The organism is Acinetobacter sp. TR3, assembly GCF_027105055.1.
GTDB lineage: Bacteria > Pseudomonadota > Gammaproteobacteria > Pseudomonadales > Moraxellaceae > Acinetobacter.
On sequence record NZ_CP114264.1, the window covers coordinates 2,191,518 to 2,249,188 of the forward strand.

54 protein-coding genes (2 of these 54 cut by a window edge) are annotated in these 57,671 nt (G+C 39.6%); 18 read left to right on the plus strand and 36 right to left on the minus strand.

Features of this window, described 5'->3' with window-relative positions; all coding sequences use genetic code 11:
* Window positions 1-408 carry the 5' portion of a phosphohydrolase gene (locus O1449_RS10400; RefSeq protein ID WP_269238257.1) on the minus strand. Its footprint begins 174 nt before the window's first position, so the window shows 408 of its 582 coding nt (coding positions 1-408); its start codon is at window positions 406-408; its stop codon lies off the left edge, out of view.
* Entirely contained in the window at window positions 401-1,291 is an 891-nt protein-coding gene (gene xerA / locus O1449_RS10405) for a site-specific tyrosine recombinase/integron integrase (RefSeq protein ID WP_269239703.1), read from the minus strand. Before xerA ends, O1449_RS10400 begins: the two co-directional genes overlap by 8 nt.
* A 160-nt stretch (window positions 1,292-1,451) precedes the next feature.
* Between xerA and O1449_RS10410 the strand changes: the two genes are divergently transcribed.
* Window positions 1,452-2,066 carry a LysE family translocator gene (locus O1449_RS10410; RefSeq protein ID WP_269238258.1) on the plus strand — a complete coding sequence of 205 codons (615 nt, stop codon included), beginning with the start codon at window positions 1,452-1,454 and terminating at the stop codon, window positions 2,064-2,066.
* A gap of 53 nt (window positions 2,067-2,119) precedes the next feature.
* Here O1449_RS10410 and dapF read toward each other — a convergent pair whose 3' ends face one another.
* The 5 genes from dapF to O1449_RS10435 all read right to left on the minus strand — a co-directional run bounded on the left by dapF (window position 2,120) and on the right by O1449_RS10435 (window position 7,793).
* Window positions 2,120-2,974 (minus strand): diaminopimelate epimerase, encoded by an 855-nt coding sequence (dapF, locus tag O1449_RS10415; protein ID WP_046739412.1) that lies wholly within the window; start codon window positions 2,972-2,974, stop codon window positions 2,120-2,122.
* A gap of 6 nt (window positions 2,975-2,980) precedes the next feature.
* Window positions 2,981-4,231 carry a diaminopimelate decarboxylase gene (lysA, locus tag O1449_RS10420; protein WP_269238259.1) on the minus strand — a complete coding sequence of 417 codons (1,251 nt, stop codon included), beginning with the start codon at window positions 4,229-4,231 and terminating at the stop codon, window positions 2,981-2,983.
* A 22-nt stretch (window positions 4,232-4,253) separates the two neighbouring features.
* Window positions 4,254-4,466 carry an LPS translocon maturation chaperone LptM gene (gene lptM, locus O1449_RS10425; RefSeq protein ID WP_269238260.1) on the minus strand — a complete coding sequence of 71 codons (213 nt, stop codon included), beginning with the start codon at window positions 4,464-4,466 and terminating at the stop codon, window positions 4,254-4,256.
* A 118-nt stretch (window positions 4,467-4,584) separates the two neighbouring features.
* Complete coding sequence (locus O1449_RS10430; protein ID WP_269238261.1) at window positions 4,585-5,997, minus strand: amino acid permease; 1,413 nt, start codon at window positions 5,995-5,997, stop codon at window positions 4,585-4,587.
* 302 nt (window positions 5,998-6,299) lie between these two features.
* Window positions 6,300-7,793 (minus strand): alanine/glycine:cation symporter family protein, encoded by a 1,494-nt coding sequence (locus O1449_RS10435; protein WP_269229918.1) that lies wholly within the window; start codon window positions 7,791-7,793, stop codon window positions 6,300-6,302.
* A gap of 349 nt (window positions 7,794-8,142) precedes the next feature.
* Between O1449_RS10435 and radA the strand changes: the two genes are divergently transcribed.
* Together radA and O1449_RS10445 are read left to right on the plus strand one after the other, a co-directional pair.
* Window positions 8,143-9,534 carry a DNA repair protein RadA gene (gene radA / locus O1449_RS10440; protein ID WP_269229917.1) on the plus strand — a complete coding sequence of 464 codons (1,392 nt, stop codon included), beginning with the start codon at window positions 8,143-8,145 and terminating at the stop codon, window positions 9,532-9,534.
* Window positions 9,535-9,616: 82 nt separating this feature from the next.
* A complete protein-coding gene (locus O1449_RS10445) occupies window positions 9,617-10,597 on the plus strand; it encodes a Tim44 domain-containing protein (RefSeq protein WP_269238262.1) in 981 nt (326 codons plus the stop codon).
* 564 nt (window positions 10,598-11,161) lie between these two features.
* Here O1449_RS10445 and O1449_RS10450 read toward each other — a convergent pair.
* The gene (locus O1449_RS10450; RefSeq protein WP_269238263.1) at window positions 11,162-12,790 is read right to left on the minus strand and encodes an inorganic phosphate transporter; all 1,629 of its coding nucleotides are present in this window, start codon (window positions 12,788-12,790) and stop codon (window positions 11,162-11,164) included.
* Between the two features lie 438 nt (window positions 12,791-13,228).
* Between O1449_RS10450 and metH the strand changes: the two genes are divergently transcribed.
* Both metH and O1449_RS10460 read left to right on the plus strand, forming a co-directional pair.
* Window positions 13,229-16,915 (plus strand): methionine synthase, encoded by a 3,687-nt coding sequence (gene metH / locus O1449_RS10455; RefSeq protein ID WP_269238264.1) that lies wholly within the window; start codon window positions 13,229-13,231, stop codon window positions 16,913-16,915.
* Between the two features lie 151 nt (window positions 16,916-17,066).
* Window positions 17,067-18,359 carry a hypothetical protein gene (locus O1449_RS10460; protein ID WP_269238265.1) on the plus strand — a complete coding sequence of 431 codons (1,293 nt, stop codon included), beginning with the start codon at window positions 17,067-17,069 and terminating at the stop codon, window positions 18,357-18,359.
* A gap of 96 nt (window positions 18,360-18,455) precedes the next feature.
* On the opposite strand, the gene O1449_RS10465 is transcribed toward O1449_RS10460, so the two are convergent.
* The 3 genes from O1449_RS10465 to def form a co-directional block, all read right to left on the minus strand.
* Window positions 18,456-18,833: an endonuclease domain-containing protein gene (locus O1449_RS10465; RefSeq protein WP_269238266.1), complete on the minus strand. Its 378-nt coding sequence runs from the start codon at window positions 18,831-18,833 to the stop codon at window positions 18,456-18,458.
* A 106-nt stretch (window positions 18,834-18,939) separates the two neighbouring features.
* Window positions 18,940-20,217, minus strand: a complete 1,278-nt coding sequence (locus tag O1449_RS10470; RefSeq protein ID WP_269238267.1) for a glutaminase — start codon at window positions 20,215-20,217, stop codon at window positions 18,940-18,942.
* A gap of 154 nt (window positions 20,218-20,371) precedes the next feature.
* Complete coding sequence (def, locus tag O1449_RS10475) at window positions 20,372-20,854, minus strand: peptide deformylase (RefSeq protein WP_269238268.1); 483 nt, start codon at window positions 20,852-20,854, stop codon at window positions 20,372-20,374.
* Between the two features lie 131 nt (window positions 20,855-20,985).
* Here def and O1449_RS10480 point away from each other — a divergent pair, with 131 nt between their 5' ends.
* Complete coding sequence (locus O1449_RS10480) at window positions 20,986-21,189, plus strand: amino acid transport protein (protein ID WP_269229909.1); 204 nt, start codon at window positions 20,986-20,988, stop codon at window positions 21,187-21,189.
* A 43-nt stretch (window positions 21,190-21,232) separates the two neighbouring features.
* On the opposite strand, the gene O1449_RS10485 is transcribed toward O1449_RS10480, so the two are convergent.
* Together O1449_RS10485 and O1449_RS10490 are read right to left on the minus strand one after the other, a co-directional pair.
* Window positions 21,233-21,724, minus strand: a complete 492-nt coding sequence (locus tag O1449_RS10485; protein ID WP_269229908.1) for a DUF2505 family protein — start codon at window positions 21,722-21,724, stop codon at window positions 21,233-21,235.
* 109 nt (window positions 21,725-21,833) lie between these two features.
* Entirely contained in the window at window positions 21,834-22,124 is a 291-nt protein-coding gene (locus O1449_RS10490; protein WP_269238269.1) for a hypothetical protein, read from the minus strand.
* Between the two features lie 216 nt (window positions 22,125-22,340).
* Here O1449_RS10490 and O1449_RS10495 point away from each other — a divergent pair, with 216 nt between their 5' ends.
* The 3 genes from O1449_RS10495 to O1449_RS10505 all read left to right on the plus strand — a co-directional run bounded on the left by O1449_RS10495 (window position 22,341) and on the right by O1449_RS10505 (window position 24,774).
* Window positions 22,341-22,781 carry a universal stress protein gene (locus O1449_RS10495; RefSeq protein WP_004661051.1) on the plus strand — a complete coding sequence of 147 codons (441 nt, stop codon included), beginning with the start codon at window positions 22,341-22,343 and terminating at the stop codon, window positions 22,779-22,781.
* A gap of 238 nt (window positions 22,782-23,019) precedes the next feature.
* Entirely contained in the window at window positions 23,020-24,261 is a 1,242-nt protein-coding gene (locus O1449_RS10500) for a transporter (protein ID WP_269238270.1), read from the plus strand.
* Between the two features lie 144 nt (window positions 24,262-24,405).
* Window positions 24,406-24,774, plus strand: coding sequence for a hypothetical protein (locus O1449_RS10505; RefSeq protein WP_269238271.1), 369 nt, complete (start codon window positions 24,406-24,408; stop codon window positions 24,772-24,774).
* Window positions 24,775-24,796: 22 nt separating this feature from the next.
* Here the strand turns inward: O1449_RS10505 and O1449_RS10510 are convergent, their stop codons facing one another.
* From O1449_RS10510 to O1449_RS10520, 3 genes are all read right to left on the minus strand, one after another.
* A complete protein-coding gene (locus O1449_RS10510) occupies window positions 24,797-25,960 on the minus strand; it encodes an alanine racemase (RefSeq protein WP_269238272.1) in 1,164 nt (387 codons plus the stop codon).
* Window positions 25,961-26,204: 244 nt separating this feature from the next.
* Window positions 26,205-27,491 (minus strand): D-arabinono-1,4-lactone oxidase, encoded by a 1,287-nt coding sequence (locus O1449_RS10515; protein ID WP_269238273.1) that lies wholly within the window; start codon window positions 27,489-27,491, stop codon window positions 26,205-26,207.
* Window positions 27,488-29,236 (minus strand): neutral/alkaline non-lysosomal ceramidase N-terminal domain-containing protein, encoded by a 1,749-nt coding sequence (locus tag O1449_RS10520; protein ID WP_269238274.1) that lies wholly within the window; start codon window positions 29,234-29,236, stop codon window positions 27,488-27,490. Before O1449_RS10520 ends, O1449_RS10515 begins: the two co-directional genes overlap by 4 nt.
* Before the next feature lie 65 nt (window positions 29,237-29,301).
* Here O1449_RS10520 and O1449_RS10525 point away from each other — a divergent pair, with 65 nt between their 5' ends.
* The gene (locus O1449_RS10525; RefSeq protein ID WP_269238275.1) at window positions 29,302-30,393 is read left to right on the plus strand and encodes an AraC family transcriptional regulator; all 1,092 of its coding nucleotides are present in this window, start codon (window positions 29,302-29,304) and stop codon (window positions 30,391-30,393) included.
* 328 nt (window positions 30,394-30,721) lie between these two features.
* Here O1449_RS10525 and tauD read toward each other — a convergent pair whose 3' ends face one another.
* Genes tauD through tauA form a run of 4 tightly spaced genes read right to left on the minus strand, consistent with a single transcriptional unit; the run spans window position 30,722 to window position 34,303 of the window.
* Window positions 30,722-31,567: a taurine dioxygenase gene (tauD, locus tag O1449_RS10530; protein ID WP_005205078.1), complete on the minus strand. Its 846-nt coding sequence runs from the start codon at window positions 31,565-31,567 to the stop codon at window positions 30,722-30,724.
* Between the two features lie 16 nt (window positions 31,568-31,583).
* Window positions 31,584-32,465 carry a taurine ABC transporter permease TauC gene (gene tauC, locus O1449_RS10535; protein ID WP_269229898.1) on the minus strand — a complete coding sequence of 294 codons (882 nt, stop codon included), beginning with the start codon at window positions 32,463-32,465 and terminating at the stop codon, window positions 31,584-31,586.
* Window positions 32,462-33,253 carry a taurine ABC transporter ATP-binding protein gene (locus tag O1449_RS10540; RefSeq protein ID WP_269238276.1) on the minus strand — a complete coding sequence of 264 codons (792 nt, stop codon included), beginning with the start codon at window positions 33,251-33,253 and terminating at the stop codon, window positions 32,462-32,464. Before O1449_RS10540 ends, tauC begins: the two co-directional genes overlap by 4 nt.
* Before the next feature lie 9 nt (window positions 33,254-33,262).
* On the minus strand, window positions 33,263-34,303 hold the full coding sequence (gene tauA / locus O1449_RS10545) for a taurine ABC transporter substrate-binding protein (protein WP_269238277.1): 1,041 nt from the start codon (window positions 34,301-34,303) through the stop codon (window positions 33,263-33,265).
* 259 nt (window positions 34,304-34,562) lie between these two features.
* Here tauA and chrA point away from each other — a divergent pair, with 259 nt between their 5' ends.
* Window positions 34,563-35,906, plus strand: a complete 1,344-nt coding sequence (gene chrA / locus O1449_RS10550; RefSeq protein ID WP_269238278.1) for a chromate efflux transporter — start codon at window positions 34,563-34,565, stop codon at window positions 35,904-35,906.
* Between the two features lie 47 nt (window positions 35,907-35,953).
* Here chrA and dmeF read toward each other — a convergent pair whose 3' ends face one another.
* Window positions 35,954-36,901, minus strand: coding sequence for a CDF family Co(II)/Ni(II) efflux transporter DmeF (gene dmeF, locus O1449_RS10555; protein WP_269229895.1), 948 nt, complete (start codon window positions 36,899-36,901; stop codon window positions 35,954-35,956).
* A 56-nt stretch (window positions 36,902-36,957) separates the two neighbouring features.
* Here dmeF and O1449_RS10560 point away from each other — a divergent pair, with 56 nt between their 5' ends.
* Complete coding sequence (locus tag O1449_RS10560; RefSeq protein WP_269238279.1) at window positions 36,958-37,224, plus strand: metal/formaldehyde-sensitive transcriptional repressor; 267 nt, start codon at window positions 36,958-36,960, stop codon at window positions 37,222-37,224.
* Here the strand turns inward: O1449_RS10560 and O1449_RS10565 are convergent.
* The 11 genes from O1449_RS10565 to O1449_RS10615 all read right to left on the minus strand — a co-directional run bounded on the left by O1449_RS10565 (window position 37,219) and on the right by O1449_RS10615 (window position 45,731).
* Window positions 37,219-37,836 (minus strand): ATP-binding cassette domain-containing protein, encoded by a 618-nt coding sequence (locus tag O1449_RS10565; RefSeq protein WP_269238280.1) that lies wholly within the window; start codon window positions 37,834-37,836, stop codon window positions 37,219-37,221. The two genes, O1449_RS10560 and O1449_RS10565, sit on opposite strands and share 6 nt — an antisense overlap.
* A gap of 2 nt (window positions 37,837-37,838) precedes the next feature.
* A complete protein-coding gene (gene modB, locus O1449_RS10570; protein ID WP_269238281.1) occupies window positions 37,839-38,522 on the minus strand; it encodes a molybdate ABC transporter permease subunit in 684 nt (227 codons plus the stop codon).
* 10 nt (window positions 38,523-38,532) lie between these two features.
* Window positions 38,533-39,291 (minus strand): molybdate ABC transporter substrate-binding protein, encoded by a 759-nt coding sequence (gene modA / locus O1449_RS10575; protein ID WP_269239704.1) that lies wholly within the window; start codon window positions 39,289-39,291, stop codon window positions 38,533-38,535.
* Window positions 39,292-39,845: 554 nt separating this feature from the next.
* Window positions 39,846-40,535 carry an SDR family NAD(P)-dependent oxidoreductase gene (locus O1449_RS10580; RefSeq protein WP_269238282.1) on the minus strand — a complete coding sequence of 230 codons (690 nt, stop codon included), beginning with the start codon at window positions 40,533-40,535 and terminating at the stop codon, window positions 39,846-39,848.
* A 1-nt stretch (window position 40,536) separates the two neighbouring features.
* Complete coding sequence (locus O1449_RS10585) at window positions 40,537-41,310, minus strand: SDR family NAD(P)-dependent oxidoreductase (protein ID WP_269238283.1); 774 nt, start codon at window positions 41,308-41,310, stop codon at window positions 40,537-40,539.
* Window positions 41,307-41,990: a glutathione S-transferase family protein gene (locus tag O1449_RS10590; RefSeq protein WP_269238284.1), complete on the minus strand. Its 684-nt coding sequence runs from the start codon at window positions 41,988-41,990 to the stop codon at window positions 41,307-41,309. The genes O1449_RS10585 and O1449_RS10590 overlap by 4 nt, the downstream gene beginning before the upstream one ends.
* Before the next feature lie 16 nt (window positions 41,991-42,006).
* Complete coding sequence (locus tag O1449_RS10595) at window positions 42,007-42,465, minus strand: DUF6632 domain-containing protein (RefSeq protein ID WP_241335226.1); 459 nt, start codon at window positions 42,463-42,465, stop codon at window positions 42,007-42,009.
* A 63-nt stretch (window positions 42,466-42,528) separates the two neighbouring features.
* The gene (locus tag O1449_RS10600) at window positions 42,529-42,969 is read right to left on the minus strand and encodes a PaaI family thioesterase (RefSeq protein ID WP_269238285.1); all 441 of its coding nucleotides are present in this window, start codon (window positions 42,967-42,969) and stop codon (window positions 42,529-42,531) included.
* 35 nt (window positions 42,970-43,004) lie between these two features.
* Entirely contained in the window at window positions 43,005-43,916 is a 912-nt protein-coding gene (locus O1449_RS10605) for an alpha/beta fold hydrolase (protein ID WP_269238286.1), read from the minus strand.
* Entirely contained in the window at window positions 43,913-44,848 is a 936-nt protein-coding gene (locus O1449_RS10610) for a metal-dependent hydrolase (protein WP_269238287.1), read from the minus strand. The genes O1449_RS10605 and O1449_RS10610 overlap by 4 nt, the downstream gene beginning before the upstream one ends.
* Before the next feature lie 16 nt (window positions 44,849-44,864).
* Window positions 44,865-45,731 carry a metal-dependent hydrolase gene (locus tag O1449_RS10615; RefSeq protein ID WP_269238288.1) on the minus strand — a complete coding sequence of 289 codons (867 nt, stop codon included), beginning with the start codon at window positions 45,729-45,731 and terminating at the stop codon, window positions 44,865-44,867.
* 166 nt (window positions 45,732-45,897) lie between these two features.
* Between O1449_RS10615 and O1449_RS10620 the strand changes: the two genes are divergently transcribed.
* From O1449_RS10620 to O1449_RS10630, 3 genes are all read left to right on the plus strand, one after another.
* Complete coding sequence (locus O1449_RS10620; protein ID WP_269238289.1) at window positions 45,898-46,356, plus strand: winged helix-turn-helix transcriptional regulator; 459 nt, start codon at window positions 45,898-45,900, stop codon at window positions 46,354-46,356.
* A 145-nt stretch (window positions 46,357-46,501) separates the two neighbouring features.
* The gene (locus O1449_RS10625) at window positions 46,502-48,031 is read left to right on the plus strand and encodes a cryptochrome/photolyase family protein (protein ID WP_269238290.1); all 1,530 of its coding nucleotides are present in this window, start codon (window positions 46,502-46,504) and stop codon (window positions 48,029-48,031) included.
* 2 nt (window positions 48,032-48,033) lie between these two features.
* Window positions 48,034-48,195 (plus strand): DUF2256 domain-containing protein, encoded by a 162-nt coding sequence (locus O1449_RS10630; RefSeq protein ID WP_081399873.1) that lies wholly within the window; start codon window positions 48,034-48,036, stop codon window positions 48,193-48,195.
* A 24-nt stretch (window positions 48,196-48,219) separates the two neighbouring features.
* Here O1449_RS10630 and O1449_RS10635 read toward each other — a convergent pair whose 3' ends face one another.
* Window positions 48,220-48,753, minus strand: a complete 534-nt coding sequence (locus O1449_RS10635) for a lipocalin family protein (RefSeq protein WP_420002384.1) — start codon at window positions 48,751-48,753, stop codon at window positions 48,220-48,222.
* Window positions 48,754-49,097: 344 nt separating this feature from the next.
* On the opposite strand from O1449_RS10635, the gene mdh reads away from it, so the two are divergent.
* Both mdh and O1449_RS10645 read left to right on the plus strand, forming a co-directional pair.
* The gene (gene mdh, locus O1449_RS10640) at window positions 49,098-50,270 is read left to right on the plus strand and encodes an iron-dependent methanol dehydrogenase (protein ID WP_241335222.1); all 1,173 of its coding nucleotides are present in this window, start codon (window positions 49,098-49,100) and stop codon (window positions 50,268-50,270) included.
* Between the two features lie 518 nt (window positions 50,271-50,788).
* A complete protein-coding gene (locus O1449_RS10645) occupies window positions 50,789-52,165 on the plus strand; it encodes a metal-dependent hydrolase family protein (protein ID WP_269238292.1) in 1,377 nt (458 codons plus the stop codon).
* A 269-nt stretch (window positions 52,166-52,434) separates the two neighbouring features.
* On the opposite strand, the gene O1449_RS10650 is transcribed toward O1449_RS10645, so the two are convergent.
* On the minus strand, window positions 52,435-53,616 hold the full coding sequence (locus O1449_RS10650; protein WP_269238293.1) for a transcriptional regulator: 1,182 nt from the start codon (window positions 53,614-53,616) through the stop codon (window positions 52,435-52,437).
* A 142-nt stretch (window positions 53,617-53,758) separates the two neighbouring features.
* On the opposite strand from O1449_RS10650, the gene exaC reads away from it, so the two are divergent.
* Window positions 53,759-55,270 (plus strand): acetaldehyde dehydrogenase ExaC, encoded by a 1,512-nt coding sequence (exaC, locus tag O1449_RS10655; protein WP_269238294.1) that lies wholly within the window; start codon window positions 53,759-53,761, stop codon window positions 55,268-55,270.
* A 213-nt stretch (window positions 55,271-55,483) separates the two neighbouring features.
* On the opposite strand, the gene O1449_RS10660 is transcribed toward exaC, so the two are convergent.
* On the minus strand, window positions 55,484-56,878 hold the full coding sequence (locus O1449_RS10660) for an amino acid permease (RefSeq protein ID WP_269238295.1): 1,395 nt from the start codon (window positions 56,876-56,878) through the stop codon (window positions 55,484-55,486).
* 172 nt (window positions 56,879-57,050) lie between these two features.
* Window positions 57,051-57,671: the 3' portion of a succinylglutamate desuccinylase gene (gene astE, locus O1449_RS10665; RefSeq protein WP_269238296.1), read on the minus strand. It continues 354 nt past the right edge of the window; only the last 621 of its 975 coding nucleotides appear in the window; its start codon lies off the right edge, out of view — the gene reads right to left on this strand; it ends in the stop codon at window positions 57,051-57,053.

Below are 57,671 nucleotides of genomic sequence, written 5' to 3' on the forward strand. Positions count from 1 at the left end.
CTTTCTAAAATGTTCAACTAAGGGATATTCATCACATTCGGTAGCTGTTAGCTTGTGATGCTCCGTAATCATTAAAGCTAGTTCATTTTGCCAATCAGATAATTGATTGATTTCAAGATATTGCCTCATCTGCTGAACAGAGGGTTGAATGTAATCAATCGTTTTTGCTGTCCGAATACCAATATCATGAAAAGCAACAGCAATCGCAATTTTGTCACGGGTTTGTTGGCAATCATCTTGGGCTAGGATTAAACAGCAAACAGCCACACGCTTACAATGATTCAAATAACCTTGATAGTCTGCACCTATTATTGTTTGATATTGAAATAAAATCTTCTCAATATAATTCGCACATTGAATAAATACTTCATTATCCAACGATAAAGCTGTTTCTTGTTGTTCACTCATTTTTTTGTGCTCGCGGATGGGCTTGATCATAGACTTTTGCTAATTGATCAAAATCAACATGGGTATAAATTTGGGTCGTTGATAAATTACTGTGTCCTAACATCTCCTGCACTGAGCGTAAATCACCGCTTGCTGAAAGCATATGGCTGGCAAAACAATGGCGTAATAAATGCGGATGTACATCGACATTAACATCTGCTCTTTGTGCTTGCAATTTAACGCGATTTTCAATTTGACGAGGTTGTAATGTATTTCCTCGTTGTGAGATAAATACCGCCGAATCTGCTGCAAAACTGCCTTGCCATATCCGATAAATTTTAAGCCATTCAATCAAACTTGCTTTTGCTTTGCTTCCAAACGGCACAACTCTCGTTTTATTGCCTTTACCCGTTATACGCAACAATTGTCGATTAAAATCAATATCCTTAATCTTTAACCCTTGTAATTCGGCTAAGCGCAATCCACTGGAATAAAGAAGTTCAAGCATTGCTTTATCACGTAGCCATAATTGTTGTTCGATCGGCTTCTCCGGCGCTGCCTGATCTAGAATCTGATTCACTGTTTCAATATCAATCATCCCTGGCAAAGGACGCGGCTGGCGCTTTAATCGAAAGTCTTCAGATGGATTTTGTTGTAGATACTGACCTTGCTCAGCCCACTTCATAAACTGACGAATTGATGTTAAATGGCGTTGCAGACTACTCGAACTCAATTGATCTTGCTCAACTCGTGTAGCCAAGTATTCCCTCAAATCAGATGCTTCGACATCTTCCAATCGTAGCTTTTTGTATTCACAAAACTTTAAAAAATCGGTTAAATCACGTTGATATGCTGCAATCGTATGCTCCGATTGATTTTGAATAATGCGTTCTTTTAACCACATGGAAAGAAGTTTTGTAGGAGTTTCCAAATTTCTCTCCATCTTGGAATATCGACCAACTTATATTTTAACAAATTTTCTTCTGATTTATCTTTAAACAAATCTCGAAGTATATATAGCTGTGTAATACAATATATTTCAAGTTTTCTGTAGTGCCATCATCATGTCAATGTTGCTTACCCCCTATCTAATCGCAATTACACTTCTTACGATTACTCCTGGTCTGGATACAACACTCATCATCCGTACCGCAACACTTGAAGGCAAAACGAAAGCATTTCAAGCAGCTTTAGGAATTAATCTAGGTTGTATTGTGTGGGGAGTGATCGTGGCCTGTGGCTTAGGTGCATTGTTGATGACTTCGGATCTTGCTTTTAATGCTTTGAAATGGATAGGGGCAATTTACCTAACATGGTTAGGACTTAATCTTATTTTAAAACCTCGTAGCCAACTTGCGAGTTTAAATAATTCAGCAGTGACAACGCAAAATTGGTTTATGAAAGGTTTTTGGGGAAATTTACTCAATCCCAAAGTCGGTATTTTCTATATTTCTTTTTTGCCACAGTTTATTCCACAGTCTGCATCTCCAGTCATTTGGACCATGAGTCTTGTGATGATACATGTAGTAATCGGATTAATCTGGTCAATTTTTCTAATTGCTGCGATGCAGTCCATTTCCGCTTATTTAAAGCAACCTAAATTTATTCGATACATGGATCGTATCACAGGCAGTATTTTTATCTTGTTTGCACTCAAACTCGCCTTTAGTAAAAGATAGATTATAAAAAAGCGCGTTCCAATCAACGCGCTTTTTTCTTAAACCTTAGATCATCAGCCTTGGAAATATCGTAAATCCAAACGCGCATCGTAGACATGCGTGGTTGGACCTGTCATCCACACCACATCACCTTCACGCCATGCAATATGTAACTTACCACCTGCAAGCTGAACTTCAACTTCATTGGCAAGTAAACCACGGCGCATACCACTGACCGCTGCTGCACAAGCTCCTGTACCACAAGCTAAAGTCTCGCCAACACCACGCTCAAACACACGTAACCGAATATGCTTTTCATCAATGATCTGCATAAATCCAGCATTCACGCGTGAAGGAAAACGTGTATGTGATTCTACTTGTGGGCCAATACGCTCAACATCAGCAGTTAATACATCAGGTACGATAGTCACAGCATGAGGATTACCCATGTTCACAACATCAATATTGATACTTTGATTGTCTGCAAGTTCTAGTGCGTATAAGCCTTCAATATCTTCATGTTCTTGGGTAAGAAATGGAATTTCTTCTGGAAGAAATTTTGGTGGTCCCATATTTACACGGACCCACCCATTGGCACCCAATTCAGGCTCAACAATACCCGCTTTAGTTTGTACGCGAATTTTAGTTTTGGTCGTCAGTTGACGCTCATGTACAAAGCGAGCAAAACAACGTACACCATTACCACATTGTTCTACTTCTGAACCATCAGCATTAAAAATTCGATATTTAAAATCAACATCAGGAAAATCAGGTGGTTCAACAATCAGAAGTTGATCAAAACCCACACCAAAATGACGATCGGCTAAACGTTGAATGGTTAAAGTATCTAAATAAGCTCGCTGCGTGATCAGGTCAACGACCATAAAATCATTGCCCAAACCATGCATTTTGGTAAATTCTAAATACATCTCAATTTACTCCTCAGGCAATAAACGTTCTTTTTCCCAAAGTGATTCTATGGTTTCACGTTCACGAATTAAATAGGCTTGATCACCACTGACCATAACTTCGGCAGCACGACCACGGGTGTTGTAGTTCGAGCTCATTACAAAACCGTAGGCACCTGCACCTAATACAGCAAGGACATCATTTTCTTGAAGTGCTAAATTACGCTCTTTACCCAAGAAATCACCTGTTTCACAGATTGCACCAACCAAATCCCAAGTTTTAACTTCAACATCAGGATTTGGATTCACAGATTGGATATCCATCCATGCTTCATATAAAGCGGGGCGAATTAAGTCATTCATCGCTGCATCAATGATGGCAAAGTTACGGTGATTGGTTGGTTTTAATAAATCAACTTTGGTTAATAAAGCACCCGCATTAGCTGAAATACTACGCCCTGGCTCCATATACACTTTCAAGCCCAATTTTTCTAAAGCTGGACGCATGGCATTGGCATATTCAGCAACACTTGGAGGAGTTTCGTCTTTATAACGAACACCTAAACCACCACCAATATCAATATGTTTGAGGTTGATACCCAAGCCTTTCAACTGCTCAATCATGACAATGACACGATCCAAAGCATCAACGAAAGGTTTGGTTTCTGTCAATTGCGAACCAATATGACAGTCAATTCCAACGATCTCTAGGTTGGGTAATGAAGCGGCATATTGATACGTTTCATTCACCGTATCACTTGGAATACCAAACTTGTTTTCTTTCAGACCTGTTGAGATATAGGGATGAGTTTTCGCATCCACATCTGGGTTTACACGTAATGAAATCGGTGCTTTTTTGCCTAATTTTGCTGCTACTTTTTGAATGCGATCAAGTTCAGCATAAGATTCAACATTGAAACACGCAATGCCGACAGTTAATGCTTTTTCAATATCTGCTTCTGATTTACCTAAACCAGAGAACACAATTTTTGATGGCTCACCACCTGCTGCAAGTACACGAGCGAGTTCACCACCCGTCACAATATCAAAACCTGCACCAAGTTTTGCCAAGACATTTAAAACAGCGATATTTGAGTTTGACTTCACCGCAAAACAGATTTGATGATCAATAAAATCAAAGGCACGATGCATATCTAAATAATGCTTCTCAAATGTAGATTTTGAGTAAACATATAAAGGCGTGCCAAATTGCTGTGCGAGCTGATCTAATGAACATTGCTCAGCATGCAATACTCCATTAATGCGAGTGAAACTCATGAAGATGTCCTTATTTACAAACTTAAGGTGAGGTGGTCGGTGATGATGTAACTTGGCGTTCTGACTTTAGATCAGATGAAGCTTCTGCTTTGGATGCTTCATTTTTATAAAGCAGGTATTTTGCACGCTTATCGTGATCCTGATTAGAGGGTAATTGCAACATGCCTGACTGACCACATGCAGTGAGTACCACACTACTCAGTAATAAACCGATCGAACAAATGACTTGACGCATCTGAGCACCTAACTTTTACAATTCGGAGCAGTATAGCGTGATCAACCCACAGGCTAAAGTCTAAACATAAAAAAACGCCAACTTATGCTGGCGTTTTTTTCATTCAAACTCGTCTAGCTTATTTCTTTTTCGCAAAGAAATAACCAATTGCCAAAATAACAAACCAGATTGGGCTGACTTTAAGTGACTCTAAAGTGGTTTCGTCCAAAGCAAGGAAATAAATCGTTGCAAGGAAAAATGCAATGACCGCCCAACAAGTAAACACACCACCAGGAAGTTTAAAAGTTGATTCTGCATGTAACTCAGGACGGTTTTTACGGTAGTTAATATAACTCCACATAATCACAATCCAGACACAAATAAACAGGATCGTTGATAATGTGGTCGCCAAGGTAAACGCGGTAACTTCATCATTGGTTCCTGTTTTTACTTTATAAACAAATTGTACAAATGCACCAATAAAGATACAGATCGAAGAAAAGATTAATGCTTTTGCAGGAACTGCCGATTTAGAAAGTTTTCCAAATAATTTTGGTGCTTGCTTATCCGTTGATAAACCAAACAACATACGACTGGTTGAAAATACACCACTATTCATTGATGACATCACTGAAGATAACACCACCAAATTCATAATAATCGCCGCAGAAGCAATACCCGCTTGTGAGAAGATGTTTACGAATGGGCTGACTTTAGGGTTGATTTGATCCCAAGGTGTTACACACATCACCACAAACAATGCCAATACATAGAAAATAATGATACGAATTGGAATTGAGTTAATCGCTTTCGGTAAGTTACGTTTTGGATCTTGTGTTTCAGCAGCAGTTGTACCGACCAGCTCTACACCGACAAAAGCAAAAATTGCAATTTGGAAACCTGCGAGGAAACCATCTAACCCTTTAGGGAACATACCACCATGTGTCCACAAGTTGCTAATACTCGCCGTTGTACCAACAGCATTAGTGAACCCCGTAAAGATCATCCATAAACCAACCGCAATTAAAACAATAATTGCTGTGATTTTAACCATTGAAAACCAGAATTCCATTTCACCGAATAGTTTTACAGTGACAAGGTTTAATCCCAGTACAAATAGAATCGCAACACTACTAATCAACAATCCGCCCAATGGAGTAAATGACTCACCCCCATTGAAAAATTCAAGATAGTAAATAATGGCTGATAAATCAGCGATACCAATCGTGACCCAACATAGCCAATATGTCCATCCAACAAAATAACCCGCCCAAGGACCGATTAAATCAGTGGATAAATCAATAAAAGATTTATAGTGTAAATTGGATAGAAGTAATTCGCCTAAGGCACGCATGACGAAAAACACCATGATACCGATCAAGCCATAAATGAATAAAATAGATGGTCCAGCTAAACTAATGGTTTTGCCTGACCCCATGAACAATCCCGTTCCGATTGCTCCACCAATTGCAATCAGTTGAAGATGTCGATTAGAGAGACTACGGTGGAGTCCGCCTTGATCGGTTGCTTCACTCAGATTTTGATTCGACATTTTACAAAAAATCTCCAGTATTGTTGTCCGTTAACCTGAAATCGAATCAAAACAATCTGCACCATTATTAGGCATCTTTTTTTAACACACGTTTTTGAAACGCTTTCAGTTCAACAACTTCTGCCTGTATTACTCAATATTTCAAGTGAAATAAAAATTGTATCGGATGATACGCACTAGAATAGGACAATACAATCAAGTCGCTTACAGATACTGTGACTTATTAGGTTTAAAAAAATAAGCAGCGGTAATCGCTGCTTATTTTTATTGAAATATAAAGTTATATTTCGACTACTTAATACTTATTTTTGTTTGTTTTTAATACGTTCTTCCCAGAAGGTTGCATTACGAATGCCGAGCTTAACAGGATCAAAGGTAAACTCTTTAACGCCTGCTTTTTGTTGCTCTTCATAATCTCTCAACGCTTTAATCGTTGGTTTCCAAATGAAGTAAGTGACAATAATACCAATGATATTAATCCAAGCCATTAAACCTACACCGATATCTCCAATTCCCCAAATATAACCTGTTGCACTGATTACGCCATATGAAACAGAAAGAATGATGAAGCATTTGGTGATAAATAATAAAGATGGAGTTTTAGTAATATAACTTAAATAAGTAATATTGGTTTCAGCGATATAGTAATACGCAACAATCGTTGTAAATGCGAAGAAGAATACAGCTAATGCAACAAAGATTTGTCCAAAACCACCAAATACTGTACTTACTGCCATCTGTGTAAATGCAGGAGAGCCAATTTCAGCTGTTGCAGCAACATTCTGTACAATAAATTGACCAGCTTCTAAAGTACCTTGAACATTGTACATTCCAGTAATAAGGATCATAAATGCGGTAGCTGAGCAAACAAATAATGTATCGATATAAATTGAAAATGCTTGTACTAAACCTTGTTGAGCAGGATGCTCTACCTCAGCTGCGGCAGCGGCATGTGGTCCTGTACCCTGACCTGCTTCGTTAGAATACACTCCACGTTTTACTCCCCAACCAATTGCAGCACCAAGACCTGCCATAGGAGAAAAGGCATCAGCGAAAATTAAGGAAATCACACCAGGTAACTTATCAATATTGATAAAGACAATAATTAATGCCATTACAATATAGCCAGCCGCCATAAACGGCACTACAAATTCAGCGAATTTTGCAATACGTTTGATACCACCAAAAATGATGACTGTAAGTAATGTTACAATCACAATTAAAGCGAGTAGTTTATAGGTACCGACATTTCCAAAAACAATTGCACCTTCACCTGTGATTTGTGTGAAAGCATTACCTACTGCATTTGCTTGAATACCGGGTAAAAACAAACCACATGAAATGATCGCGGCAATCGCAAATAAAATACCCAACCAACGCTGACCTAGACCTTTATCAAAATAAAAAGCGGGTCCACCACGATATTGTCCTTGATATTCAACTTTATAAATTTGACCTAAGGTTGATTCAACATAAGCAGTACTCGCTCCTAAAAATGCAACAAGCCACATCCAGAAGACCGCACCTGGTCCACCAAAACCAATTGCTGCTGCTACACCTGCAATATTACCTACACCAACACGACCTGAGAGTGAAACAGCGAGTGCTTGAAACGAAGAAATACCTTGTGCTGATGAGCCTCCTTTAATGAGTAGCCCTATCATATCTTTGATCTGACGAACTTGAACAAACCTTGTTACGACGGAGAAAAATAAACCTGCACCTAAACATAAATAGATCAGAGCTTTGCTCCAAATAATACTATTTATCCAATCAACAATTTCTGCTGCACTCATAAACACCAACCTTTTGTATAATTTTAAAATATATCAATTGATACATTTTCATTTGCCTGAGCATTAGCAATATTTATGCCATTGAATATAATTCTTATGACAACAAATGAGCAAATGCTCAAAGACCTTCCGTGGAAAAGTGAATTTAAAGAATTTTCGACTCAAAAACCTACTATATCTTACTTGTAAAAGTCTTAGATCGTGTTATTTTCTGAGCACTTCCCTTTAACCAGTCAATTACGAAAACACCGTTTAATCTTAATTCCTTATCAAGAAAATGAACGATATTGATCTTTTCCGTAATTACTCTACTTTTTAACTAATTTATCGCAAATTTTCAATTTTATATATGGCAAAAATTAAAACTGTTTATCGATGTGAACAATGTGGTGCAGATCATTCTAAATGGGCTGGTCAATGTTCTGAGTGTGGCGAATGGAATAGTCTAGTTGAAGTTCGACTGGAACCAACAGTTAGTCATAGAGCTCAGCCTAAAATGGGCGGTGGTTATGCTGGTCAAAGTGCTAATATCACAACCCTTAATCAAATCTCAGTTTCACATGAAACTCGTCTACAGACAGGTATTAGCGAATTCGATCGTGTACTCGGTGGCGGTTTGGTTACAGGCTCTGTTGTACTGATTGGTGGTGATCCAGGTATTGGTAAATCAACAATTTTATTGCAAACCGCAACTCACATGGCTAGTAAGAAAAGTTCAGCTCTTTATGTCACAGGCGAAGAATCACTTTCACAAGTTGCCTTACGTGCTCAACGTTTAGATCTGCCCACAGACCAACTCAGAGTTATGGCAGAGACTTGTGTCGAGCGTATATGTGAAGTATTGGCACACGAACGTCCTGCTATTGCAATTCTTGACTCAATTCAAACCCTATATACAGAAACTCTGCAATCTGCGCCTGGTGGTGTTTCACAAATTCGTGAGTCTGCTGCCCTCTTGACTCGGTTTGCAAAGAATAGCGGTACTGCTTTATTCCTTGTAGGTCATGTCACCAAAGAAGGTGCATTAGCTGGTCCACGAGTTTTAGAACATATGGTGGATTGTGTACTTTACTTTGAGGGGCAATCTGACTCACGTTATCGCATGATCCGTGCTGTAAAGAACCGTTTTGGTGCAGTGAATGAACTGGGTGTCTTTGCCATGACAGACAAAGGACTTCGAGAAGTTGCCAATCCATCTGCAATTTTTCTCAGTCGTTATGATGAAGCGATTCCCGGTTCAATTGTCATGATCAGCCGTGAAGGTACTCGCCCATTGTTAGTCGAAGTACAAGCTCTAGTCGATGATGCGCATGGTCAACCTCGTCGCGTTGCATTAGGTCTAGAGCAAAACCGTTTGAATATGCTCCTTGCAGTGATGCATCGTCATGGTGGTGTGCAAACATCTGGACAAGATGTTTATGTCAATGTAGTGGGTGGTTTAAAGATTACCGAGACTGGCTCTGATCTTGCGGTTTTATTGGCTTGTGCATCAAGTTTAAGAGGTAAAGCCCTGCCACAACAATTGGCAGTTTTTGGTGAGGTTGGACTGTCTGGTGAGATTCGCCCTGTACCGAATGGTCAAGAAAGATTAAAAGAAGCGACCAAGCATGGCTTTAAATATGTCATTTTACCAAGAGCTAATGCACCGCAAAAATCTATTGATGGCGTTCAAATCATTGCCGTTGCACGCTTACATGAGGCTCTCACTGAAGCAATGCAATTGAGTGACGAGTTGACATAAAAAAACATATTTTTATAGTTGAAATTACAGGTGAATGCCTGCATAAATACACTTACAAATAGGATTTAAATAGGAATTTTCGATGCAAGTACACCAGCGTGGCTTGATGGCAGCTCTTTTAATGGCAACATTGGTTGCTGCACCACTTGCAGAAGCAAAACGTGCAGGTGGTGGAAAAAGCCACGGTATGAGCAGATCTAGTTCATCTAGCCAATCTTATCAACCATCACGTCAAGCTGCTCCTGCTCAACAACAAACTGCACCTCAAAAATCAGGTCCTGGTGTTGGTTCAATGGTTGCAGCTGGTGTAGCAGGTGCAGCGGTAGGTGCAGTTGCAGCGAATGCTTTAGCTGATGATAAACCACATAACCCAACTGCCACTGATCAGCAAACAGCGAATGCTCAAGCCGCACAACAAGCCCAAGAGCAAGAGAAAAAAAGTGGAGTCCCAACTTGGATTTGGTTATTACTGATCGCAGGCGGTGCTTTCTTTATTTTCCGTAAATTCAGCGGTAAACAAAAAGTAGCTGCAAACAATCCTTATGCGCCAAATAATAACGGTCAAAATAATTTTGGTCGCCAAAATACAGCGCCTGCAGGTGACAATACCAATATTTTTGGTCAATCTGTCGGTGGCGGTACGGCTGCTCCTCAAGCACCATTTGGTGGTGCATCAATGAGTAATGGCAATCAGTTACCAGATGGTACTGAACCTGCTGCGTTCTTACGTGTAGCTCGTCAGCGTTTTAATCATATTCAATCAGTGAATAGTGCCAGTAATATTGAAGAAATTCGTCGTTATTTAACGCCTGAACTTTATTCATCTATGTACAGTGACATTATGGCCAACCAAGACCAAGATGTTGCAGAATTTAGTAATCTAAACGCAATGGTTGTAGATAGGGCTACTGAAAATGGTCAGTACGTTGTTAGCGTACGTTTTACTGGAACAGTGAGCGAAGATTTAAATAGCTTGCCACAACCTTTCACCGAAATTTGGCATTTTGTTAAGCCTGCTGGTTCGCAACAAGATTGGGTTGTTGCGGGTATTCAACAAGCTTAATTGAATTGAACATCATGTAATACATGCAAAGAGCTGTTTCGACAGCTCTTTTTTTATCGATGTTTAGAGATAGAAATAAAAAAAGCCACTCTCTATTTTGGAGAATGGCGGAGTGTAAACCCTAATTTCGATTGCCTATATTTTTAAATAGATTTAAACAGGCAGTTAAGTAAACTGTATATCTCAGTTATCTTAGCGGATAATCAAGAATAAAAATATTCCTCGTTTGGGGAATAAAACTTTTTTTGTAATAGGTTCACGTAGATCTTCTTCGCTTATTTAGGAACAATCATTACTTCAGGCATTCAGGCATTCAGGCATTCAGGCATTCAGGCATTCAGGCATTCAGGCATTCAGGCATTCAGGCATTCAGGCATTCAGGCATTCAGGCATTCAGGCATTCAGGCATTCAGGCATTCAGGCATTCAAATTAGAACAAATCTATTTGAGTTAGAGCCTAATATTCTTGGTTTGTGTCCGTATCTATCGCTATCTTATGACCCATAAAAAAGCTTTGCCGAGGCAAAGCTTTTTAAAATGATTTTAGCTTTAAAACAAATCAAATCATGATACAAACTGTAAGAACAACCAGTATAAGCCACCAGATAAACAAATCGTTGCTGGCAATGTAAATATCCATGCTGAAAGAATGGTTTTCACTGTAGCAAAATTTAAACCAGATCTGTTTGCCACCATCGTACCCGCAACAGCACTGTTTAGAACGTGAGTTGTTGAAACTGGCATACCTAAACCATCAGCAGCAGCAATCGTTGTCATTGCAACAAGTTCAGCAGACATCCCTTGACCATAAGTCATATGATTCTTACCAATACGTTCGCCCACTGTAACCACAATACGCTTCCACCCCACCATCGTACCTAAGCCAAGCGCAAGTGCCACCGCAACTTTAACCCAATTCGGAATATATTGTAGGAATGAATCAAGATTACTACGGTATTCTTTTACCACTTTGGCTTGGTCTTTATCCATTTCTGGCAAAGCTTTCGCTTTATCTAATCGCTTGAAAGTAGTCGTACTCAAATACATATCATTGCGAATTTCACTGACCGCAGCTTCTGGGATCGCTTTAAGATCGCCATAATCTGCAACACGTGTACCTAGGTGCGCTGTCATACTTGCTAATGCAGGTACAACTTCAGCCGTTTGCTCTTTGGTTTGAATATATTTGGTCAATACAGCACGCGCTTTCTCATCTGAAAACTCATTCTGATTTACATTTAAAACAGTTGCTGTTTGAGTTGAAAGTTGCTCAAATGATTGTAAATGCTCAGCATCTAAACTCTTATTCAATGAGTAAGCTAAAGGAACTAGACCAATCAAAATCAACATGATCAAGCCCATACCTTTTTGACCATCATTTGAACCATGTGCAAAACTTACACCAGTACAAGTGAAAATCAAGATCGCACGAATTAATGGTGGCGGTGGTTTATTGCCCTCAGGTGGTTGGAAAAGTTCAAGTTGACGCTTGAAAATTGTTTTCACCAACAAAAATACGATTGCAGCAAATGCAAAACCGATTAATGGAGAAAATAATAAAGCTTTACCAACTTTGATCACTTGATCCATATCAATACCACTTGCTGTACCTGTTGAGGCATTTAACAAGTGATTCATGATCCCTACACCTAAAATCGAACCGATTAAGGTATGTGAACTTGAGGCTGGAATACCAAGAAACCACGTTCCTAGATTCCAAAGAATCGCAGCAATCAGCAGTGCGAAAACCATCGCAAAACCTGCTCCACTGCCAACATTCATAATCAGTTCAACAGGAAGTAAAGCAATAATACCGTACGCAACTGCGCCACTCGCTACCATAACCCCAAGGAAGTTACAGAAACCAGCCCACATCACTGCAACGGGTGCAGGTAATGCATTGGTATAGATGACCGTTGCAACCGCATTGGCGGTATCATGGAAACCATTGACAAATTCAAAGCCTAAAGCAATGAAAAGTGCCGTAGATAGAAGAATAACTGAATATAAACTCAAAGGTGGTACATGCGCTAAGTCAGCACTCACCTGAAAACCAATATAAATAAGTGTTGCAATAATAATTGTTAAAAACACCGGCATAAAAAATTTCGGTGTTGGTACATGTACATTCGTCGATTTTGCCGTAGAACTGGCAAGCGGTGAATCCGAAACAGGAGGAAGATTAGAATTCATGTAGACGGTAAGAGGATAATAAAATCCTCTGTATTGTTTAATTAAATTATGACAATTATATGACAAAGGACTGTCATATGAAGCCAAATTTTCATATTTTTCTTACATTTTTTTGTATTTTTCAAAGAAAAAATCATCTAAATATTCATTTAAACCGTATAAAAACAATACTTTAAGTCAAAAAAATTTTACTCAGAACTATTTGTCTGATTTTGCAACAAACACAACGAAATATAAAACTTAGTTGTCATATTTCAAAATACATGTCGTCTTCTTAGGCATTATTCACCGAAATTATTGCAATTTCATGAAAGTTTTATGACATTTTCCATTTGAACCAATGAATCACCTCAAGCTAATGCTGAAAATACGCGCTTTTTCTGCGCTTCTGTTACAATGCCCCTGCTTTTTTATATTGATTATCTACTGGGGTTCCTTATGTCCACGCTTGCCACCCTAAAATCACTTCTTGCTCAACGCATTCTCATTATTGACGGTGCAATGGGAACGATGATCCAGCGCCATAAATTAGAAGAAGAAGATTATCGTGGTGAACGTTTTGCAGACTGGGCATCAGACCTAAAAGGCAATAACGACTTATTGGTTTTAACCCAACCCCAAATTATTCAAGGAATTCATGAAGCCTATTTAGATGCTGGTGCAGATATTATTGAAACCAACAGCTTTAATGGCACACGCGTTTCAATGTCTGACTATCACATGGAAGACCTCGTTCCAGAGATCAACCGTGAAGCAGCACGTCTAGCACGTGCGGCATGTGACAAATATTCAACCCCAGATAAACCACGCTTCGTTGCAGGTGTACTTGGCCCAACCTCGCGTACTTGTTCCATTTCACCCAATGTAAATGATCCTGCGTTCCGTAACATTACTTTTGATGAACTCAAAGAAAACTATATCGAAGCCACTCATGCCTTGATCGAAGGCGGTGCAGACATCATCTTGATTGAAACTGTGTTCGATACCTTGAACTGTAAAGCTGCGATCTTTGCAGTAAAAGAAGTATTTAAGCAACTTGGTCATGAACTTCCGTTAATGATCTCAGGCACGATTACCGATGCATCAGGTCGTACTTTAACAGGCCAAACCGCTGAAGCGTTCTGGAACTCGGTTCGCCACGGTGATTTACTCTCAATTGGTTTTAACTGTGCCTTGGGTGCGGATGCCATGCGTCCACACGTGAAAACCATTGCGGATGTTGCCGATACTTTTGTCTCTGCCCATCCAAACGCGGGGTTACCAAATGCTTTTGGTGAATATGATGAAACACCAGAACAAACAGCAGCGTTCATCAAAGAATTTGCAGAAAGTGGTTTAATCAATATTACAGGTGGTTGCTGTGGTACCACGCCTGATCATATCCGTGCCATTTACAATGCGGTTAAAGATATAAAACCACGTCAGATTCCTGAAACAAAGCCTGCATGTCGTTTAAGTGGTTTAGAACCATTTAATATTTATGATGATTCATTGTTCGTCAATGTCGGTGAACGTACCAACGTCACGGGTTCAAAAAAATTCCTACGTCTCATCCGTGAAGAAAAATTTGCCGAAGCTTTAGAAGTAGCTCAGCAACAAGTGGAAGCTGGTGCACAAATCATCGACATTAATATGGATGAAGGAATGCTCGATTCGCAAAATGCGATGGTACATTTCTTAAATCTTGTGGCATCTGAGCCAGATATTTCTCGTGTACCGATCATGATTGACTCATCGAAATGGGAAATCATTGAAGCAGGCTTAAAATGTGTACAAGGTAAGCCTGTCGTGAACTCGATTTCCTTAAAAGAAGGTTATGATGAGTTTGTCGAAAAGGCTCGTCTATGCCGTCAGTACGGTGCTGCGATTATTGTCATGGCATTTGATGAAACAGGTCAGGCAGATACGGCTGCACGCAAACGTGAAATCTGTAAACGTTCTTATGATGTTTTGGTCAATGAGGTGGGCTTCCCTGCCGAAGATATTATTTTTGACCCGAACGTGTTTGCAGTCGCAACAGGGATTGAAGAACATAATAACTATGGCGTCGATTTTATTGAAGCCACAGGTTGGATCAAACAAAACCTACCGCATGCCATGATTTCAGGTGGTGTATCCAACGTATCCTTCTCATTCCGTGGTAATGAACCAGTACGTGAAGCAATTCACTCGGTATTCCTTTACCATGCCATTAAACAAGGCATGACCATGGGGATCGTGAATGCTGGCCAAATGGCGATTTATGATGATATTCCCAAAGAACTCAAAGATGCGGTTGAAGATGTTGTACTGAACCAAAACCAGGGTGAATCAGGTCAAAACGCCACAGAAAAACTGCTTGAAGTGGCAGAAAAATTCCGTGGTCATAGTGGCGCACAGCGTGAAGCTGAAAACCTTGAATGGCGCAATGAGTCGGTAGAAAAACGTCTCGAATATGCCTTAGTCAAAGGGATTACTACCTTTATTGATCAAGATACCGAAGAAGCCCGCCTTAAAGCCAAACGTCCACTTGATGTCATTGAAGGCGCATTGATGGACGGTATGAATGTCGTGGGCGACTTATTCGGTTCAGGCAAAATGTTCCTGCCGCAAGTGGTGAAATCTGCACGTGTCATGAAGCAAGCCGTAGCGTGGCTCAATCCCTACATCGAAGCTGAAAAGACAGGAAACCAGTCTAAAGGCAAAGTATTGATGGCGACCGTAAAAGGTGACGTACACGATATTGGTAAAAATATCGTGGGTGTGGTCTTGGGTTGTAATGGTTATGACATCGTTGACCTTGGTGTGATGGTCCCTGCGGAAAAAATTCTGCAAACTGCGATGGATGAGAAATGTGACATTATTGGTTTATCTGGCTTGATCACGCCATCTTTGGATGAAATGGTGTTTGTTGCCAAAGAAATGCAACGTAAAGGCTTTAACATTCCATTGTTGATTGGTGGCGCAACCACTTCGAAAGCACACACTGCGGTGAAGATTGATCCGCAATATTCAAATGATGCGGTGATCTATGTGGCCGATGCTTCACGTGCAGTGGGTGTTGCAACTACCCTGCTCTCGAAAGAAATGCGTGGCAACTTTATTGCAGAACATCGTGCTGAATATGCCAAGATTCGTGAGCGTTTAGCCAATAAGCAACCAAAAGCAGCCAAACTCAGCTATGCCGAATCGATTGAAAATGGTTTCAAGGTGGATGACAACTATGTCCCACCAATTCCAAACACTTTGGGTACGCAAGTCATTACCAATTATCCATTGGCAACACTAGTTGAATATTTTGACTGGACACCATTCTTTATCTCTTGGAGCTTGGCAGGTAAATTCCCGAAAATCCTGACAGATGAAGTTGTTGGTGAAGCAGCCACTGATTTGTATAACCAAGCACAAGAGATGCTGAAAGACATTATCGAGAATAACCGTTTTGATGCCCGTGCTGTATTTGGTCTATACCCTGCACAACGTACAGGCGCAGATACCGTCAGCGTGTTTGATGAATCTGGTCAAAAAGTTACGCATACTTTTGAACATATTCGTCAGCAATCTGACAAAGTCACAGGTAAACCAAACTTATCTTTAGCCGACTTTATTAGTACCTCGAAAGACAATACTGACTATCTCGGTGGTTTCACTGTGTCGATCTTCGGTGCAGAGGAGTTGGCGAATGAATATAAAGCCAAAGGTGATGATTACTCTGCAATCTTGGTTCAGTCTTTGGCCGATCGTTTTGCTGAAGCATTTGCCGAGCATTTGCATGAGCGTATTCGTAAAGAGTTCTGGGGCTATAAAGCCGATGAGACTTTGGGCAATGAAGAATTAATCAAAGAGAAGTATGTCGGTATTCGTCCTGCACCTGGTTACCCTGCTTGTCCTGAGCATTCTGAAAAAGCAGTGCTGTTTGACTGGTTAGGTTCGGAAGCGAAAATCGGTACCAAGTTGACTGAACACTTTGCGATGATGCCACCTTCTTCTGTGAGTGGTTTCTATTATTCGCACCCTGAAAGTGAATATTTTAACGTGGGCAAGATTTCTCAGGATCAGCTTGAAGATTATGCAAAGCGTAAAGGCTGGACACTGGATGAAGCGAAGCGTTGGTTAGCACCGAATTTAGATGATTCGATTGGTTAATTGAATCCCCCTAAATCCCCCTTTATAAAAGGGGGACTTTCACGTATCTAATAAATTACGTGACCGCTCCTCCCTTTTTCAAAGGGAGGTTCGGAGGGATTAGTTTAGTAATTTTATGTTAATATAATTTATATTTCTTAAATAAAAACTTATGACAAATCAAACATTCACTGGAAGTGAACCAACATGGGCTAATGCATGTGTTGGTGATAATGGTCAACCTAATTATATAGAATATTCAAAAGGTTATTCTAAAGCTGCCAATTTACTCTTGAATAACGTTTTGAATACTCGCGGTAAAGAAGTTGACTTATACATTTACCCAATATGCTTCAATATGCGTCACTCTATTGAGCTTAGAATTAAAGAAGCTATTCAAGAAATTAATGAGTTAGCAAAAATTAAAAATGAAAAATTACCATCTTTTGACTTAATTGGCTCGCATGATATCGGCAATATATGGAGCTATTTCAAAGAGAATTCAAAAATCTTAGATATTCGTTTTAAAATGCTGAATGACAAACTAGATGCAACTATTGTAGACATTGCTGAAATAGATTCTACAGGTCAAACTTTTAGATACCCCTTTAACAATAAGCATAAAAAACATCTAGTTGATCAAAAAATCATAAACTGTGCAATTTTAAAAATTAGATTTACTGAACTAGAAAAAAATTTGGATGATCTTATACATTTAATAGATTTATTGATTGATGAATATAAATTAGGCACATTTACATCAAAACTTTCAAGAGCCCAAATTTTTAACTTTGCTAAACTACTTCCTTCATATCATGAATGGTCTAAAACTTCCTTCAAAGAAATAAAAGAAGACCTAAAGTTAAAGTACAATCTATCAAATAATGATTTTTCAAAAATAGTAAATCATATAAGAAATAATTATGAATTAAGCTATAAAATAGGTTTAAATAAAAATTTAGCTTTTTTAAGCGATAGTGATATTTTAGCAGTATGTGACATTTGGGTTACTTACTTTGAGCCAAAATTTAGGGAACTTTATAATCATACAGATTTAGTTTCAGAAGATAATTATTCAGATCAAATAGAAGAATGGATTAAAAGTTCTGAATTACATAAAAAAGGTATGAGTTTATTAGAAAATAATTTATCAGCAGATTATGTCGCTGACCTTAAAGCTTTGTACTATTTATCTATAAACCAGTACCAATATAGCGAAAACTATATATTTCGATTTAAATATTTTCAGAATGAGGCTAAATATAAAACATTATCAGACTCTTTAGATCATCTATTATCTAAAGGTACATTCTTAGAAGGATTATTAAAAAGCCTATTTTTTCTTAATCAAATAGATTTAGCTGAAAAAATTATTAAAATTTACGATTTAGAAACTATTTTCGATTTTATACCTCAAGCTAGGCAGGAAAAAAATTTTAAACATTTTGAATTATTAGGCTATTAAATTTACCTTTACTTGTAATCCTCCCAACCCTCCTTTTAAAAAAGGAGGGAGTAACATGAATCCACTACCACCATCAAATTCACGGCAAGTCCCCCTTTATAAAGGGGGATTTAGGGGGATTCTGGATTGGGCGGTTTGAAATATAAATTCAATAACAACATCAATTTCAGTCAAAACCTGCCTATTATCAAACCTTAGCACGTTTAACCCCAACTGCCCCAAAGCTTGATCTCTCGCCCGATCAGCCTCCAATCCCTCTTCTGTATAGTGCTGCCCACCATCACATTCAATAATTAAATTTGCTTTGGGACAATAAAAATCTACAATAAAATTTAGAATTGGCTTCTGTCTATAAAACTGCAATCCTAAAATCTGTTTACGTCTGATTCTTTGCCATAGTAGTTGCTCAGCATCAGTCATATTGTTGCGTAAATCACAAGATCGCTGTTTTAAGTTCTTATTGTAAGGTTGCATCAATACCTACTGTTTAAAACAGACGCTCAACCTGATCTAAGCATCTCTAGCACAATATATCAACTTGATTTAAAACCTATATCATTTCAATATAGGCTTTTTCAACCTACAGCTCTTTATGCTTCTCAATCAAATCCTCTAGATTCTGATAAACATGCAACACCCGATCTTTATGCGTTCGTGCATGATCCAAACGCTGTTCGGGGTCAACCAAAAGCAAGGTATGACCATCATCAATCAAACGATCAATCCCCTCTAAAAACATCCGTTTACCTACATCATGAATCAGTGAAATCTGGCTCAAATCAATCACGATTGTATTCTTATTCACAGGTTCACACTGCAAAGTCCGTAACAACATTTCCGCTTCAGTAAATTTCAATACACCGCGCAGCACATACACACTTAATGACGCATTTTTCCCTGTCAGATAATGGCTTTGTACAATGGTTTGTGCCGAAGATGTGCCTTCCATCAAATGTAAGCCCATGTCACGTGATAACCGTTCTAAAATATCAATACCACGAACACTATTACCGTGTTCATCTAACTTTGGTGAAAAAGCTGCAATACTGACCTGCCCCGGCAATACACCCAATATCCCACCTGCCACACCACTTTTGGCTGGGATACCAACCGTCGTGAGCCAATCACCAGCGGCATCATACATGCCGCAACTCATCATCACACTGAGGACTTGGCGTACCACTACACGATTCAATAATCGTTTACCTGTTTTAGGATCAATCCCACCATTGGCAAGAACACTTCCCATACGTACGAGATCTTTCACCGTGACCAAAATCGAACACTGACGAATATAGCCATTCACAATATCAACAGGATCGCTCTCCAAAATCCCGACGGTTCGCAACATATACCCTATCGAAAGATTACGATAGGCAGTTTTTACCTCGGACTGATAGACGGCATCATCAAAACGTAGTTCACGCCCAGCCAGTTCGCTCATAAACTCACGTAGAATTTCTGCGCCTTGTAGCCCTTCTTTGATTGGAATCAATGAATGTGTGGTGATTGCACCTGAGTTAATCATTGGGTTTTTTGGACGGCGATCGTTCCCAAGTGAAATCTCATTGAATGCTTCGCCAGAAGGTTCAACACCCACTTTGTCTAATACTGCATCTATTCCAAGCTTTTGTAGTACATAGGCATAAGTAAAAGGCTTAGACATAGATTGAATCGTAAACTCGATCTCATCATCGCCCACCGAATAGATTTCACCATCTACAGTAGACAATGCCAAAGCCAACCGATTGGGATTGGCATTGGCTAACTCAGGAATATAATCGGCTAGACGACCGCTATTATCAGTATCACAGGCATCAATTACGTGTGCCAAATAATCAGGAAGTGGCGTTTTCATGGTTGTCTGCCTTTAAAGATTTAAAGTGTTCATATCAATTAAATTTTATAATACAGAGTACTGATAATATTCAAATTATAGCTTTTGTAATTTTTTTAATGTCTCAAGCAATTGCCAAGGCTCACCATATATTTTTAATGTCTAACCAATAAACCTAACTCACTCGTTCTACAAACAGTATCCCATCCAAATGATCCACCTCATGCTGAACAATTCGTGCAGGGAAACCCTCAAAAGCCGTTTCAATCACTTCACCTTGCAAAGTGTAATAACGCACTTTTATTGCCTGAGCACGTTCAACCTGCCCACGCTCATTTGGTACGCTCAAACAGCCTTCTTCACCCAAACAAGTCGTTTGAGAAAACTCTAATATTTCAGGATTGACCATAACAACGGCATCCATATCAGGTGCATCGGGATAACGTGGATTTGATCGCGAAGCAACGATGATCACACGTTTGGAAATATAAACTTGTGGCGCTGCAATTCCGACACCATTGCGCTCAAGCATGGTACAGTGCATTGCTGAAGCTAATTGCATTAACCATTCACTATTAAATTCACTTGCCGCGACAGGAGCAGCTTGAAGTTCTAAAACACTCTCACCCCGTTGTGCTACAGGTAAAATCACACTCATTAGATGACCTTATTATTTTTGACCAGATAGTGAATTACATACTATTTGATATTAGGTTGAGCTTCTATAATTTTCATTTAAGAATCTTGCCATAGTATATGCGCAATAAAAATAAGGTATGGCAAAACACAATGAACGCAACCCAACTTTTTCTAGGTGTTATCTTCGGGTCGATTGGCTTAGGCTATTTTATGTATGGCAAAAAACAAAAGATGACCGTGCCTTTAGTTTGTGGTTTAGTTCTGATGATTTACCCATACTTTATCGAGAGTACAGCGTTGCTAAGTGTCATTGGCGTGATTCTTTCAATCCTGCCCTATTTTCTGCGTTTCTAAAATAAAAAACTCCCCTTACGGAGAGTTTTCAATCTATTCAGAATTATAGGTTTTTCTTTAATTCTTCTTCTACAATTTCAATCTCTAGTTGGCTAAATTTACGAATTTCGCCTTCTGCATGCTTTTCAAGCATACCACCAATCAAAGGTACTTTAACTTTAACAGTCCAAGTCAGTGCAATGTCTACTTTTTCACTGTTTCCTGTCACCTTGCGTTCAGCTTTTGCTTCTAAAGGTAAGTTTGCGCCTAGCTCTACCGTTGAGGTTAAATTTTTCAAATCGGTAATATCAGAACGTTTTAAACGAAATGCATTTTTTAATAATTTTTTAGCCACATCTGGGATATTTACATCAAGATTATATTCACGACGTAAGGTATAAATATCACCCTTTACAGCCGATTCAATAATTTCTAAGTTTTCACCTGGAATACGTTTACACACTGCTTCATGCAATGAAGTCATAGCAACTAATCTTGAAAAATCTTCAATTGAAACGCCATGAATTGTTTCATTTACCGTAAATTGATGTGCCATTTTTTAAATTTCCGTTTAGTTTTAATTAAGGTTTTATCATCGCAGAAAATTATATCATTCTCATTTCAATCACAGAATCTGAACACGTAAAAATTAATGACTGCTCGGATTAATAATTTTTATTGTAATGATGTCTTATACCTAATTTTACCGTTACTCGTTCCATTCGGCTGATATAGAGATAGTGATTGCCATATTCGATGACTGCATAAAACTGCTCTGCACCATCATCCAATCCTGTGGCTGACCATGTTGTCCCTTGTGGAAATTCATCCAACCATATGGCTTTATAAAAATCTGAAACCGAATCAAATGCCAAATAAGCTTCTGGATCAGCCATAATTTTGGCAGCGACTTGATCAAATTTTTGTTGTTTGAATGCTTCTAAACTGAGTAACACGGATGTTCCTATGCCTAAAAATATGAAGAAAAATTACAAAAATACAGAGATTCTCTTAGACCCATATTTTGCTGAGGGATTTCCTATATTTCTAGATTATTTTCAGCGTTATCATAGGTTTTAGATGATCGTCCCATTTGCTAGAGTGGGTTCAATGTGTTATCAACTGCTTATAATACTTTTATCTTTTACAACGATAAACTATAAGGAGTAAATATGTCTTATCAAAATATTTTAGTCGCGGTTGATGATTCTCCAATTTCTTATGCAGCAGTTGAACATACACTGTCTTTAGCAAAATTATCAGGGGCAAAAGTAACTGTACTCAGCGTGGTGGCTGTTGATCCATATGTCGGTGTTGATTTTTATCAAGTTGCACCAGCCATTACTGATCATTTTATGCAGGCTGAAGCGCATGCTAAAACCCAACTACAAGATATTTCTCAATCTTTCATTCGCGATGGAATTGAGGTTCAAACCAAAATTCAGCATGGTGCAGCGAGTGAAGGAATTATTTTTGTCGCTGATGAAGTCGGTGCGGATCTGATTATTATGGGTTCACATGGTCGTACGGGTGTAAAACGCTTATTACTGGGTAGTGTAGCGCGTGCTGTTTTAACTGAATCCCATATTCCTGTGTTGATTGTGAAACAATAACGATTTGCTTGAATTGAAAAAACCTTGTGTCTCGATACAAGGTTTTTTATTGCCTAAAATTTATTGATATGACCGCCTTGCCCCCCATATTGATGATCTCCAACCCTATTCCATATATTTAAAAGATGTTTCACTCAAACTAAGGCATTGCATTCACTTTCCAATGAAAGCGAGAAGATGACCGTCAATAAAAACAGCATGTTTAAGAATAAGACACGGTTTTACAAGGATGATCAATATGAAACTCAACCCACTGGTGATTGCTCTGTGTGGAATGTGCATGAGTACATTTAACCACGCAGCAGCACTGGATCAATCGGGACAATCTATTCTTCCTTTTCTGGAAAATGGCAATTATGTCGAGGTCAATGCCACAGCTGTTGATGCTGACATTTCAGGAAAAATTCGTAATCGTCCAGAACTGGTCAATGATCCGAACAATCTTAACTCAGGCAATATGGGCAATAGCTTTCAATATTATAGTGCCGCACTCAAGCTGCAACTGACTGATCGAATCAGCTTTGGTCTGCTCTACGACCAGCCTTTTGGTGCCGATATTCGCTATCCGATGCAATCGAATAATACCTTTTCGGACAATAAATTTACCCAGCAAGGTACATCGGTCAATGTTGATACTGAAAGCATTAGCATGATTCTAGGTGTCAATCCTTTTAGCAATTTTCAAGTCTATGGCGGTGCTGTCTATCAATCGGTCAAAGGTGATGTGGCACTTCGTGGCAACTCCTATGGCGAAGCCTTTAATGGCTATGATGCGAAATTTAAACAAAACCATGCTGTGGGCTGGCTGGCAGGTCTGAGTTATCAAATCCCAGATATTGCCTTGAAAGTAGCCGTGACCTATCGCTCTAAAATCGACCACGATATGCAAGTGACTGAAACTATGTTTGGTCAGCCTTTGGAAGTTACCGCAGCAAGTAAAACCAGCATTAGCACACCACAATCCGTCAATATTGATTTTCAAACAGGTGTCTATAAAGACACGCTCGCCTATTCCAATTTCCGTTGGGTCAATTGGAAGGAATTCCATATTCGTCCGACTCAGTTTGGTGCGATGACTGAATATCTGACGACCTTAATCAGTGGAGGAGCTTATACAGGTGGATTTGATCTAGACAGTTATCAAAAAGATCAATGGGCTACGACTTTGGGTCTCGGACATCAATTTACTGAACAATGGAGCGCATCCACTGAAGTGAGTTGGGACTCAGGTACAGGCAATCCTGCATCGACTTTAAATCCGACTAAAGGCGCTTGGGGCGTTGGCTTAGGTGTTCAGTTCAACCCTGCACCGAATTATTTTATTGCAGGTGGAATGAAATACTTCTGGTTAGGTGATGCGGTTGCGGAAGATGGTACGTATTACATCCCAGTTGAAGGTGTTAAGTCGATCGCAGAACAAGCTGATTTTAAAAATAACAGCGCAATCGCCTACGGTCTAAAAATTGGCTATCGTTTTTAATGATTCGACTTAATCAATATGTTGTCTTGTAGCAACACTTTCCACTGTTCCGACTCAACGATTTCCTTGCGTCAAAGAAACTGATTAAATTAGCATCTCGACCATGTTATTTTTACAGTTGATTTGATCGCTAGGAAAAATTCAATGAAAAAAATGTCTCTTATATTTTCTTTGCTTGCATATAACCTAGTTCATCCTTTAACCGCCTTTGCCAATTCAACCGAACCCAAAGAAACGATGGATATTTTTATTGGCACATTAACTGTTCAGGATAAAAAAGCCATTTTAACGCGATGCGATCTTACTCAGAATGAATATGTATTGAAAGATGCCGATTGGTCGAAGCAAAAGGCAGTATCAAGTTTTCTCTCCAAAGCCACGACACTCAAACAGCCGATTTATGCAGAAGTGATTGCGGCTTATAAAAGCGAAAAAGATACCAATATTCTATTGGTCGATTCCATTGAAAATTTGACTGAAGCGAAAAGCTGTCATTTGAGTGATTTATTTTAAAGTTCAGCTGCTCAACAGCCTTTCATTCACGGAAAGTTTGCCATGTCTCAAAAACATGTTGCTGATATAGTTTTAATTCTGAGAATTGAGGAATAATCGCTTCACTCTGCGTCGGTCTTAAAAACACAAAATCATCGACTTGAATATTACAATCCTTCGGTACATTCACCAACTCCTGATTACTACTTCGTCCATACAATGCATGTGGATGCGCTTGTTTTGGATATACATAATTGGCCAGCCAATAGCCCCCATAAATAAACAGTGCCTTACACTTATGTGGCAATTTATCCAATAAAGACATTGATGGTAGCTGGGTAAAAGGTAAAACTTTTAAGACTGGCGATGCAATCCATAAAGCAGGCTGTAAAGCCTTTAAAAAATCACTGTCAAAATCACTTGGTTTTAATAGCATTGAACCAAAAGACAAATCATTACAGACACTTTCAGTGGTATGAAAACTAAAGGTTGGACTACCACCGCCATTAAAACAAAGCTCATCATGCCACAGCGTTGGGAACTGTTTTTGAATCAATCTTTGATAGTTGGCATAGGTCTGCTGCGAACTTTGATAAGCCAGTTCAGGTTTTTTAATCATCGCAGGGATTTTGGTGACATGCGCATCATAGCCCATCAAACCAGAAAGCTTTAAATACTGGGGGTGCTGTTGAATCAACTTTAAAATTTCCGTCAATTGCTGTGCGGACTGTACTCCTCCTCGATGTAAACCAACATCAATCTCAATATTCACATCCAAGCACAGAGAATAGAGCTGAGCGATCTCAAGATACTGTTGTAAGCGTTGCTTGGTATCAATCAGCCATTGAATGTTGGCATTTGACCATTCCGAATGCTGCTCAAAAAACTGATGCACTGCTTGAGCAGGCATTGGTTTACCCAACAGAATATCCGCTTCGGCAAAATTTTCTAAGATCGAAACAAGATGCGGTTGATGAAATACCATAAAGCGTTGTGTATTGATCTGTTCAGATAGCAACTTGAGCAAGTCTAGGCTCGCTAAAGATTTCACCACCAAACGGGCTTTTAAATGTGGTGCATGTGACAAGCGCAGTTGCACATGTTGGATATTTTGTTTTAACGCAGCCGCATCCACAATAAGTTGCGGAATCGCAATACCCTGTTTTTTGAGATCGAGATTGAGTTGTTTAAAATAATGATCCAACATGGCTATACCTTTTTTATTTAATCCTGATCCTAAAAAACCATCTTATACAACGGAATGTCGTCTACAAGCTGTAGCAAGCCAAAGCAACTAAAGCTTTGGCAAAGGCAAGCGTTTAAATACATCTTAGAAGCTTCAAACGTTTCTCAGGCCAAAATCAAAGTAAGTCTAGCTGAAAGCTTAACCCTTAATTGGATGAGAACTCGATATGATTCCGTTAAATACTTTTAACTCATAAAAAATCTATTTAACCTAAAAACAGCTTTTCCAGATAGGGGTTTAAAAACTTGGCTTCTGGGTCAAGCTGCTGACGCAACGCCATAAAATCATCCCACTTTGGATATAAAGCCCGAAGCTGTGTGCTGGTCATATGATGCATTTTACCCCAGTGCGGACGACCCTGATATTTTTGCAAGATTGGCTCAACCACATCAAAAATCAATCGTGGGTCTTGCTTATGATATTGATGCACTGAAATCGAAATCGAGTCCTGCTGATAAAAAGGACTGAGCCAAATATCATCACCCTTCACAAAGCGAAATTCGAGCGGAAAAAAGGTGGCGACTTTATACGTTCTTAAGGCATGCAATACTTCGTCTAAACAAGCAAGCCCTTGATCAACAGGAATCTGATATTCCATTTCATTAAATTTAGTATTTCGTGGTGTCGGAAAGATCTTGCTCGACCAATCGACATAGGTGGTCGGTTTGACAAAGATTCCCAAAAGTTTTTGTAAATAAGGATTCAGTGAAGGAAAGTTTTTGGTCAACTCAGAACATAAAGTCAGTAAAGTATCATCCGATGGAAAGTTCTCTTTGCGTGGCAAAACCTCGTCATCGGTCTCATCCAAGGTTTTCAGCATCAACTGCTTTTCATGGGAAAACACAAAGCACTCGATATGTCGATGCTGATGCTTCCATTGCTGAATATGCTGCTTCATGTCTTCCACAGGACAAAGTTCAATATGTTCTTTGAGTTTATAGCGTGGGCGATTTTGCATAGTGATCTTGGTTAAGATTCCCAAGCTACCCAAAGAAACCCGCCCTGCGGCAAAGATTTCAGGGTTCTCTGTGCGACTGCATTTTAGGATTTCACCTGATGCCGTCAATAACTCAAAAGCTTCAACATAAGCCGAAATACAATGCAAATCGGCTCCTGTACCATGCGTCCCTGTAGAAACCGCACCCGCCAGACTTTGCTGATCAATATCACCCTGATTCATCAAAGCCTGATTGATGGATTGCTGCTGTAAATGCTGATCTAAATCGTATAATCGTGTACCCGCATAAATATTGCTCTGACATCGTTCAAGATCAGTCGATGCAATGCCTGCAATATGATCTAAAGATACTAAGGTCGCATCGGTACACACCAACGGCGTAAAGGAATGCCCTGCACCGACTACCCGTATTTTTTGTTGTGCTTTAACAATGGACTGTAGCTCTTGCACATTGGCTGGTTGTAAAATCTGTTGTGGCTTGGCTTTTTGAAAGCCTGACCAGTTCGTCCAGATGCCTTGTGTTAAATTACTCATACCGCCTCTCCTTGGCTAACGGCAGTTTTTAAATTGCCATGATTAGTGCGTTTTGCGAGTTCGTTTTCTGGAATCGGCTGTGGTCGTGTTATTTCATCGTAATGACGTTTAGTTTTTTCTAATAATAATTGTTCTGCTAATTCTTTGAATTTGCTCTGACAAGCTGCCAATGTCCATTGACCAAATAAGGTATGCCCACCCTCATAAGCTTGCTGTTGGTATTCTTCATAGGTCGTGACATAACCCATATAATCATTGCAGTACGATGCTAACCAAACGCTTTCAATTGAAGCATGTACGGCAAGTGTCTGTTTAACGGTGTCGACCACTCTTCGCCCTGCGATGGTGGTAAATTCTCCCGGACAGCAAATCAAAGCCAATTGACCTAATCGTACAATCTGTAAGGGAACTACACTTGGGACTAAAGGACTGTGCTGAATTGCACCAGCTTTGACTTGTCGGTTCATTTCTGCAATCAACGGATCAAGAATACTCGGCGGAAAACCAATCGGCTGACCTAGAATTTTTTTAGTACCCGCTTCCAGTAAGATCTGTTTTGGTCCTTGAGAGGCATACAGCTGTTGATATTCTGCAAAATCAGCTGCTTTGGGATGCTTAGTTTTTTGTTTGCGAAATTGATCGGCTAAAAACTGCATCCCTTTAATTAAAACTTTTGGCGCACCTAAACCATCGACAGGTGTTCCTGCAAAAAAAGCCGTACCATGGCAAGGCTGACTGGTCTTTGCATGCTTTTGACCCGCTGCAAACTCATCTGGAATCTCAATATTACTCAGGTCTACATAGGACATAACGGCATCAATCTTGCCTTCGACTTTCTGCAAATTTTTAGGAATATTTGATTGTAAGGCTGTCAAAGCCAATTCACTTTGATAACGCCCATTTTGTTGCGCGTATTGATATTCCTGTTCGCCTTTAATCTTATTGCGAATCTTGAGCTGATCTTTGCCATGAAAATGCGGTGATACATCGCCTGCGGTGGCTTGGGCAAAAATCGTGACTGGATTTTGAATCCCTTGCTCAATTAAAGCTTGTTCCGAAAATGCGGCTGCATAACCTTTATTATCACCATCATAGGCGTTTAAAGAATTTCCCAAACAGGTTGCATGTACCCCAAATAAGGAAATCAAGGACTGTAGATGTTGCTCACGATAGAAACCAATCAGCTGCATTTCTCGGTTCAAGGCTAAATGCGTTTCAGCTTCGGTACGTGGTTGAACTTCTGGATTCCGATTATAGGCTTTGATTGAACGATTCCATGCGACAGGTGTCTGTTCTGGAAAATGTTGAACCTCCAAGAAAATCTCGGTGTCTTGTTCAGAAACAATCGCATTTTGAATACTCTGTACAAGTGCCTCTACAATGGCATTTAAATGTTCAGGCACAAAACCCGGTGTCGGCATGTTGTATAAAGCTTCATGCCCACAACCGCCAGGCCCAGAATGGGTATGGGTTGCCATAAGGACCAATTGATTTTCATCAAATGGTGAATCTAGAATTTTTGTGAGTCGCGCTACTGTTTGGCTACGCATCGCATGGGTAATACAACCTACGTCCAGACAACAGATCAGAAGTCGATTGCCGTGTTGATCGACAATGCTCACACTACGTGCAAATAAAGCTGTGCGCTGCTCATAGGCACGATGAGACCATTGCCCATAACCAAACATGGCATAACCTTTCGGTGTTATTTTAATTTGCTGCTTATCCCAACCCACCTGATACATTGGTGCTTTCCTTTTTCAATTCTTTTTCTAACTGTGTTAAAGCATGTTGAAAGTTAATCAAAATTATGCGATACCCAACAGGGTTAAAGACACTTTTCTTTGGGGGGCAAAACGGACTTATGCCTATACGTAGCAGCGATAAAAATGATCAACAGCAATTTATTCCACCCACCATTCTGGCGAGCCTGATCCATTATGCAGAGCAGCAACAGTGGGATTATGCTGCATGGTTTCAGAATTCAGGTTTAGATATTGCACAAATACAGCAAACCCAAGGTGTGGTTCGTTTTAGCCAACTCTGTGATGTTGTTCGTCAAGCCATGACAGCTTATCAACAACCTAACCTAGGCTTAAAACTTGGCAGTAGCGAAGGTCTGATTTCGATGGGGATTTTGGGCTTTGCCATGCAATCCTGTAAAACCGTTGCAGATGCTTTAGACATTGCGCTGCGCTACCATCGGATTTCTGGCAGTGTCTTGAATATTAACTTTTCCATCCACGCTGATTTGTGTGAGCTGGAAGTCACTGAACCCTATCCCTGCAATGAACTGAAAGCCTTTTTCTATGATGAATTATTTAGCAGCATCATTACCTGTTTAAATGCAATGCTAGGTGATCATGAGGATGTCATCAGCCTTGAACTCAGCTATTTCCCAAGCGAATATCAACAACAATATAGCCATATCTTTGGTTGCCCGATACAATTTAACCGTGATAAAAATATCATGCGTTTTAGCACTAGCCTGTTGCAGCGCAGCTTAAAAAATTACAGCCCTGCCAACTACGCAACTGCTATCCAAATCTGTGAGCAGGCCTTAAAAGAAATCGACCAGCTCAATCAAGTCGGCTATGTACATTTACTCGATCATTTGATTGAACAGCATTTACCTGAACGTTTTGAGATGCAGCAAGCTGCTGAACAATTACGTATCAGTGAACGCCATTTAAGACGGCAATTATTATTAGAAGGGCTTAGTTTTCAACAAATTCGGCAAAATGTACTGGAACGTAAAGCTAAGCAATTACTGGAACAGAACCTATCCATAAGTGAGATTAGCCTGCAATTAGGTTTTAGCGAATTACGTGAATTTCGACGTGCCTTTAAACGTTGGACGGGACAAGCGCCTTCGATCTATAAACAAGAGGCTCATTTCTAATTAAATAACACTTTGAAAATTTTGGATTAATTAGTGCTATCTACCATTTTATATAGAACTTTTCTCAGGAATCACTGGTGCTACAGGTCATCCACAACCTGCGTGAGATTAATCAAATGCCATTTCTGCGATTAATTTAAAGAGATGATGGAAGTAAACAGGTTTTGTGGATGACAATGGTTTTGGTTACTTTTGCCGAAACAAAAGTAACTCCAGCTGAAAGCTTATCCAAAAATAAGATGAGATCTCCGTAAGATTCCACAAAGACGATCGAACTATAAAATAAAAAGCTCAGGATTTACCCAAGCTTTCTAATCTAAATAAAGCCTTAACTTGCCGCTTGATAAAACGGCACATCACCATTAATCGTGGCACGATGCATAATTCGATGCGCCTCACCATAATCAAATAAAGCCTTATGCTGTGTGCAACGATTATCCCAAATCGCTACATCACCTGCCTGCCACTGCCAACGTAAATGAAACTGCTCATTGGTGGCATGCGCAAATAAATACTGTAGCAATTCAGCACTTTCAGTCTCATCCAGCTCATTAATACGCGTGGTAAAACCTTCGCTCACAAACAAAATCGGCTGACCCGTTACTGGATGCGTTCTCACCACAGGGTGAACAACAGGTGGATTACGCTTAAAGGTTTCTTCCAGTTTTTTACGCTCAACATCATTATGCGCGAAACGCTCAATCGGGAAAGACTGACGAATGTCATGTGTTGCGGTTAAGCCTTTTAACTTTTGCTGTAAACCTTGATCCAAGGCAGCAAAAGCCGCTGCCCCGCTTGACCAAAGTGTATCACCACCGACAGGTGGAATCTTGATGGCTTGTAATACACAACCCAATGGCGGTTTCTGACTGAAAGTCACATCGGTGTGCCATAGTTCATTGTCACGTAAGTCTTGTTTCCAGCTATCCAATACAATGATTTCAGGCACATTATCAATAGATGGATAGATCGGATGGATGTGCAAAGAACCAAAACCACGCGCAAGCTCAGCTTGTGCCTGAGGTGCAAGCTGCTGGTTGCGGAAGAAAATCACATGATGATCCAGCAAAGCCTGTTGAATTTGTTGCGTAGTATTTTCATCAGCCGTGTTTAAGTCAACATCGTGAATAATTGCACCGATTGTTGGTTTAATAACTTCAATATTTAAGGTCATCTTCTACTACTCACACTTATAACTGTTGGCCATACCAAGGAGATAATTGCTTCTGTAACCAACGCAAAAACAATTCAAAACTAACCGCGACGATCGCAATCACAATAATGCCCAGCACCACGGTATCGGTGATCAGGAACTGTGCCGCAGACTGCACCATAAAACCAATACCGCGATCTGCTGCGACTAATTCCGAAGCCACTAGAGTCGACCAGCCCACACCTAAACCAATACGAATACCCGTTAAAATATGCGGTAAGGCCGTCGGCAGAATCACATGCCAAAACACTTGGGATTGGCTCGCCCCTAAAGACAATGCTGCACGCTCGCGGTTGAGCTGATGGCTGAGTACGCCATGGGTACTGCTGATAATCACAGGTGCAAGGATCGAAAAGAAAATCAAAAGCACTTTAGTGGTTTCACCAATCCCGAACCAGATCACCAATAGTGGCAAATAGGCCAAGGGTGGAATCGGACGCAATAACTCGACCAATGGATCAAGCACTGCACGTACCCATTTGTTTAAACCCATCCATAAACCTAAAGGCACACCAATGGCAATCGCAGCAACTAAAGCCAATAAGACACGAGAAATACTCGCGGCCAAATGCTGCCACAAGGTGGCTTTCATAAAGCCTTGTTGGCTAACTTCAAGGAACTTCTGCCATACCGCTTGTGGGCTTGGCAAAAATAAACTCGGAACAATTTTTAATGCCGTGATCAAATACCAAATTACCAATACGCTCAAAACACTGGAAAGACTGAGTGCTAAACTACGATGATGAATAAAGAAAGCACCAATTGGACTAAAAATAGAACCCGACTGTGCTTGGTTTATCGATTGTAGTTCCTCGACCTTACTCACCTCATAGGCTGTATTCTTTGCTTGCCCTGTCATACAACCACCTCATGCCCTACCTGTTTCTGCACACGCAGGCGTTCAAACAATTGCTCGCGTAATTGAATAAATTTAGGATCAGATTTAATTGCACGGATCGATTCACCTTGCTTATAACGGTCAGCGAAATCCAGTTTTAAAGTTTCGACAATCTTACCTGGACGAGCCGTCATCAACACCAATTGATTACTCAGCAATAGTGCTTCTTCAATGTCATGGGTAATCAGGAAAAAGGATTTATTTTGCTCAATCCATAAATCCAAAACCAACTGCTGCATAGTTTCACGGGTAAAAGCATCAAGCGCAGCAAAAGGTTCATCCAGCAAAATGAATGCCGCATGGCTGATCAGGGCACGTGCAATACCAACGCGCTGTTTCATACCACCTGACAATTCCCAAATATTGGCTTTAGCCACATGACTCAAGCCGACAATTTTAAGAATTGCATCGACTTGCTGTTGAATGTCTTGCGCTTTCAAACCTTTGAGCTGCAAAGCAAAACTGATATTTTCAGAGACATTTAACCAAGGTAATAGCGCATGATCCTGAAATACCACCGCACGGCGTGCATCTGGCGCAGTCACCACTTCATGATCCAGTGTAATCTGCCCCGAACTTGGCTTTTGAAAACCCGCCAAGATGTTGAGCAATGTTGTTTTACCACAACCAGACTCCCCCAAAATCACAGTCAAAGTGCCTTCTTCAATCTTCAGATTGATATCTTGTAATACAGGCACGGTCTGTTTTGGAAAGGTTAAATGAAGATGCTCGGCAGCTAATACGCTCATTTAGATCTCCTATGGCTGTAAGAATTGGGTGGTGACATTACCTTGATAATCAGGTTTTACTTGATCCACCTTGCCTTGGCTTTTGAGGAAAGTTGCTGTGTCGAAAATATTTTTGGCGAACTCACCCGCTAAAGTCGCGTGTTGTTGCTGACCATTCAGATAAATATTGCCTGACAACAGTAAGGGAATATCTTTCACATCAGAGCCTGTCAGCTGAGCAATTTTCTGGATATTGTCCGCATTTTGTTCAAATGCTTTTGGATCCTGCTGATACGCTTCAACTTGTTTCAAGCTGGTTTTTACGAATGCTTTTAAGAACTCTGGATTTTTTTCAGCGAAATCTTTACGAACCACCCATAAATCATAGGTTGGTGCGCCCCACTCGCCGACTTGTTTCGAATCTGTTAATACATGACCACTGGCTTTGACTTTGCTTAATGCAGGTTCCCAAACATAAGTCGCATCAATATCACCACGCTCCCAAGCTGCTGTGATTTCAGGCGGACGTAAGTTAATAATCTTGACTTGGTTATCCGCAATATTCCAATGCTTGAGCGCTGACAATAAGCTGTAATGCGTGGTTGAAACGAATGGTACGGCAATGGTTTTACCAATCAAATCTTGAGGGGTTTTAATGCCTGATTTGTTACTCACCACCAATGCCTCTGAACCGCCTAATTTAGCCGTCACCAGAAATACCTCAATCGGTAAATCACGACTTGCAGCAGCAGCTAGAGGACTAGAACCGATATTTCCGATTACCACATCACCCGAAGCCAATGCATTAACCACATCTGAACCTGCATCAAATTTGCGCCATTGAATTGCTTGATTACTATCACGTTCATAATCACCATTGGCTTGTGCAACCTTGGTTGGATCAACACCTGTTTGATAGGCAATCACCACCGCTTTATTATTTTTAGACTGAACAGGTACAACATCTTTTTGATTTTGATAGACAATAAAAGCAACAATCGCCACAAGGACGATCGCTGTAACAATTAGCGGCTTAGAGTTCTTGATGCCCATAATTAGATGATCTTTCAACAATATAGGCTTATGGTATGCGGCATGCTTTATGATTAAAAATAAGAAAAAGTGCGTTATTTATATTTTTTATCGATATAAACACTTTATTTTTATTATTTTGCAATCAGAAAAATTTATTAAAAGTCATTAATTTGAATTATTAAAGCAATTAAATATATAAAGAAATGAATTGGATTCATTTAGAATCGACAACTTCTTATGGTGTGCAATACAACTCGCGATATTCAGAAAATAAACGCTCTATCTGAGAATAATTATGCAGCAATCTGACCCAATAAAAGCTCTGGACTCTATCCCTTTTTGGCAAGCTTTTTTATTTTGGCTGAAATTAGGCTTTATTAGTTTTGGGGGGCCAGCAGGTCAAATCGCAGTGATGCACCAAGAATTGGTTGAACAGAAACGTTGGATTTCTGAAAAAAGATTCCTACATGCACTCAACTATTGCATGCTTTTACCTGGCCCTGAAGCACAACAACTCGCCATTTATATTGGTTGGTTGATGCATCGAACCGCAGGTGGCTTAGTTGCAGGCATTCTATTTGTGCTGCCTTCTTTATTTATTCTAATTGCCTTGTCATGGATTTATGTACAGTTTGGTGATGTGCCGATTATTGCTGGATTATTTTATGGCATCAAACCTGCAGTCACGGCGATTGTGTTTCATGCAACCTATCGCATTGGCAGTCGCTCACTCAAAAACAATTTCTTATATTTGATTGCCGCTGCTGCTTTTATCGCGATCTTTTTCTTCAATATTCCCTTTCCATTGATTGTATTGAGTGCCGCGATACTGGGCTATTTACTGAGTAAAAAGCAACCACACTTATTTGCAACTCAAAGCACCCATCAAGGCAAGCAAAAACATTATGGTGCTGCCCTGATTGACGATGATACGCCTCCTCCTGCACATGCTATTTTCCGTTGGACTCAACTGACTAAAATCCTCGTTATTGCAGCATTATTATGGTGTATCCCAATCATCAGTTTAACCCTAAGCTTAGGATGGGAACATGCTTATACCCAAATGGCATGGTTCTTTACCAAAGCTGCATTACTGACATTTGGTGGAGCTTATGCCGTATTACCCTATGTTTATCAAGGTGCGGTGAATCACTATGCATGGCTCAGTCCAACCCAAATGATTGATGGATTAGCATTGGGTGAAAGTACCCCAGGCCCACTGATTATGGTGGTTGCATTCGTTGGGTTTTTAGGGGGCTTTAACCATGCCTTATTAGGTGCAGATCATCTGTTCTTGGCGGGTGCACTCGGTGCTGTCATTGTTACATGGTTTACTTTTTTATTTTCCTTTGTGTTCATTCTCGCAGGTGCTCCGATTATTGAATCCACTCATAATGAACTTAAATTTACTGCACCACTTACGGCAATTACCGCTGCTGTCGTGGGGGTTATTCTCAATCTGGCACTGTTCTTTAGTTATCATGTGTTGTGGCCACAGGGTTTCGATCACGCTTTTAATTATGAAGCGGCAATCATCACAATTGCTGCAATGATTGCGCTGTTTAAATTCCAAATAAATGTGCTCTATGTGATTTTCGCTTCTGCACTTTGTGGTTTAGTTCTATACCTATTTGTATAAAAATCCTCACTAGAGTTGATGCATAAATCAACTCTAGTCATTCCAATCTATTGAATATGATGAATTTCCACCGATGCATGCACAATTTCCTCATGAATTGCCAATGCAGCTTTGACTTGATCAGGATTAAGATCAGACATCGTTGTTTCTAATCCAAGAATACAAGAAAATTTGCCTCTTCCAACCTTCCAAACATGTAAATCTGTAATCTCAACTTGTGGAAATTCGGCAATCACCTCTTTAATTTCTTGCACCACAGGATGCCCCATTTCAGCATCGATTAATGTTTTTCCTGTTTCTTGCATAAGTCCCCAAGACCATTTCGCAACCAGTAATGCACCAATAATTCCAAGCAAGGCATCTAAAAAATTCCAGCTAAAATATTTCGCAGCAAATAAAGCAATAATCGCGAGCACGGAAGTCACTGCATCCGCAACCACATGTAGAAATGCGGCTTTTTGATTTAAATCATGATGATGGTGATCATGTGGGTGATGATGATCGTCATGATGATGCTCATGCGAATGATGATGGTGTTCATGCCCACCCTCATGTAATAACCATGCGCAGATCAGGTTGACGATCAGCCCAATGATTGCAATTGGAATGGCCTCATTGAAATGAATGGTAACAGGATGAAATAATCGTTCGATGGACTGAATCCCCATCAATAAAGCAACCACCATCAGCAAAATCGCACTGCTATACCCTGCGAGTATTTCTATTTTCCATGTCCCAAAACTAAAGCGTGGGTCATCGGCATAATGACGTGCCATTCGATAAGCAAAATAAGCTAGACCTAAAGCCAGCATATGTGAACTCATATGCCAACCATCAGCGAGCAATGCCATTGAGTTAAACAACCATCCCCCTAAGATTTCAAACACCATCATGATCGCGGTCAAGATTGTAGCGATGAGAATTCTTTTTTGTGCTAAAGGATTTCCTTGATCAAACTGATGAGAATGACGGCGTTCTAGGTTAGTATGCTGCATTTGTTTTAGCTTTCAAATATACTCCCCCCTAGTATATATTTTTTTGGAAAAAAAGTATGTCTCATCTACACCATGACAAGAAAATTTTAAATCGTGTGAAACGGATTCAAGGACAAATGACGGCCGTAGAAAAGTCCTTATTAAATCCTGAAAGTTCATGTATAGAGGTATTACAGCAAGTTGCTGCGGTCAAAGGCGCAGTCAATGGTTTAATGAATCAACTGATGGAATTGCACTTGAAAGAGCATGTATTAAAAGATGTTGATCATGTCAATGATGAGGAAGTACAGAAATTTCTGGCTTTATTACAGCGCTATTTATAAATACCAGATCTCATGGGTGAGCTGCTCAATCTCAGATTTATCATGGCTGACATATAACATTGGAATGCCTAATTCCTGTTTGATCCTTTGAAAAAAAGGAATGATCTCTGCTTTATGTGCTGCATCCAATGCAGAAAGTGGCTCATCTAATAACAACAATTGTGGCGAATACAGCAATGCTCGTCCCAATGCGACACGCTGTTTTTCCCCGCCAGATAGTTTGATGGGCATTCGCTCAATCAGATGTTCTAACTTGAGTAACTCAATAATATAATCCACTTCAAACTGACGTTGCTGCGGTTGAATATGCTTAAATCCAAACAATAGATTCTGCTTGACGTTTTTATGCGGGAATAACTGCGCGTCCTGAAAGACAAGACCAATACGCCGTTGTTGTGTACTCAGATTAATTTTCTGTGCCTGATCAAACCATGTTTGATTTTTGATTTTGATCCAACCTGCTTGCGGCGTAACTAAGCCTGCAATGCTATGTAAGATCGTGGTTTTGCCTGAACCAGAAGCTCCAAATAAACCAATCACGGGCTGATCAGACTGAAAGCGTTGATCAAGATCAAATTGCCCTTGTTTGAGTTGGATATGACAATCAATCATCGTTAATGCCCACGCTTATTTTTTTGATAACGATTGAACCATTGCGCAAACCACAACGCAAAAAATGCCACAGACAAAGACAAGATAATCAATCGCCATACTGCTGCTTCAGTATCAGGCTGCTGCATCAGACTATACATCGCTAAAGGCAGTGTCCGTGTTTCACTGGCAATATTGCCGACAAAAGTAATGGTTGCACCAAACTCACCCAAACTTCGGCAAAAACATAAAATGCTCCCCACCAAAATACCACTACTGGCAAGAGGTAATGTCACCTGCATAAATGCCCCGAAGGAAGATGCACCTAAAGTTTTTGCAGCCATTTCTAAACGCTGGTCGACCAGTTCAATGGAGAGTCGAATGGATTGTACCAATAAGGGAAAGCCCATCACCGCAGAAGACAACACAGCCCCTTTCCAATTAAAAGCAAACTCTAGACCCAAGGGTGCAAGGTATTGCCCCAAAAGTCCTCGATTGCCAAATAACTGCAATAGCAAATAACCTGGTACGACGGGAGGTAAAACCAAAGGTAAAAACACCACCGTTTCAAACAGAGATTTTCCCCAGAACTCTTTTCGAGCCAAAACCCAAGCAATCAAAATAGCAGGAATCAAACTAAAGATAAGACAGGTTGCTGCCACTTTACATGACAGCTTAAGTACATCGAGTTCTTCAGGAGTCAGCATGATGATTCAGTTACTTACTTACGCTAAAACCATATTTTTTAAATACTGTCTTTGCCTGACTACTTTGTAAAAATTTATAGAATTTCATCGACTCAGCATTCTTCTTGACGAGACCCAACGGATAAATAATCGGTGAATGCGTATTCTCAGGGAATATACCTGCGACGACCACATCTTTACTAATTGCAGCATCGGTTGCATACACAATACCCACCTGACATTCACCACGCGCTACAAAATTCAAAGCAGCTCGCACATCTTCTGTTTCCACCAAACGTGGCTCAAGTTTATCCCACCATCCTAATGATGTAAGCGCTTGCTTTGCATACTTACCCACGGGCACACTTTTGGTATCGCCCGTACAGAGTTTACCTTGAATCACTTTATTCGGATCAACGTTTTTATCCATTTTTAATTTAATTGGGCGGTCTTTCGGGGTAATCACTACTAGATGATTACCCAGTAAATTCACGCGATCACTTGCTGAAACAAGCTGCTTATTCTGTAAATAATCCATCCATTGCACATCGGCCGAAATAAATACATCAGCTGGTGCACCTGCTTCAATCTGCTTAGCTAGCATTGAAGAACCCGCATACGAAGTCTTTACTTTAACTTTATTTTTTTGTTCGTAGATTGCATCTAATTCATTCACCGCATTGGTCAAACTTGCTGCAGCATAGACCGTTACAGACTCATTCGCAAAAACATTGCTACTAGAAAATACGCTACAACCAAAGATAGAACATAAAACACGGATCACTTTCATATTGATCGACATGCCACTTTTCCTCATAAATCGATATATTTTTAAAAACATATTGAAAGATAAAAATATGCTAAAAATAACAGAGATTAGGGCTTTGCTATTCTTAATGGTGTTATGAATCAAAATAAAATCTCACAGCATGATGAAATTCCATTTCACCTAATGTGAGTTCATACCAGTTTGCTACAGAAATTAAAAAAACAGCTCAATCTAGTGCAACCCAAGTTATGAAGCCTTTTCCCCTTTTGCAAAGATCGCATTTTAAAGATTCTAATTTTATTGAAATCAGAACGATAAAATATACTTCATACTTAACGATATATTCTCAAAAATATAGCGATAAGCAAAAGATTTCACTCCAAAAACACAAAAAATATCGTGAAATATGTTTCAGGAACGAATCAGACGAAAAATACTTTCTATATATTTCTAGAGTGTGGACATAGATATTTTTCAATCAGCATCAAGCAATAGCTATGCCAAAAAAATTAGATGATTAATGTAACTCACATAGAAACTGGCTGCTTTTCATTTATCATCACCTGCAACATGGACTAAATATTAATACTAAGTTCCTGACTCCAAGTCGACTCAGGTTGTTGATGAATATGCCAACAAAGATTTTGAACTGATGTCATCAATGCCTTATTTTGGCTATCCCAATCAGGCAGCATACAGTACGCAATATGGATCCCTTTCGGATGAAACTCTCTCGCCAACGATTGTGATAATGCTCGAACACCTGCAAACATGCTTTGACTCAGAAGATCGACATGTGCTGCCATCGTCGGTTGCCCTCCAAGAAAAATCAATGTCCCACCTTGCTGACGAAGCATCTGCTTGATCATGATTTGTGAAACACTGACGGCACTTAGTCCCGTATTTTGCCACTGTTGTTCAATCTGTTGAGTGAAGTCAGTTTCTTTTTGAGGATATGGATGAAAGCTAGGCTGAAATATACATAGTTCAATCTGATGTGCTTGCCATCGAATATGCTGCATCAAATCTTTTAAAGCCGCCTGATTGATTAAGTTCAAAGAGACAAACGTCAATTCAGAATTTTGAGATTCAATCTTTACCGATTTTTGCTTGGCATCATGTAAGACCTGATAAACATGTATTGCTTTATGCTTCTGCTGTTCGATACAAACTTGGCTCAAAGCTTGAATATCATCGCCGAAGAGAACAATACAAGACTGTTGCTTGAGATGTGATTGAAACAATCGTGTGAATATTTTCTTCATCTTAGAATCGCTCCTGATACGGACGTAGATCCAATTCATGTGTCCACAAATCACTACTTTGTTGAAACAGCATCCAATAATTTTCAGCAATTGCTTCGATATTTAAACCACCCGTTCCACGCGTCAACCGAGCCAAACGCCCTAAGCCAAATAAAGCCTTATTGACACGATCACCATCGACCATGCCATCAACCACCACATGCGCCACATGAATATTTTGCGATTTATAGCATTGTGCAAGATTCAAAGCATATGATCTTAATGCTGACTTCCCCATGGTAAAAGCTGCGAAAAATGGTTTTCCTCGCATTGAGGCACTTGCTCCAGTAAAGATCAACGTGCCCTTTTGTTGCTGTTCAAAAATCTTTAGGCTACTTTGCGATACCCAATAGGCAGATAAAAAAGTAGAACGCCACATTTGCGTAAAAAACTGAAGCGACGTTTTTAGGAAAATTGAAGGAACATTACCACCGACATTATGAATCACTGCTGCAATCTGTTCATCTGAATGATTGATCGAGTCAAACAAAATCTGAATTTGGACAGGGTCTTCCGCATCTAAAGATTTCGCGATTGCCGTTCCACCATGTAATCGAATTTCAGCAGCGACATCTTCAACTTTTTGCAAAGTACGCCCGACCACATAGACTTTTAAACCTGCTTGTGCGAAACGTTGTGCCACTGCCGCACCAATGCCTTGCTGAGCGCCTACACCAATCACCACTGCACATGGTGTCGGATTGGTTAGTTTTAAGCTGTTACTTGGCACACTCATAATTGGACAATCCATTGTGCAATATGTGAATAGCTCTTAATTTTAGCACCCCATACTTTACTCGTCCGCACGATTTCCAAAAGCTGTGAACCAACTGCAATATCAGCTAGTGTTTGCACATCCCCAACGAGCCAACCTGTATTGCTTAAAACCAATTCGATGCGTTCTAAATGTCGTATAAACTCAGCTTCAATATCTGCTTTTGCCATACGTCCTGTACCTTGCATTTTTAGTTGCAAACTCAGCGCTGATTTTAGTAACGGTTTCATCAAAATAACTTCATGCTTAGGACGACCTTCAGCACTCATTGCCACAGCATGATTGAATGCTTCAGCATCACTCACGCGGAAATGAATTTCATAAAAATATAGCAGCTCATCCGCCCAATCTTCCCAAAGTTCAACATAGGCGTTTTGCAAAGGATCTGCTGGATATAAACGAGGTAATTCAGGATAAGTCTCATCCAAATAACGAGCGATACGCGTACTGTCTTGAATCCGTTGACCATTAATATCCAATACAGGTACTTTACCGACTTTGCTCAACATCGGCACTTTCGCACCTAGAACCCCATTATAATTGACGGTTTCATAGGCAATGCCTTTGAACTTCAACATTCGAGCAACTTTTTGGCAGAACGGTGAAATTTCCCACTGATGTAAAACAACTGAATTTTTCATTCTTTTTTCCTGTCAATTATTGTGTTTCTTGCAAAATACTTCGGCGAGTCGGAAGCCAAAATACGATAAATAACACCAATATGCTCCAACCTAAAAGCAAATCGCCCAATAGATGTATTTTTTCATTCGGCATGACCAATGCCATTGCTGTCATTAATCCAAAATGACCTATATTTGCGATTGCGGTAAAATCCAAGAATGCGATATTTTTCTCAGGAAACTTGGCAATCTTGAGCAGAAACCATCCCCAAACAACATAAATAATCGAGATCATGGCTTCATAGTGTTCAGCATGTGGTTCTACACCGCCCCATCGAATTAAACGTAAAATCAGTCTTCCGACCTCATTTTTTAATAAATGATCAGTCCAACCAAATAGTATGGCGAATAAAGCAATACCAAAAAAAGAAATAAAACCCAATCCCATTAAAGTCATTACTTTATTGAAATGACGAGCGTAAAAATTGGTTTGCATCTTTCATCTCCAACAATTTATTCTAGTTTCGATTCAGAACCTACATACTGCCTAATACATTGATTAAGTACGGATCACCATATTGGTTGCTGTGGCATGGGCATATAATTTTCCTTCCTCATCACGCAGATAACCTTCAGAAATCACCAAATTGCGTCCAACATTAATCACTTTTCCTTCAGCGATGAGTTTTTTATTAAATGGCATTGGACGGCACATTTTGATGGCTAAATCCGTCGTACCATAACCCTCACCTGCTGCTAGCACGGTATGCGTTGCACAACCCGTCACCGAATCCAATACTGTTGCAGCAAAACCACCATGTACGCCCCCTAAAGGATTGGTATGTCGTTCATCTGCAATCGCAATAAATACAATCCGCCCATATTCAACTTCAGAAACACCCTCCATACCCATTGTTTTAGCAATTCCTGGTGGCGGCACTAAACCTTGTTGAAATGCCTGCATGATTTCTAAACCCGTCATTTGATTTGGAGTTTTCATCTGTTTGATCTCATTTTCTATGTGAAATAAAGTGTTTAAGCAATTTGCTTTGATCTACGCTGTGAAATGGATTGCACAAATTGCTGAATCTTTTCTGCAATCGGCTGTGGTTGACTTAGAATTCCCCAATGCCCTGCGCTCACTTCGGCATAGCGAATATCCTCAACCCACTCCTGCATCCCTTGACTCAACGACAAGGGTACAAACGGATCTTGATTCATCAACAACATCTGCACAGGAATGGTGGTACGACGACGTGAAGGATTTAAAAGTGGTTTTACTAAATTCTGACGATATAGCCCCAAACCGCTCTTTGCATTTCTCAGTTGTGTTGGGCTTGCTTCGACTGTGGTATTTTCTAAATAACCCACAAGCGTTGACCACAACTTATCTAAACCTAAATGCCACGTCAGTTCTGGCAATATCGGCATCTGAAACATCGCCATATAACCAGATGCGGTTATGCGCTTAGCGACATTAAAATAGCCTTGAAAATTTCGTCGAGCCAATTGACGCTGAAACCACCAACCCACATGATCCGCACTCGGTGCTAATGCGGTATAAGACGCAATTTGAGGCTTTAAACGATCCCCTAATACGGCTTCCCAAGCTTGTAAAGCGCCCCAATCATGACCAACTAAATGAACAGCTTGATCTGGACTCATTGCTTGAATGACTTGGGATAAGTCTTGTACTAAATAATCAAAAGCATAGCCTTGCGTGGTTTCAGGAATATCAGATAATCCTGTGCCTCTTACATCATAAGCAACCACATTGAAATCAACGGCTAAACGTTCGGCAACCAACTGCCAGACATCAGCAGCGTCAGGATAACCATGTACCAATACGATTGTTTCTCGATCCGCATCTAAACGCCCCCAATGATAAGCAGCTAAACAGATATTGCCTGAAAGCACATAATGCTTGGTTTTTTCAAAATGATTCATGACTGCACCTGTGTCAAAGTCTCTGCTTTTTGCTGATGAGCAAGTACACCCGCAGATTGAGCCAAATAGCTTTGCGCAAGCTCGGTTGAAGCTTCGTAGAACGGATGATAATTGGGTTTAAAGAACCGTAAACTGGTGGTAAAAAACCATACAGGACCGGGCATATAACCATTTAAATCCGAACGATGCCAAGCCTTCCAAAACGCAGGTCGCCATAAGCTTTTTTGCTGCTTCGGAATCAATGGATCATCTTGTGCAAGCTGAACCGTACCCGCTGCCATCAGGTAAGTAAAAATAGGTGCTGTCACTGCCATCACCGCAATACGCAATAGATAATTTCCAGAAATGTGCTGATAAACATCGTAAGCCACCGTGCGATGTTCAACTTCTTCGGCGCTATGCCAAGTGAATAAATCACTGACCACAGGATCACTCCCACGAGCTTCCCATTCGGAACGAGTCAAAACATATTCACCAATTGCGGAGGTAAAATGTTCTGCAGCAGCCACAAGCCCAACACGTGCATTCAGCCAAGGTCTTTGCCATGATTTCGGTAACTTAAACCCTAAAGGTTTGTCCGCTAATACATGATCAAACAGATTGACGACACGTTTATATTGCTGTTCTACATCAACGCCATAACGAACTAAATATGCGTCAATTGAGCTTTTATGTGCTTGAGAATGAATGGCTTCTTGTCGGATAAAAATTTTCGTATCTTCTCTTAGTTTTTCATCTTCAATCAATGGCAATGCTTTATTGAACATGCGGCAGAAAAAATACTCGCCACGAACCAAGGTAAAACTAAAATGATTAACACCATGACTGGCTAATGGATCTTGTGGAATCCAATGTAAGGGTGAATCATTCCATTCAAATTTCACTTGTCGAGGAATCATCGCCCAACTTGCTTTTGATGCTTGTGATTGCATGGTTTATTCCTCAAAGTTAAGCAGGTAAATGATTTTCGACTTGGGATAATCCAATTTTTACTTTGGTTTTTGCGACGATTTCAGACTCATCGCTGTCATTGGGATGAAAATTAAAACGGTAATAATCTAAAAATTTAGGAATGAAAACTTTATATTTTTCTCTGCCATGTTGTGCAAATTTAAGCCATGATTTTAAGTTTAATAATTGTTGATCACGTTTCAAAAGCACCACTTGATATGCCGTCGACATGACGGTAATCATGGCTAAACTAAAGGTAAAAATAGCAACTCGCGGAATATAAGCAGCCAATCCTTTGCCATATAAATATTCATACATATCATAGGCAACTGCTTTATGTTCTGTTTCCTCAACGCTGTGCCATAACCATAAATTACGGATGGTTTCATCGGTCATGAGTTCATTCACATCTTTCATCATTTCCACCACAAGAACGGCGGTGTAATGCTCCAAACCTACGGTAACCAATAAATTCCATTTTTTGGGAAAGGTTCGCTCAATCGCTTTCAGAATAATCCCTGTGGTTTTTTCTAATGATTCAGGATCTAAACCATACTGCTGCGCACTTCGATGAAATGCATGATGTTCTTTGGAATGCATGGCTTCCTGACCAATAAATGCACCAATATCACGATCTAACTGTTCATTATTTTTAATTCGATCTCGTAAGGCACGAACTGATCGCACAAAATAAGACTCTCCTTCTGGAAACAATGTAGACAAACCCGTGAAATAATGGGTAAACGCTGGCTCATTATTACACCAATACTTGGGCATATCCTGAAACTCATAATCCATACGACGTACTGGGAATGATGCAGGTGTTTTTTGCTTTGATTTTTCTTTCAACACTGACATAGACATAACTCACCTCAAGAATTCATCTTAAAATAGTAAGTTCCAAAAAGGAACTTATGCGAACAAAATAACTATGCTAAAATAGCTTGTCAATAAAGTAGATGTGATGGTGGCTAAAGTTGTCCTAAAATGACAGCTTGCTTCCTCTAAAGACAAACCGATGGTGTAAGCAATGAAATGGCATGAACTCGGCGAAATGAACTGTCCAATTGCAAGGACATTATCCATTTTTGGTGATCGTTGGACCTTGTTAATTATTCGTAATGCTTTTATGGCAACACGACGTTTTGATGACTTCCAAAAACAGTTGGGTATCACACGCCACTTGCTTACCGAGCGTATTAACCGATTGGTTGAAAACAAGATTTTTGAAAAAGTGCTTTATCACGAAGCTCCCAAACGCTATGAATACAAACTGACAGAAAAAGGGTTAGCGCTTTATCCCATCATTGTCTCGATGAGTGTTTGGGGAAATTTATGGCAGAATGAAGATAAACAGTTCCCAGAACTTCGCTACTTACACAAAAGCTGTGGCAATGTCATTCAACCAACGCTGAGCTGTAATTGTTGCGGTCAAAACTTAGATGCTCGTTTGATGTCACCTGTTTATTTCACTGAGAATATTTCATAGTCTATATTCAAGTTTAGCTGTTGATTTAAATGCCCATATTGCTTAATTTAAAAGCTCTCAATCCAATACAATTAAAAAGAATTGCAGTATTCACAAGAACTTTACAACCGAAAAACTATATTCAAATTTTTAAGCGTGAAAGCTTATGCGCTATGGTTTAATTTTAGGTGATCAACTTTCTGAAGAAATCGCTACATTAAAACGACTTGATAAGCATGAAGATGTGATTTTAATGGCAGAACTGGTTGAAGAAACCACCTACGTAAAACATCATCCTCAGAAAATTGCACTCATTTTTAGTGCAATGCGGCATTTCGCCAAACATCTTAAACAACAAGGATGGACTGTTCGTTATCAAGTTTTTGACCGTTCAAAAATAACAAACAATTTTCTTCAATTTCTTAAATCTCAATTAGATAAACAAGATGCAAAAGGTTTAGTCATAACCGAATGTGGAGAATACCGCTTACAATATCAAATCGAAAATAGTTGGGAAAAAGAACTCAACATTCCCGTACAAATCCTTATAGACGATCGTTTTTTCTCTTCGATTCAAGCTTTTAAACAATGGAGTTCAACTACCAAAGTCCTACGGATGGAGTTTTTCTACCGAAAGTTAAGACAGCAAACAGGCTATTTGATGCAAGCGGATAAACCAATTGGAGGAAAATGGAATTTTGATAATGATAATCGTCAAAAGTGGAATGGAACGCCCACTATCTCTCCAGCTTTATATTTTACTCGTGACCAGATTGATTTAGATGTGATCGCTTTAGTTAAAGCAGAGTTTCAAGATCATATTGGTCAAATTGATCATTTCAACTGGGCAACTACACGCCAACAAGCTCTTCAAGCCCTTGATTATTTTATCCAATATCAATTATTCCATTTTGGTCAATATCAAGATGCTATGGTCAACCAACAAGATTATATGTTCCATAGCCTCCTTTCTCCCTACCTAAACTGTGGATTACTGTCACCCAAAGAAGTTGGTGATGCTGCTGAATCAGCTTATTACAATAACCAAATTCCGTTGAACGCTGCTGAGGGTTTTATTCGACAAATACTAGGTTGGCGTGAATTTATTCGCGGCGTTTATTGGCTGTGCATGCCGAATTATCGTGATCTCAATAAATTAAATGCTAAAAGAGACTTGCCCAGCTATTTTTGGACTGCTGAAACAAAAATGCAATGTATGCATGAATGTTTAAGAAACTCTTTGGAAAATGCTTATGCTCACCATATTCAACGTTTGATGGTGATTGGTAATTTCACATTATTGAATGGCATCTCACCCAAGCAAGTCAATGAATGGTATTTGAGTGTCTATGCTGATGCATTTGAATGGGTACAACTTCCAAATACTCATGGAATGGTTTTATTTGCAGATGCTGGTCTTGTTGCAAGTAAACCTTATGCAGCATCAGGTAATTACATTCATAAAATGTCTAATTACTGTCAACACTGCCATTACAATGTAAAAACCAAAACTGATCATGATAGTTGCCCATTCAACAGTTTATATTGGGACTTTCTACATCGAAATCGAGTCTTTTTTAGTTCAAATCCGCGGATGACAATGATGTATAAGCAATGGGATAAATTAGAATTATCTGAACAAAATCGTATTTTAAAACGTGCCTCCCATCTTCAAAATCAAATCGAAGAACTCTAAAAATGCATAAAAAAATACATTTACCCGAGAAAGTTTGTCTAAATTGCCACCTCACATTTTCTTGGCGTAAAAAATGGGAACGATGTTGGAATGAAGTTCAATATTGCTCTAAAAAATGTAAATCACAAGCTAAAATTAATAGTAAAAATCAGGTATCCAACTGAGATACCTGATTAAATTTTAAGAACTTATGGTGTCCGATGAGGAGTTTTGATGAGCTTAGATAAGTCGTAACCTTGTTGTTTAGCTGTTTCAAGGTATGAATTATAAGTAGCGTCATCAATTGTTGGTGTCTTAGAAAGAAGCCATAAATATTTCGTCGATGGCCCACCTACCAATGCAACTTTATATTCAGGATCTACGCGTAAAACCCAATAATCGCCTTTCGTAAATGGCAGCCAACGTAAACCTTTAGGTAAGAAACTAACTTTCAATTTACTATTCCCACTATTAGCAGGATAAGCCACACCTTGTGAACTATCCATTTGCCCTGTTTTAGTTCTACAGCTATTTAAAACCCCGATGGTTTTATCAGGATTAAGTGTATACACAGCAGTCGTATCACTTAGACAGTGTCGTTGAAAATACATTGGCAAATGAGCGATCTCGTACCATTTTCCAGCATATTGATTCACATCAATTTTATCGACAGCAGAGGGTTTTTCAGCATTTGCTTGCATTGGTATTACAACAGCAGTCATTGCAGCAGACAATATTGTCATGCCCAATAAAGTTTTAGCTTTCATTTTATCCTCTTGATTTTATCAAAATTAACTAAACAATTTATAGAGATAAAACCGTGAATAAAATGTGAGATTTACTCTTTATTACATTAAAAAACAATTATTTAACAACCTCAATATTCAGTAAAAATACAGATATTTAATTTTCTAATATGCATCGATTGCGCTGAGATAAAAATTTATATTATTTCATTTAAACAGTCTGGGACATTTCTTGGTAGGTTTTTGGTAGGTAGGAAAAAATTTTAAGCCTTGCATACTGAGCCTACAGTGATGAGATCACTGAATAACAAACAATGGAATATGGAAGAAGGAATCGCTCCATGGCTTTTAAAAATATTGCAGATCAAACTAACGGTTTTTACATCCCTTGTGTATCTCTCTTTGGACCAGGCTGTGCAAAAGAAATCGGTGCGAAAGCACAGAATCTTGGTGCAAAAAAAGCACTGATCGTAACTGATCAAGGCTTATTCAAATTTGGCGTTGCAGACACCATTGCACAATTTTTAAAAGATGCAGGCGTTGACAGCCACATTTTTCCAGGCGCGGAACCAAATCCAACTGACATCAATGTACATAATGGTGTAGAAGCCTATAACGACAATAGCTGTGATTTTATTGTCTCTTTAGGTGGTGGTTCCTCACACGATTGTGCAAAAGGGATTGGGCTTGTTACAGCAGGTGGTGGTCATATCCGTGACTATGAAGGTATTGATAAAAGTACAGTACCAATGACCCCACTTATTGCGATTAATACCACTGCGGGTACTGCATCAGAAATGACTCGTTTCTGTATTATTACCAATACAGATACGCATGTGAAAATGGCAATTGTAGACTGGCGTTGTACTCCGCTCATCGCAATTGATGACCCTAAACTGATGGTGGCCAAACCTGCTGGTTTAACCGCTGCAACAGGAATGGATGCACTTACACATGCTGTTGAAGCTTATGTATCGACTGCGGCAAACCCGATTACTGATGCCTGTGCAGAAAAAGCGATTACCATGATTAGTCAATGGTTACGCCCTGCTGTCGCAAATGGTGAAAATATTGAAGCACGCGATGCGATGAGCTATGCACAATACCTTGCAGGTATGGCATTCAATAATGCATCTCTAGGCTATGTACATGCCATGGCTCACCAATTAGGCGGATTCTACAACCTACCGCATGGCGTATGTAATGCTGTACTCCTGCCTCATGTTTGTGAATTCAATTTAATTGCTTGCCAAGACCGTTATGCAAAAATTGCGGTGCTTATGGGTGTCAACACAGATGGACTCACCGAGACTGAAGCAGCATATGCAGCAATTAATGCGATTCGTGAACTTTCATCATCTATCAGCATTCCATCTGGTTTAACTGAACTTGGTGTGAAAACTGAAGACCTTGCAATTATGGCAGAGAATGCTCAAAAAGATGCATGTATGCTGACCAACCCTCGTAAAGCAACACACGCTCAAGTTGTTGAAATTTTTAAAGCAGCATTGTAATTATTCAAGCTTTCCCCGAAAAGTAAGCCGAATCTCTCCGACCGTCGGCTTACTTGATTTTGGGAATATCCCTGAAAAGGTATTCCCTTTTTTTTAACCAGCCCCACCAATATTTTAACCATTAGATATTTACATCGCTTTTATTCACAAAGTTTAGTTGACTTGCAAACTTAATCTCATCGCTCTCAAACGTTTAATCCAATACGTAAAAATGCTGCATACATAAGCAAAAATTCACTGCCTTTAGTTTCACTCGCTAGACTGAATATGAGAATGTCTAGTTTTGAAATAGGTCTTGATGCTATTGAAAAATACACATTTAGAAAAATACTTGTGCTCTAAACGCAAATACTCAAATGTAAGTACTATAATTGCTATCTAATAACGCTTAGCCATACTTTTAGAGCCTCATAATTAAATGATTTGACTCCAACAATATCAATTATCTGCACACTATTTATTCACAACAAGCAGTATGCTAAGGTGATATCACTAATCATTAAAAACAGTAGAATCAAATGAATAGAATAGTAATTTTTGATAAATTCAATGACCTAAAAAAAATCGCTGCACTCATGTTTCTTGCCCTGATGAGTAGCAGTACTACTTTTGCACAAGACGCCAAAACGGTGGTGTTATTAAATAACGTTAATATATTTAATGGTAAAGATAATAAAATTATAAAGGGCAATGTACTCATCGAAGGTAATTTAATCAAAAAAATTAGCGCTGATGCCATCATGACAAATCGCAGTGGACTGACCAAAATCATAGATGCCAAAGGCAAATACTTAATCCCTGGCTTAATTGATAACCATGCACACCTGATGTTCGACAGTATTCCTCAACAACAAGCATTACTCTCTGATTTTGCATTTATCAATTTATTCGCAGCAAAATCAGCCGAGAAACAATTATTAAGAGGTTTCACGACTGTTCGTGATTTGGGCGGCGGTGCGCTTTCTTTGGCAAAAGCGATAGATAACAATTTAGTCAATGGGCCAAGAGTCTTCGCAAGTGGTGCTTTTATTTCCCAAACGGGCGGTCATGGTGATTTTGGTTTCCCAACCGATGTTCCTCGCAAAATTGGAGAACTGTCTTATCAAGAACGCAATGGTATGGCAGCGATTGCAGATGGCGCAGATCAAGTCTTAATTCGTTCTAGAGAGCAACTACGACAAGGTGCAACCCAGCTCAAACTCATGGCAGGTGGAGGAGTTTCTTCCAACTATGACCCACTCGATGTATCTCAATATACTGAAGCAGAATTTAAAGCCGCTGTCGATGCAGCAGCTAATTGGGGAACCTATGTAACAGTGCATGCTTACACTCCCCATGCAGTGAAAACGGCAATTGATGCAGGGGTAAAATCTATCGAACATGGTCAATTACTCGATGATAAAACAGCAAAATTAATGGCAGAAAAAGGCGTTTGGTGGAGCCTACAACCTTTTCTAGATGATGAAGAAGCAATCCCTTTTCCTGAAGGCTCTGCCAATCGAAAAAAACAGCTAGAAATGACCCAAGGGACAGATAATGCGTATAATTTAGCAAAAAAATATCATGTGAAATTGGCTTGGGGTACAGATTGCTTGTTTGACCCATCTTTAGCAGCAAAACAAGGCAAACAACTGGCTAAAATGACAAGATGGTTCTCACCATACCAAGTGTTAAAAATGGCAACCTACGATAATGCTCAACTGCTCTATTTAAGCGGCAAAAGAAATCCTTATCAGGATGGAAAACTTGGTGAGATATCTGAAGGTGCGTATGCAGATCTCATCTTGGTAGAGGGTAATCCATTGGATAATATCAATTTAGTGGCTGATCCAGAAACCAATTTCAAGATCATTATGAAAGATGGAAAAATCTATAAAAACACATTAGAAAACTAAGTGTAGTTCATATTCACTGTAAAAATAGCGAGACTGCACCAATCATTCTCGCTATTTTTTTCTTAATATTCAGCATAGAAATGAAAAGATAGCATCTGCTTTATACCGTTATTTCAAATAAAAAATTAAGCATAAAAAGTACTGACATTTTGCCAGTTATTACGTTATCAGCATAAAAGTTGACTCATGATATTTTCATGCCGCATAACAGGTTACAAGCTTTTCCAATGACATCAATCATGAAAACATATGGAATTAAAAAACTATCCCTAGGATATATCTCTAAATTTATTTAAAGATTGATGTGCAGGATGGTCTAAGGGTAACAACTCAATTAAGCGTTCAACGGCGTCAATTGCTTCAGGAAAATGAGCAACATGTTTTAGCAATACATCAATTTCTTTGGTTTTAAAAATCATATCACTGAGACGTGATTCAAGACAATCTCGCCATGCGCACAGGAAAGGACTTTCTGTTTTTGATAGGAAAATACCCTTATACAATTGTAGTGCTGATGCAATGTAACCTGAATCGAGTGCCTGCTCGACATATAAGAAATCAGCCTCTACATTTGCCAGTAAACGATAAGGTCGTGAACCCAACATTCCGCCTAAAATATCACGTAATTGCGACATTTCAGCTTTCAAAGTTCCAACACTCACCTTACGTTCGCCATATAAAGCTTGATGCAAGTTTTCCAGATTCAAGCCATTTGGACAAAGTGCCAAGATTGCCAATATTTCGATCTGGCGTGGTGTTAGAACTAAAGATTTATTATTAAACATGACCTGCGGTGAAGTGAAAGCGCGAATATATAAACGCTGACGTTGCTGTTCAATCAGAGCAGTTTGAATAATAGATGCACAACGCTCAGCAGCCAATACACCGAGCGTATTGTGATTTTTCCAAGTTGTAGATAAATCCACGACACCTAACACTTGTTTGGAATATGGGTCAATCACTGGTGCAGCATAACAAACCCAGTCATGTACAGACTCCATATAATGCTCATTTGAAAACACACAACTAGATTGTTGAGTCTTTAAAGACAGCGCTAAGGCATTCGTCCCAACCTCTTCTTCTGCCCATTGACCGCCTGCAATAAAATGTACCTTTTCAGCGGCGCTTTGCATCTGCGTGCTCGATGCGGTCCAAATAATTGTACTCCCAACATCTCCAACGGCGATGACCATAGATGACTGTGCCGCAATATGACTGAGATCATTTGAACAAGCCTCTAATGCTAAATCTAAAGTCGTTTTTGCTTTCTTATGTTGTGCCAATAAAGGAGCTGCCAAGCGCTCCTTTGGAATAGCAGAAGATGCTGAGCGTTGCCAAGAACTGGCAATACTTTGTCCTAACATTTCAGCACTTTGCGGCGACAAACTATTGTGTCGCTTAAGTTGATCAATTGATGTTCGTTGTTGTAATAGGTCTCGTTTTGTAAACATTTGTGTATCCCTTACTAATGACCACGGTTTCCAACCTTTCTCCAACCTTCCCAGTTATATCCTAATCAAATAGCGTACAAAAGTACCTTATACCAAAGCTGTAGATGCTTAACAGATCAATTATAAGCAAAGGAATATATATATGCGTTATGTCGATCCTAATCAACCTGATTCAAAGGTTCAATTCAAAGCTCAATATGAGAACTTTATTGGCGGTCAATGGGTAGCACCTATAAAAGGAGAATACTTCGATAATGTCTCTCCTGTCGATGGCAAAGTATTTACAAAAATACCGCGTTCGTCAGCTGAAGATATCGAACTGGCATTAGATGCAGCACACAAAGCAAAAGCTGAGTGGAACAAAAGTTCACCAACCGTACGTTCAAATATTTTACTTAAAATCGCAGATAGACTAGAACAGAATCTAGAATATCTTGCAGTTGCAGAAACTTGGGATAATGGTAAACCTGTTCGAGAAACACTTGCTGCTGATATTCCATTGGCAATTGACCACTTCCGCTATTTTGCTGGTTGTATCCGTGCACAGGAAGGCGGCATTTCAGAAATCGATGAAGATACAATTGCTTACCATTTCCACGAACCTTTAGGTGTCGTTGGACAAATTATTCCATGGAACTTCCCAATTCTCATGGCTGCATGGAAACTTGCTCCTGCACTAGCAGCAGGTAACTGTGTCGTATTAAAACCAGCAGAACAAACACCTGTAAGCATTCTACTTGTTTTAGAATTAATCCAAGATATTCTACCTGCTGGTGTATTAAACGTTGTGAATGGCTATGGTGTCGAAGTAGGCCGTCCACTTGCCACTAATCCTCGTATTGCCAAAATTGCATTTACAGGTTCAACCCAAGTTGGACAGTTGATCATGCAATATGCAACTGAGAATATTATTCCAGTCACTTTAGAACTTGGTGGAAAATCTCCAAATATCTTCTTTGAAGATGTTATGGATCAAGAAGATGATTTTCTTGATAAAGCACTTGAAGGCTTTGCAATGTTCGCACTCAATCAAGGCGAGATTTGTACTTGTCCCTCTCGCGCATTAGTTCAAGAAAGTATTGCGGATAAGTTCTTAGAAAAAGCCATTGAGCGTGTGAAACGTATCAAAGTTGGACATCCACTTGATACTGAAACAATGGTTGGTGCACAAGCTTCACAAGAACAACAGGAAAAAATCCTACGTTGTATTAACATGGGTCGAGAAGAAGGTGCTGAACTTCTTACGGGTGGTGGTGCTAGACAAGAAGTGGGTGAGGGTTTCTATATCGAACCAACTGTCTTCAAAGGACACAACACGATGCAGATCTTCCAAGAAGAAATTTTTGGACCAGTTCTATCTGTAACAACGTTCAAAGATTTTGATGAAGCCATCAAAATCGCAAATGACACCATCTATGGTTTAGGTGCTGGCGTTTGGGCTCGTTCTGCACATACTTCATACCGCGCTGGTCGAGCAGTTGAAGCAGGCCGTGTTTGGACAAACTGTTACCACATCTATCCTGCCCATGCTGCATTTGGTGGTTATAAAAAATCAGGCGTTGGTCGTGAAAACCACAGAATGATGTTAGATCACTATCAACAAACCAAAAATTTATTGGTGAGTTATTCAACCAAACCTGCTGGATTCTTCTAAAATATGAGTAGCGATATTTACCTATCAGTAAATATCCTAAATCAAATGAAAAGAGCAAGTACTACGGCACTTGCTCTTTTTTTGTCATCTCTATTTCAAGTTTTTTATATTTTATAAACAGCCAAATGATCATTTCCTAAAGTAAAAAAGACGAATCTCAACTCAAAGATTCTGAGTAAGGATTCATCTTTTATGAAAGATTAAATTGTACAGTTAAGCTTTGTTTTTATAAAACATATAGTAGCTTGCATAGCAGGCAATCATAAATAAAACACAGCAGACAAAACCTACTTGCATTGAAGGGTCTGCCACCATACTAATACAAGTAATGACACAGAATACTCCACCTAGAATTGGTGTGAGTGGGAACAATGGTGCAGCAAATTTAAGGTCTTTGACAGTTTTACCTGATTTGATCCATTGTCTACGGAAGTTAAATTGGCTCACACAAATTGAGATCCAAACCACAACCATGGTAAAAGCAGCAACACCTAGTAAATTTTTGAAAATGGTTTCAGGCGCAAATTGTTCAGATAATAAACCAGGAATTGCACCAAACATCGTGACAATAATGGCAATAATTGGCGTACCTGAACGTGTCAATTTAGCAAACACTTTAGGAAGTTGATTCTGCGCTGACAATGACCACATCATTCGAGAAGCAGCAAATAAGCCTGAGTTGGCAGCCGATAAAAGTGCAGTAATAATCACAAAACGAATAATATCTTCTGCATATGGAATACCGATGTAATTAAATACCGTCACAAATGGACTATTACTTACGCCTTCTGCATTGAGTCCTGCCATTTCATAAGGCAGTAATGCACAAATCACCACAATCGTACCAACAAAGAAAATCAATAAACGCCAAATTGCAGCATTAATTGCTTTCGGTACAGTTTTAGCAGGGTCTTCTGCTTCCCCTGCGGCAACCCCAATCAGTTCTGTACCAGAGAATGCAAAATTAACGATCAGCATTGTGGCAAAAATTGGGTAAATACCATTTGGGAACCAACCATGCTCGGTCAATTTACTAAACAGCGGTGCTGACTCATGACCATGATAGGAGATCAAGCCAAAAATAGCGGCTAGGCCCAATGCAATAAAACAGATAATGGTGAGAACTTTAACCAAAGATAGCCAAAATTCCGACTCGGCAAATAACCGAGTGGAACTCACATTCAGCGTAAAGACCAGTGCTGCAAATAATAAGGTCCATGTCCACATGGATATGGAAGGAAACCACTCCTGCATGAGTAAAGCAGCAGCTGTGAATTCAGTACCTAATGTTGCAGTCCACGTCAACCAATACAACCATGTGATCATATAGCCCGTGCCTGGCCCAATATAGGTTCTGGCATATTCACCAAATGAACCCGAAACTGGCATCTGTACTGCCAACTCACCTAAACACAGCATGACCATGTAGGCAATGATACCACCAAGCAGGTAAGAGAGAATCGCACCAACGGGACCTGCCTGTGAAATCACATCACCTGAGCCTAAAAATAAGCCCGTTCCAATTGCACCACCTAATGAAATCATCACCAAATGACGTTTCGTCATGGCACGTTTTAGGGGCTTACCCACTTCCATATTGTTACTCATACACGATCACTCCAACTATCTTTTTATGACAACCTGTCCTTGCTTTCCACTTCATAAAAATGAATATCCAATGGATATTTTTTCCGATCTTTTGTTTTCTACTGAACATCCATATTCAAACTCCGTTTCAGTTCATTCCTTGTTTACATCTCATATAACCGTTCGATGTATCCTATTTCATTTCCTTTAAAACCAGTCCAGCTCTCAAGCCAATCTTCACATTTGGATTTGGAAATAAAACCCAAACTTGCTGATTATCCACGACATAATTGCCTGCTTGCTGAGTTGCAATCAACTCACCTTTCTGAAAGGTTGAGAAATTAGGTGCATCAGCACTTAATTGCAATTGGAAATCGTCACTCTGCTTTAGAACTGAGTCCACCACCTTAAATTGGCGAATAGTTGGCTTCTGTCTACATGGCAAAGCCTGCTCTGAAAGTACCGCACGCAACATTTGGTCTGTACTCGCAAATTCAGATAAATCATTTTGACCAAAAGGCTTAGCTTTGCCTAACTCCAAGGTACTACTCGCTGCCTGAAAGCGTTCAGCAGTAAAATGAGTAAAGGTTTTTCCAACCGCATTGTGATAGACCAAAGCATCGAGATCCGCAGCATTTAAGCTTTGGATCAGGAAGTCATCATAGGGCTGTGTTTGATAGGGAAATAATGCAAATACAGGCAGTAATGAAGCACGAATAGCAGTATGTAAATCGTAATGATAGCGCTGTGCTTCAGCACCACTTTGCTCAAAAAATTGGGCTGTTCGCTGTTCCAATTGAGCTGCACGTTCAGT

Bases quoted from the DNA above. Each gene is read 5' to 3' on its own strand.
- O1449_RS10520 (WP_269238274.1), bottom strand. From the start codon at position 29,236: ATGTATCAGGTGGGTTGGGATAAGCAGCAAATTAAAATAACACCGAAA.
- O1449_RS10635 (WP_420002384.1), bottom strand. From the start codon at position 48,753: ATGACAATATTGTCTGCTGCAATGACTGCTGTTGTAATACCAATGCAA.
- O1449_RS10460 (WP_269238265.1), top strand. From the start codon at position 17,067: ATGACAAATCAAACATTCACTGGAAGTGAACCAACATGGGCTAATGCA.
- O1449_RS10505 (WP_269238271.1), top strand. From the start codon at position 24,406: ATGAAAAAAATGTCTCTTATATTTTCTTTGCTTGCATATAACCTAGTT.
- O1449_RS10625 (WP_269238290.1), top strand. From the start codon at position 46,502: ATGCGCTATGGTTTAATTTTAGGTGATCAACTTTCTGAAGAAATCGCT.
- O1449_RS10605 (WP_269238286.1), bottom strand. From the start codon at position 43,916: ATGAATCATTTTGAAAAAACCAAGCATTATGTGCTTTCAGGCAATATC.
- O1449_RS10565 (WP_269238280.1), bottom strand. From the start codon at position 37,836: ATGATTGATTGTCATATCCAACTCAAACAAGGGCAATTTGATCTTGAT.
- O1449_RS10600 (WP_269238285.1), bottom strand. From the start codon at position 42,969: ATGAAAACTCCAAATCAAATGACGGGTTTAGAAATCATGCAGGCATTT.
- O1449_RS10450 (WP_269238263.1), bottom strand. From the start codon at position 12,790: ATGAATTCTAATCTTCCTCCTGTTTCGGATTCACCGCTTGCCAGTTCT.
- modA (WP_269239704.1), bottom strand. From the start codon at position 39,291: ATGAAAGTGATCCGTGTTTTATGTTCTATCTTTGGTTGTAGCGTATTT.
- modB (WP_269238281.1), bottom strand. From the start codon at position 38,522: ATGCTGACTCCTGAAGAACTCGATGTACTTAAGCTGTCATGTAAAGTG.
- tauC (WP_269229898.1), bottom strand. From the start codon at position 32,465: ATGACAGGGCAAGCAAAGAATACAGCCTATGAGGTGAGTAAGGTCGAG.
- O1449_RS10630 (WP_081399873.1), top strand. From the start codon at position 48,034: ATGCATAAAAAAATACATTTACCCGAGAAAGTTTGTCTAAATTGCCAC.
- O1449_RS10650 (WP_269238293.1), bottom strand. From the start codon at position 53,616: ATGTTTACAAAACGAGACCTATTACAACAACGAACATCAATTGATCAA.
- O1449_RS10615 (WP_269238288.1), bottom strand. From the start codon at position 45,731: ATGTCTATGTCAGTGTTGAAAGAAAAATCAAAGCAAAAAACACCTGCA.
- O1449_RS10595 (WP_241335226.1), bottom strand. From the start codon at position 42,465: ATGCAAACCAATTTTTACGCTCGTCATTTCAATAAAGTAATGACTTTA.
- O1449_RS10645 (WP_269238292.1), top strand. From the start codon at position 50,789: ATGAATAGAATAGTAATTTTTGATAAATTCAATGACCTAAAAAAAATC.
- O1449_RS10590 (WP_269238284.1), bottom strand. From the start codon at position 41,990: ATGAAAAATTCAGTTGTTTTACATCAGTGGGAAATTTCACCGTTCTGC.
- def (WP_269238268.1), bottom strand. From the start codon at position 20,854: ATGAGTGTGATTTTACCTGTAGCACAACGGGGTGAGAGTGTTTTAGAA.
- mdh (WP_241335222.1), top strand. From the start codon at position 49,098: ATGGCTTTTAAAAATATTGCAGATCAAACTAACGGTTTTTACATCCCT.
- chrA (WP_269238278.1), top strand. From the start codon at position 34,563: ATGCAGCAATCTGACCCAATAAAAGCTCTGGACTCTATCCCTTTTTGG.
- O1449_RS10515 (WP_269238273.1), bottom strand. From the start codon at position 27,491: ATGAGTAATTTAACACAAGGCATCTGGACGAACTGGTCAGGCTTTCAA.
- O1449_RS10485 (WP_269229908.1), bottom strand. From the start codon at position 21,724: ATGGCACATCAATTTACGGTAAATGAAACAATTCATGGCGTTTCAATT.
- O1449_RS10540 (WP_269238276.1), bottom strand. From the start codon at position 33,253: ATGAGCGTATTAGCTGCCGAGCATCTTCATTTAACCTTTCCAAAACAG.
- O1449_RS10585 (WP_269238283.1), bottom strand. From the start codon at position 41,310: ATGAGTGTGCCAAGTAACAGCTTAAAACTAACCAATCCGACACCATGT.
- O1449_RS10660 (WP_269238295.1), bottom strand. From the start codon at position 56,878: ATGAGTAACAATATGGAAGTGGGTAAGCCCCTAAAACGTGCCATGACG.
- O1449_RS10525 (WP_269238275.1), top strand. From the start codon at position 29,302: ATGCGATACCCAACAGGGTTAAAGACACTTTTCTTTGGGGGGCAAAAC.
- exaC (WP_269238294.1), top strand. From the start codon at position 53,759: ATGCGTTATGTCGATCCTAATCAACCTGATTCAAAGGTTCAATTCAAA.
- O1449_RS10480 (WP_269229909.1), top strand. From the start codon at position 20,986: ATGAACGCAACCCAACTTTTTCTAGGTGTTATCTTCGGGTCGATTGGC.
- O1449_RS10435 (WP_269229918.1), bottom strand. From the start codon at position 7,793: ATGAGTGCAGCAGAAATTGTTGATTGGATAAATAGTATTATTTGGAGC.
- O1449_RS10465 (WP_269238266.1), bottom strand. From the start codon at position 18,833: ATGCAACCTTACAATAAGAACTTAAAACAGCGATCTTGTGATTTACGC.
- metH (WP_269238264.1), top strand. From the start codon at position 13,229: ATGTCCACGCTTGCCACCCTAAAATCACTTCTTGCTCAACGCATTCTC.
- O1449_RS10580 (WP_269238282.1), bottom strand. From the start codon at position 40,535: ATGAAGAAAATATTCACACGATTGTTTCAATCACATCTCAAGCAACAG.
- O1449_RS10495 (WP_004661051.1), top strand. From the start codon at position 22,341: ATGTCTTATCAAAATATTTTAGTCGCGGTTGATGATTCTCCAATTTCT.
- O1449_RS10500 (WP_269238270.1), top strand. From the start codon at position 23,020: ATGAAACTCAACCCACTGGTGATTGCTCTGTGTGGAATGTGCATGAGT.
- O1449_RS10430 (WP_269238261.1), bottom strand. From the start codon at position 5,997: ATGTCGAATCAAAATCTGAGTGAAGCAACCGATCAAGGCGGACTCCAC.
- tauD (WP_005205078.1), bottom strand. From the start codon at position 31,567: ATGACCTTAAATATTGAAGTTATTAAACCAACAATCGGTGCAATTATT.
- O1449_RS10470 (WP_269238267.1), bottom strand. From the start codon at position 20,217: ATGAAAACGCCACTTCCTGATTATTTGGCACACGTAATTGATGCCTGT.
- O1449_RS10445 (WP_269238262.1), top strand. From the start codon at position 9,617: ATGCAAGTACACCAGCGTGGCTTGATGGCAGCTCTTTTAATGGCAACA.
- lysA (WP_269238259.1), bottom strand. From the start codon at position 4,231: ATGAGTTTCACTCGCATTAATGGAGTATTGCATGCTGAGCAATGTTCA.
- radA (WP_269229917.1), top strand. From the start codon at position 8,143: ATGGCAAAAATTAAAACTGTTTATCGATGTGAACAATGTGGTGCAGAT.
- O1449_RS10620 (WP_269238289.1), top strand. From the start codon at position 45,898: ATGAAATGGCATGAACTCGGCGAAATGAACTGTCCAATTGCAAGGACA.
- xerA (WP_269239703.1), bottom strand. From the start codon at position 1,291: ATGTGGTTAAAAGAACGCATTATTCAAAATCAATCGGAGCATACGATT.
- O1449_RS10510 (WP_269238272.1), bottom strand. From the start codon at position 25,960: ATGTTGGATCATTATTTTAAACAACTCAATCTCGATCTCAAAAAACAG.
- dapF (WP_046739412.1), bottom strand. From the start codon at position 2,974: ATGTATTTAGAATTTACCAAAATGCATGGTTTGGGCAATGATTTTATG.
- O1449_RS10410 (WP_269238258.1), top strand. From the start codon at position 1,452: ATGTCAATGTTGCTTACCCCCTATCTAATCGCAATTACACTTCTTACG.
- dmeF (WP_269229895.1), bottom strand. From the start codon at position 36,901: ATGCAGCATACTAACCTAGAACGCCGTCATTCTCATCAGTTTGATCAA.
- O1449_RS10560 (WP_269238279.1), top strand. From the start codon at position 36,958: ATGTCTCATCTACACCATGACAAGAAAATTTTAAATCGTGTGAAACGG.
- lptM (WP_269238260.1), bottom strand. From the start codon at position 4,466: ATGCGTCAAGTCATTTGTTCGATCGGTTTATTACTGAGTAGTGTGGTA.
- O1449_RS10610 (WP_269238287.1), bottom strand. From the start codon at position 44,848: ATGCAATCACAAGCATCAAAAGCAAGTTGGGCGATGATTCCTCGACAA.